71 protein-coding genes and 1 pseudogene (2 of these 72 only partly in view) are annotated in these 54,727 nt (G+C 42.2%); 12 read left to right on the top strand and 60 right to left on the bottom strand.

The window, feature by feature from the left end:
• A protein-coding gene (locus tag AC4E8A_RS13430) for a polysaccharide deacetylase family protein (RefSeq protein WP_490193652.1) crosses the window boundary here: on the top strand, nt 1-182 show its 3' portion. It extends 439 nt beyond the left edge of the window; 182 of the gene's 621 nt are visible here — the last part of the coding sequence; its start codon lies off the left edge, out of view; it ends in the stop codon at nt 180-182.
• 305 nt (nt 183-487) lie between these two features.
• Nucleotides 488-1,138, top strand: a complete 651-nt coding sequence (locus tag AC4E8A_RS13435) for an MtnX-like HAD-IB family phosphatase (protein ID WP_490193653.1) — start codon at nt 488-490, stop codon at nt 1,136-1,138.
• A gap of 358 nt (nt 1,139-1,496) precedes the next feature.
• On the opposite strand, the pseudogene AC4E8A_RS13440 reads toward AC4E8A_RS13435, so the two are convergent.
• From AC4E8A_RS13440 to AC4E8A_RS13455, 4 genes and pseudogenes are all read right to left on the bottom strand, one after another.
• Nucleotides 1,497-1,733, bottom strand: a pseudogene (locus AC4E8A_RS13440) (hypothetical protein); the annotation flags it as partial.
• 454 nt (nt 1,734-2,187) lie between these two features.
• Nucleotides 2,188-2,640 (bottom strand): SRPBCC family protein, encoded by a 453-nt coding sequence (locus AC4E8A_RS13445; protein ID WP_490193654.1) that lies wholly within the window; start codon nt 2,638-2,640, stop codon nt 2,188-2,190.
• A 351-nt stretch (nt 2,641-2,991) separates the two neighbouring features.
• A complete protein-coding gene (locus AC4E8A_RS13450; protein ID WP_490193655.1) occupies nt 2,992-3,426 on the bottom strand; it encodes a peptidylprolyl isomerase in 435 nt (144 codons plus the stop codon).
• A gap of 113 nt (nt 3,427-3,539) precedes the next feature.
• Nucleotides 3,540-4,550: an ion channel gene (locus AC4E8A_RS13455; RefSeq protein WP_490198869.1), complete on the bottom strand. Its 1,011-nt coding sequence runs from the start codon at nt 4,548-4,550 to the stop codon at nt 3,540-3,542.
• A gap of 498 nt (nt 4,551-5,048) precedes the next feature.
• Here AC4E8A_RS13455 and AC4E8A_RS13460 point away from each other — a divergent pair, with 498 nt between their 5' ends.
• A complete protein-coding gene (locus AC4E8A_RS13460) occupies nt 5,049-5,972 on the top strand; it encodes a 3'-5' exonuclease (RefSeq protein WP_490193656.1) in 924 nt (307 codons plus the stop codon).
• Between the two features lie 24 nt (nt 5,973-5,996).
• Here the strand turns inward: AC4E8A_RS13460 and AC4E8A_RS13465 are convergent, their stop codons facing one another.
• The 8 genes from AC4E8A_RS13465 to AC4E8A_RS13500 form a co-directional block, all read right to left on the bottom strand.
• Nucleotides 5,997-6,239 (bottom strand): hypothetical protein, encoded by a 243-nt coding sequence (locus tag AC4E8A_RS13465; RefSeq protein WP_490193657.1) that lies wholly within the window; start codon nt 6,237-6,239, stop codon nt 5,997-5,999.
• Nucleotides 6,240-6,287: 48 nt separating this feature from the next.
• Complete coding sequence (locus tag AC4E8A_RS13470) at nt 6,288-6,638, bottom strand: SpoIIAA family protein (protein WP_490193658.1); 351 nt, start codon at nt 6,636-6,638, stop codon at nt 6,288-6,290.
• A 74-nt stretch (nt 6,639-6,712) separates the two neighbouring features.
• On the bottom strand, nt 6,713-7,117 hold the full coding sequence (locus AC4E8A_RS13475) for a nuclear transport factor 2 family protein (RefSeq protein ID WP_490193659.1): 405 nt from the start codon (nt 7,115-7,117) through the stop codon (nt 6,713-6,715).
• A 17-nt stretch (nt 7,118-7,134) separates the two neighbouring features.
• The gene (locus tag AC4E8A_RS13480; RefSeq protein ID WP_490193660.1) at nt 7,135-7,710 is read right to left on the bottom strand and encodes a hypothetical protein; all 576 of its coding nucleotides are present in this window, start codon (nt 7,708-7,710) and stop codon (nt 7,135-7,137) included.
• Between the two features lie 972 nt (nt 7,711-8,682).
• A complete protein-coding gene (locus AC4E8A_RS13485; RefSeq protein ID WP_490193661.1) occupies nt 8,683-9,594 on the bottom strand; it encodes a nuclease-related domain-containing protein in 912 nt (303 codons plus the stop codon).
• Nucleotides 9,595-9,927: 333 nt separating this feature from the next.
• The gene (locus tag AC4E8A_RS13490; RefSeq protein WP_490193662.1) at nt 9,928-10,482 is read right to left on the bottom strand and encodes a histidine phosphatase family protein; all 555 of its coding nucleotides are present in this window, start codon (nt 10,480-10,482) and stop codon (nt 9,928-9,930) included.
• A gap of 14 nt (nt 10,483-10,496) precedes the next feature.
• Nucleotides 10,497-10,913 carry a metallothiol transferase FosB gene (fosB, locus tag AC4E8A_RS13495; protein WP_490193663.1) on the bottom strand — a complete coding sequence of 139 codons (417 nt, stop codon included), beginning with the start codon at nt 10,911-10,913 and terminating at the stop codon, nt 10,497-10,499.
• Between the two features lie 111 nt (nt 10,914-11,024).
• Nucleotides 11,025-11,213 carry a hypothetical protein gene (locus tag AC4E8A_RS13500; protein ID WP_490193664.1) on the bottom strand — a complete coding sequence of 63 codons (189 nt, stop codon included), beginning with the start codon at nt 11,211-11,213 and terminating at the stop codon, nt 11,025-11,027.
• Nucleotides 11,214-11,402: 189 nt separating this feature from the next.
• Here AC4E8A_RS13500 and AC4E8A_RS13505 point away from each other — a divergent pair, with 189 nt between their 5' ends.
• Nucleotides 11,403-12,242, top strand: coding sequence for a hypothetical protein (locus AC4E8A_RS13505; RefSeq protein WP_490193665.1), 840 nt, complete (start codon nt 11,403-11,405; stop codon nt 12,240-12,242).
• Here the strand turns inward: AC4E8A_RS13505 and AC4E8A_RS13510 are convergent.
• From AC4E8A_RS13510 to AC4E8A_RS13520, 3 genes are read right to left on the bottom strand one after another with little or no spacing between them, the layout of a single operon-like run.
• Nucleotides 12,184-12,612: an NUDIX hydrolase gene (locus tag AC4E8A_RS13510; protein WP_490193666.1), complete on the bottom strand. Its 429-nt coding sequence runs from the start codon at nt 12,610-12,612 to the stop codon at nt 12,184-12,186. The genes AC4E8A_RS13505 and AC4E8A_RS13510 overlap by 59 nt on opposite strands.
• A complete protein-coding gene (locus tag AC4E8A_RS13515) occupies nt 12,609-12,800 on the bottom strand; it encodes a hypothetical protein (protein WP_490193667.1) in 192 nt (63 codons plus the stop codon). Before AC4E8A_RS13515 ends, AC4E8A_RS13510 begins: the two co-directional genes overlap by 4 nt.
• Nucleotides 12,775-13,269 (bottom strand): GNAT family N-acetyltransferase, encoded by a 495-nt coding sequence (locus AC4E8A_RS13520; RefSeq protein ID WP_490198870.1) that lies wholly within the window; start codon nt 13,267-13,269, stop codon nt 12,775-12,777. The genes AC4E8A_RS13515 and AC4E8A_RS13520 overlap by 26 nt, the downstream gene beginning before the upstream one ends.
• A 236-nt stretch (nt 13,270-13,505) precedes the next feature.
• Here AC4E8A_RS13520 and AC4E8A_RS13525 point away from each other — a divergent pair, with 236 nt between their 5' ends.
• Nucleotides 13,506-14,045, top strand: coding sequence for a CBO0543 family protein (locus tag AC4E8A_RS13525; protein WP_490193668.1), 540 nt, complete (start codon nt 13,506-13,508; stop codon nt 14,043-14,045).
• A gap of 26 nt (nt 14,046-14,071) precedes the next feature.
• Here the strand turns inward: AC4E8A_RS13525 and AC4E8A_RS13530 are convergent, their stop codons facing one another.
• From AC4E8A_RS13530 to AC4E8A_RS13545, 4 genes are all read right to left on the bottom strand, one after another.
• Complete coding sequence (locus AC4E8A_RS13530) at nt 14,072-14,380, bottom strand: YrhK family protein (RefSeq protein ID WP_490193669.1); 309 nt, start codon at nt 14,378-14,380, stop codon at nt 14,072-14,074.
• A 664-nt stretch (nt 14,381-15,044) separates the two neighbouring features.
• Entirely contained in the window at nt 15,045-16,034 is a 990-nt protein-coding gene (locus AC4E8A_RS13535) for a DMT family transporter (protein WP_490193670.1), read from the bottom strand.
• A 300-nt stretch (nt 16,035-16,334) separates the two neighbouring features.
• Nucleotides 16,335-16,508, bottom strand: coding sequence for a hypothetical protein (locus AC4E8A_RS13540; RefSeq protein WP_490193671.1), 174 nt, complete (start codon nt 16,506-16,508; stop codon nt 16,335-16,337).
• A gap of 419 nt (nt 16,509-16,927) precedes the next feature.
• Nucleotides 16,928-17,497 carry a hypothetical protein gene (locus AC4E8A_RS13545; protein ID WP_490193672.1) on the bottom strand — a complete coding sequence of 190 codons (570 nt, stop codon included), beginning with the start codon at nt 17,495-17,497 and terminating at the stop codon, nt 16,928-16,930.
• Nucleotides 17,498-17,777: 280 nt separating this feature from the next.
• On the opposite strand from AC4E8A_RS13545, the gene AC4E8A_RS13550 reads away from it, so the two are divergent.
• Nucleotides 17,778-17,906 (top strand): hypothetical protein, encoded by a 129-nt coding sequence (locus AC4E8A_RS13550; RefSeq protein WP_490193673.1) that lies wholly within the window; start codon nt 17,778-17,780, stop codon nt 17,904-17,906.
• A 301-nt stretch (nt 17,907-18,207) separates the two neighbouring features.
• Here AC4E8A_RS13550 and AC4E8A_RS13555 read toward each other — a convergent pair whose 3' ends face one another.
• The 3 genes from AC4E8A_RS13555 to AC4E8A_RS13565 all read right to left on the bottom strand — a co-directional run bounded on the left by AC4E8A_RS13555 (nt 18,208) and on the right by AC4E8A_RS13565 (nt 19,988).
• Nucleotides 18,208-18,777 carry a GNAT family N-acetyltransferase gene (locus AC4E8A_RS13555; protein ID WP_490193674.1) on the bottom strand — a complete coding sequence of 190 codons (570 nt, stop codon included), beginning with the start codon at nt 18,775-18,777 and terminating at the stop codon, nt 18,208-18,210.
• Nucleotides 18,774-19,253, bottom strand: a complete 480-nt coding sequence (locus AC4E8A_RS13560; RefSeq protein WP_490193675.1) for a DUF4306 domain-containing protein — start codon at nt 19,251-19,253, stop codon at nt 18,774-18,776. The genes AC4E8A_RS13555 and AC4E8A_RS13560 overlap by 4 nt, the downstream gene beginning before the upstream one ends.
• Nucleotides 19,254-19,370: 117 nt before the next feature.
• Entirely contained in the window at nt 19,371-19,988 is a 618-nt protein-coding gene (locus AC4E8A_RS13565; protein ID WP_490193676.1) for a class I SAM-dependent methyltransferase, read from the bottom strand.
• A gap of 596 nt (nt 19,989-20,584) precedes the next feature.
• Here AC4E8A_RS13565 and AC4E8A_RS13570 point away from each other — a divergent pair.
• Entirely contained in the window at nt 20,585-22,384 is a 1,800-nt protein-coding gene (locus AC4E8A_RS13570) for a M3 family oligoendopeptidase (RefSeq protein WP_490193677.1), read from the top strand.
• A 222-nt stretch (nt 22,385-22,606) separates the two neighbouring features.
• On the opposite strand, the gene AC4E8A_RS13575 is transcribed toward AC4E8A_RS13570, so the two are convergent.
• The 32 genes from AC4E8A_RS13575 to AC4E8A_RS13730 form a co-directional block, all read right to left on the bottom strand.
• Nucleotides 22,607-22,864, bottom strand: coding sequence for a GNAT family N-acetyltransferase (locus AC4E8A_RS13575; protein WP_490193678.1), 258 nt, complete (start codon nt 22,862-22,864; stop codon nt 22,607-22,609).
• Nucleotides 22,810-23,136, bottom strand: coding sequence for a hypothetical protein (locus AC4E8A_RS13580; RefSeq protein WP_490193679.1), 327 nt, complete (start codon nt 23,134-23,136; stop codon nt 22,810-22,812). The genes AC4E8A_RS13575 and AC4E8A_RS13580 overlap by 55 nt, the downstream gene beginning before the upstream one ends.
• Before the next feature lie 79 nt (nt 23,137-23,215).
• Nucleotides 23,216-26,299: a GNAT family N-acetyltransferase gene (locus AC4E8A_RS13585; RefSeq protein WP_490193680.1), complete on the bottom strand. Its 3,084-nt coding sequence runs from the start codon at nt 26,297-26,299 to the stop codon at nt 23,216-23,218.
• 447 nt (nt 26,300-26,746) lie between these two features.
• On the bottom strand, nt 26,747-27,577 hold the full coding sequence (locus tag AC4E8A_RS13590; protein WP_490198871.1) for a VanW family protein: 831 nt from the start codon (nt 27,575-27,577) through the stop codon (nt 26,747-26,749).
• A gap of 90 nt (nt 27,578-27,667) precedes the next feature.
• A complete protein-coding gene (locus AC4E8A_RS13595) occupies nt 27,668-28,237 on the bottom strand; it encodes a GNAT family N-acetyltransferase (RefSeq protein WP_490198872.1) in 570 nt (189 codons plus the stop codon).
• 14 nt (nt 28,238-28,251) lie between these two features.
• Nucleotides 28,252-28,389: a hypothetical protein gene (locus tag AC4E8A_RS13600; protein WP_490193681.1), complete on the bottom strand. Its 138-nt coding sequence runs from the start codon at nt 28,387-28,389 to the stop codon at nt 28,252-28,254.
• 18 nt (nt 28,390-28,407) lie between these two features.
• Nucleotides 28,408-28,779 (bottom strand): DUF4181 domain-containing protein, encoded by a 372-nt coding sequence (locus tag AC4E8A_RS13605; RefSeq protein ID WP_490193682.1) that lies wholly within the window; start codon nt 28,777-28,779, stop codon nt 28,408-28,410.
• Between the two features lie 102 nt (nt 28,780-28,881).
• Nucleotides 28,882-29,892, bottom strand: coding sequence for an ABC transporter permease (locus AC4E8A_RS13610; protein WP_490193683.1), 1,011 nt, complete (start codon nt 29,890-29,892; stop codon nt 28,882-28,884).
• Nucleotides 29,892-30,764, bottom strand: a complete 873-nt coding sequence (locus AC4E8A_RS13615) for an ABC transporter permease subunit (protein ID WP_490193684.1) — start codon at nt 30,762-30,764, stop codon at nt 29,892-29,894. The genes AC4E8A_RS13610 and AC4E8A_RS13615 overlap by 1 nt, the downstream gene beginning before the upstream one ends.
• A gap of 12 nt (nt 30,765-30,776) precedes the next feature.
• Nucleotides 30,777-31,451: a hypothetical protein gene (locus tag AC4E8A_RS13620; RefSeq protein WP_490193685.1), complete on the bottom strand. Its 675-nt coding sequence runs from the start codon at nt 31,449-31,451 to the stop codon at nt 30,777-30,779.
• Nucleotides 31,441-31,983 carry an RNA polymerase sigma factor gene (locus AC4E8A_RS13625; RefSeq protein WP_490193686.1) on the bottom strand — a complete coding sequence of 181 codons (543 nt, stop codon included), beginning with the start codon at nt 31,981-31,983 and terminating at the stop codon, nt 31,441-31,443. Before AC4E8A_RS13625 ends, AC4E8A_RS13620 begins: the two co-directional genes overlap by 11 nt.
• A gap of 314 nt (nt 31,984-32,297) precedes the next feature.
• The gene (locus AC4E8A_RS13630) at nt 32,298-33,305 is read right to left on the bottom strand and encodes an LCP family protein (protein ID WP_490193687.1); all 1,008 of its coding nucleotides are present in this window, start codon (nt 33,303-33,305) and stop codon (nt 32,298-32,300) included.
• On the bottom strand, nt 33,298-33,822 hold the full coding sequence (locus tag AC4E8A_RS13635) for a sigma-70 family RNA polymerase sigma factor (RefSeq protein ID WP_490193688.1): 525 nt from the start codon (nt 33,820-33,822) through the stop codon (nt 33,298-33,300). The genes AC4E8A_RS13630 and AC4E8A_RS13635 overlap by 8 nt, the downstream gene beginning before the upstream one ends.
• Before the next feature lie 209 nt (nt 33,823-34,031).
• Nucleotides 34,032-34,871: an STAS domain-containing protein gene (locus AC4E8A_RS13640; RefSeq protein ID WP_490193689.1), complete on the bottom strand. Its 840-nt coding sequence runs from the start codon at nt 34,869-34,871 to the stop codon at nt 34,032-34,034.
• Between the two features lie 206 nt (nt 34,872-35,077).
• Nucleotides 35,078-35,464, bottom strand: a complete 387-nt coding sequence (locus AC4E8A_RS13645; protein ID WP_490193690.1) for a VOC family protein — start codon at nt 35,462-35,464, stop codon at nt 35,078-35,080.
• Nucleotides 35,465-35,947: 483 nt separating this feature from the next.
• Nucleotides 35,948-36,481, bottom strand: a complete 534-nt coding sequence (locus AC4E8A_RS13650) for a 2'-5' RNA ligase family protein (RefSeq protein ID WP_490193691.1) — start codon at nt 36,479-36,481, stop codon at nt 35,948-35,950.
• Between the two features lie 202 nt (nt 36,482-36,683).
• Nucleotides 36,684-37,223 (bottom strand): GNAT family N-acetyltransferase, encoded by a 540-nt coding sequence (locus AC4E8A_RS13655; protein WP_490193692.1) that lies wholly within the window; start codon nt 37,221-37,223, stop codon nt 36,684-36,686.
• Between the two features lie 236 nt (nt 37,224-37,459).
• A complete protein-coding gene (locus AC4E8A_RS13660) occupies nt 37,460-38,038 on the bottom strand; it encodes a GNAT family N-acetyltransferase (RefSeq protein ID WP_490193693.1) in 579 nt (192 codons plus the stop codon).
• Nucleotides 38,025-38,594 (bottom strand): 2'-5' RNA ligase family protein, encoded by a 570-nt coding sequence (locus tag AC4E8A_RS13665; RefSeq protein ID WP_490193694.1) that lies wholly within the window; start codon nt 38,592-38,594, stop codon nt 38,025-38,027. The genes AC4E8A_RS13660 and AC4E8A_RS13665 overlap by 14 nt, the downstream gene beginning before the upstream one ends.
• Nucleotides 38,595-38,669: 75 nt before the next feature.
• A complete protein-coding gene (locus AC4E8A_RS13670) occupies nt 38,670-39,131 on the bottom strand; it encodes a GNAT family N-acetyltransferase (RefSeq protein ID WP_490193695.1) in 462 nt (153 codons plus the stop codon).
• Nucleotides 39,128-39,544, bottom strand: coding sequence for an NUDIX hydrolase (locus AC4E8A_RS13675; protein WP_490193696.1), 417 nt, complete (start codon nt 39,542-39,544; stop codon nt 39,128-39,130). The genes AC4E8A_RS13670 and AC4E8A_RS13675 overlap by 4 nt, the downstream gene beginning before the upstream one ends.
• Nucleotides 39,545-39,565: 21 nt before the next feature.
• Nucleotides 39,566-39,931, bottom strand: a complete 366-nt coding sequence (locus AC4E8A_RS13680; RefSeq protein WP_490193697.1) for a cupin domain-containing protein — start codon at nt 39,929-39,931, stop codon at nt 39,566-39,568.
• Between the two features lie 16 nt (nt 39,932-39,947).
• The gene (locus tag AC4E8A_RS13685) at nt 39,948-40,127 is read right to left on the bottom strand and encodes a hypothetical protein (RefSeq protein WP_490193698.1); all 180 of its coding nucleotides are present in this window, start codon (nt 40,125-40,127) and stop codon (nt 39,948-39,950) included.
• A gap of 24 nt (nt 40,128-40,151) precedes the next feature.
• Complete coding sequence (locus tag AC4E8A_RS13690; protein ID WP_490193699.1) at nt 40,152-41,171, bottom strand: serine hydrolase domain-containing protein; 1,020 nt, start codon at nt 41,169-41,171, stop codon at nt 40,152-40,154.
• Between the two features lie 32 nt (nt 41,172-41,203).
• Entirely contained in the window at nt 41,204-41,638 is a 435-nt protein-coding gene (locus tag AC4E8A_RS13695) for a hypothetical protein (protein ID WP_490193700.1), read from the bottom strand.
• 160 nt (nt 41,639-41,798) lie between these two features.
• A complete protein-coding gene (locus tag AC4E8A_RS13700; protein WP_490193701.1) occupies nt 41,799-42,020 on the bottom strand; it encodes a hypothetical protein in 222 nt (73 codons plus the stop codon).
• A gap of 203 nt (nt 42,021-42,223) precedes the next feature.
• Entirely contained in the window at nt 42,224-42,649 is a 426-nt protein-coding gene (locus AC4E8A_RS13705; protein WP_490193702.1) for a DUF1801 domain-containing protein, read from the bottom strand.
• 21 nt (nt 42,650-42,670) lie between these two features.
• The gene (locus tag AC4E8A_RS13710; RefSeq protein WP_490193703.1) at nt 42,671-43,618 is read right to left on the bottom strand and encodes an alpha/beta fold hydrolase; all 948 of its coding nucleotides are present in this window, start codon (nt 43,616-43,618) and stop codon (nt 42,671-42,673) included.
• 16 nt (nt 43,619-43,634) lie between these two features.
• A complete protein-coding gene (locus AC4E8A_RS13715; protein ID WP_490193704.1) occupies nt 43,635-44,165 on the bottom strand; it encodes a histidine phosphatase family protein in 531 nt (176 codons plus the stop codon).
• Nucleotides 44,162-44,674 (bottom strand): GNAT family N-acetyltransferase, encoded by a 513-nt coding sequence (locus tag AC4E8A_RS13720; protein WP_490193705.1) that lies wholly within the window; start codon nt 44,672-44,674, stop codon nt 44,162-44,164. Before AC4E8A_RS13720 ends, AC4E8A_RS13715 begins: the two co-directional genes overlap by 4 nt.
• Before the next feature lie 14 nt (nt 44,675-44,688).
• Complete coding sequence (locus tag AC4E8A_RS13725; protein ID WP_490193706.1) at nt 44,689-45,258, bottom strand: HAD-IIIA family hydrolase; 570 nt, start codon at nt 45,256-45,258, stop codon at nt 44,689-44,691.
• Nucleotides 45,259-45,849: 591 nt separating this feature from the next.
• On the bottom strand, nt 45,850-46,014 hold the full coding sequence (locus tag AC4E8A_RS13730) for a hypothetical protein (RefSeq protein WP_490193707.1): 165 nt from the start codon (nt 46,012-46,014) through the stop codon (nt 45,850-45,852).
• A gap of 109 nt (nt 46,015-46,123) precedes the next feature.
• On the opposite strand from AC4E8A_RS13730, the gene AC4E8A_RS13735 reads away from it, so the two are divergent.
• From AC4E8A_RS13735 to AC4E8A_RS13745, 3 genes are all read left to right on the top strand, one after another.
• Nucleotides 46,124-46,573 (top strand): OsmC family protein, encoded by a 450-nt coding sequence (locus AC4E8A_RS13735; RefSeq protein ID WP_490193708.1) that lies wholly within the window; start codon nt 46,124-46,126, stop codon nt 46,571-46,573.
• Between the two features lie 130 nt (nt 46,574-46,703).
• Entirely contained in the window at nt 46,704-47,081 is a 378-nt protein-coding gene (locus tag AC4E8A_RS13740) for an SET domain-containing protein (protein WP_490193709.1), read from the top strand.
• Nucleotides 47,082-47,151: 70 nt separating this feature from the next.
• Nucleotides 47,152-47,727 (top strand): VanZ family protein, encoded by a 576-nt coding sequence (locus AC4E8A_RS13745; RefSeq protein WP_490193710.1) that lies wholly within the window; start codon nt 47,152-47,154, stop codon nt 47,725-47,727.
• Nucleotides 47,728-47,767: 40 nt separating this feature from the next.
• On the opposite strand, the gene AC4E8A_RS13750 is transcribed toward AC4E8A_RS13745, so the two are convergent.
• From AC4E8A_RS13750 to AC4E8A_RS13770, 5 genes are all read right to left on the bottom strand, one after another.
• Nucleotides 47,768-48,319 carry a hypothetical protein gene (locus tag AC4E8A_RS13750; protein WP_490193711.1) on the bottom strand — a complete coding sequence of 184 codons (552 nt, stop codon included), beginning with the start codon at nt 48,317-48,319 and terminating at the stop codon, nt 47,768-47,770.
• Between the two features lie 15 nt (nt 48,320-48,334).
• Nucleotides 48,335-49,105, bottom strand: coding sequence for a nucleotidyltransferase domain-containing protein (locus tag AC4E8A_RS13755; RefSeq protein ID WP_490193712.1), 771 nt, complete (start codon nt 49,103-49,105; stop codon nt 48,335-48,337).
• A gap of 12 nt (nt 49,106-49,117) precedes the next feature.
• Nucleotides 49,118-50,251, bottom strand: a complete 1,134-nt coding sequence (locus AC4E8A_RS13760; protein WP_490193713.1) for a M20 family metallopeptidase — start codon at nt 50,249-50,251, stop codon at nt 49,118-49,120.
• A gap of 132 nt (nt 50,252-50,383) precedes the next feature.
• Nucleotides 50,384-51,628, bottom strand: a complete 1,245-nt coding sequence (locus AC4E8A_RS13765) for a M24 family metallopeptidase (protein ID WP_490193714.1) — start codon at nt 51,626-51,628, stop codon at nt 50,384-50,386.
• A gap of 298 nt (nt 51,629-51,926) precedes the next feature.
• Nucleotides 51,927-53,117, bottom strand: a complete 1,191-nt coding sequence (locus AC4E8A_RS13770) for a cation:proton antiporter (RefSeq protein ID WP_490193715.1) — start codon at nt 53,115-53,117, stop codon at nt 51,927-51,929.
• Between the two features lie 153 nt (nt 53,118-53,270).
• On the opposite strand from AC4E8A_RS13770, the gene AC4E8A_RS13775 reads away from it, so the two are divergent.
• Together AC4E8A_RS13775 and AC4E8A_RS13780 are read left to right on the top strand one after the other, a co-directional pair.
• Nucleotides 53,271-53,519 (top strand): hypothetical protein, encoded by a 249-nt coding sequence (locus tag AC4E8A_RS13775; RefSeq protein WP_490193716.1) that lies wholly within the window; start codon nt 53,271-53,273, stop codon nt 53,517-53,519.
• 86 nt (nt 53,520-53,605) lie between these two features.
• Nucleotides 53,606-53,746, top strand: a complete 141-nt coding sequence (locus AC4E8A_RS13780; RefSeq protein ID WP_490198971.1) for a hypothetical protein — start codon at nt 53,606-53,608, stop codon at nt 53,744-53,746.
• A 75-nt stretch (nt 53,747-53,821) separates the two neighbouring features.
• Here the strand turns inward: AC4E8A_RS13780 and AC4E8A_RS13785 are convergent, their stop codons facing one another.
• Nucleotides 53,822-54,727, bottom strand: partial view of a zinc-binding dehydrogenase gene (locus AC4E8A_RS13785; protein WP_490193717.1) — the 3' portion only. 90 nt of this gene lie beyond the right edge of the window; 906 of the gene's 996 nt are visible here — the last part of the coding sequence; its start codon lies off the right edge, out of view — the gene reads right to left on this strand; its stop codon occupies nt 53,822-53,824.

A 54,727-nucleotide genomic window follows, 5' to 3' on the forward strand; every position in this document is an offset into this window, starting at 1 on the left:
CTTCCATGGATTGGGAATTAAAAGAGAATCCTGGTCAAATCACTCGGTATGTCATCGACAATCTAGAGGACAGGGCAATCATCCTTTTACATGAACTGCCCCAAACCGTCATCATACTGCCTGAACTGATCCGGCAAATTAAACAGCACGGGTTCCAATTTCAATTATTGGACAGTTTTTAAGCTTAGAAGAGGATTTCTTCTAAGCTTTTTTATTGCCTCTTTCCTTTTCCATTGTCACGGCATGGGAAAGAATGCAGAACGATCATGTATCATTGATGTACAGGGTCCATAGATTAGATATTTTTGCTGATGACAGGAAAACCATATGATTGATCATTTTCTTCCCAGAACATAACCCCAATTTCACCTTCCTATACTTATAAATTTAGCCAGCTTCGAGTTCTCAATCATTCGCCAGTCTAAGTTATAATTGAATTAATATGGGAAAAGTAATAGAGACTACTTTTTGAAAAGGAGTGCAGCCGATGAAAAAATGGGCCTTTGTTTCAGACTTCGATGGCACCATCTCTAATCAGGATTTTTATGATTTTGTAATAGAAAACCATTATAATGAAGGAAAAGAACTTTACAACCAGTGGAAAAATGGGGAAATGAAAGACATTGAATTTCTTGGTGAAGTTTTCAAGAATATTAATGATAATGAAGAAAATATTATCAAGGAGATACAATCCCTGGCGATTGACGAGTATGCAATGCAATTTATCAAAAGCGTACAGCAGAACGGCGGGGACTTTTTTATTCTCAGTGCGGGAACTGACTACTATATCAACCACCTCCTCGACTACTATAGTGTCGGGAATGTGAAAGTCTACTCGAACAAAGGCTATTATGAGAACCAGGGAGTTCATCTAAATCTTGATGAAGCCCACCCTCATTATCATGAGCGCTATGGTATTGATAAATCTAAGGTCATTGTTGATTTACAAAAGGAATACGAGAGGGTTTTCTTTATTGGTGACAGTGAACCTGATACCCATCCTGCTGAGTATGCCGACCTGGTGTTTGCCAAAAAAGCCCTGCAGGACATGCTCCGTAAAAATGAAATAGACTTCGTACCTGTTAAAACATTCAAAGAAGTTGAAGAATACCTGAGAACAAAAGGCTATATTAAATGAATTCCTTGCCCATCAAAAAGATCCCCTCTTAATTATGGATGCCACTGAAAATCTACAGGTTTTTAGACCACAGTTATAATTAATGGCTCTTTTCGTAAACTTTGTTGCTATTCAATATAAATTTCAACTAATATCCTGGTAAATCGTCGTCAAAACCGCGGTGAGCAGGAAAGAAAAGAGCTGCCCGTTCTTTTTCGAGAGTAAAACCCTATGAATACAGGGGAAGAATCCGGCACTTGGGATTTTTCAGAAAGCAACAATATAAGCGAAAACAGCTTAATTAATAAAGAAAAAGCCGACTCTTCTCTCTAAAAAGGAGGGAGAGTCGGCTTTTATCGTGAATGATTTTCAGAAACTAATATTAGAACATACGGATAGGGATATTCCCATTCCGTCCCTTATCATGCCAATACTTATCTTTTTACTGTCCGAAAATCAAGGAAACGTCAATCAAATCATTCATTCTGGGTAACATATTATCTTGGGGAACGACGATATCATATAGCCCTGTATACTTACTGAACATCATTGTTTGTTGTTGTTGAATCCCTGGCCTCCCCACTTTTATTGATAGTTCTAATATAAGGTAAGGCATTATTAGCGGATAGTTTTCTTTTTTCTTAATGTTGATTGGAGTGGAAGGTACATGATCTCCTCCGGGACTAGCGGGACTCGTCTAGGTCCAGCGGCCAACGACTAGTGATTTCAGGCTCCTTCCTTGCGAATCCAGTTCCAAATCCCAGCTGCTAGCGTACTTCCCGGCTCCTCCTTGCGATAAGTCATCATCGAATCGCTCCACTCTTCGTGATTCCTTTATCTCATGCAGGAGCCCTCCAACCCGTACGTCGTTGAACGGCCGCTTCCACATTTAGTAGGTGAGACCCCGCGGAGTCGTGCACCTGGAACGGAAATCAACACTTTTTCGTGGAACCTGAAGTGAAAAAGGCAGATCGCTCCTTGACGTAAGCGATTCTGCCTTTAAAATTATTGTTGGTCTTTTTCAGTACCCTCTTAGTTATGAAGGGATCTTTTTATCGAGAGTTACATTGTTATCGGGACGCATAGATCCCTTCAACTTTGTAAGCAACAGCCTCGGTCAGCTCGGTTGTCATTTCAGGCAGTACCGAGTTTAAAAGTGGATTGATCATTTTCGCCAGCGGACCGTCCGCATTGATTTCAAGGTATCCTGTCATGCTGCATGTATTGGTCCCTGCATATTCGGCTGCAAAATAGCCATGTCCGTTAAACTTTTCATTGATTCCGTTCAAATTGAATTTCACCTTGGAAGGCTCCTGCCACTCAATGATTTCCACTTTTAAATGAACCTTCTTCTTCATGAATCCCAAATCCGTCTTGAACTTCCACGTTGATTCTCTTTCGCTTATGATGTCATGGTCGATATAACCGGGCACTAACGGCGCCCAAATGTCCATGTCACTTACAAACTTCCAAAGCTCCTCCCTCGAAGCTTCCACCTGCATTTTATGAAGTGCTGCCGGCATCCTATCTCCTCCCAGATGTCTTCTCTTCTTCTATATAAGATATTAAAAAAAGGTGAAGTTATGACAGGAAGGATTGCTTCCGTTCATTTGGCGGGGGCTGAATGACATTCGGAATAAGGGATATGGTAGTTCAGGTATTTTGAGGTTCAATCATTAGTGACACACCTCATTCCTTTGTGATTTACAGCCCAACCTCTGCCAATCACAAACCTTTTTGCAGGTGCATTCCCCCATGATTGTCAGCAGTGGAAAAGCTGTTTTCTACTCTTTCTACAAAAACCTCTGATCTAAAAACAATAAAAGCCAACAAAAAAGAGAACTGGAAATAAATCCAGTTCCCCAGATCAGAAATTAGTCTTCAATGACCACTTTCTGCATAACATCACCATTACGCAAGCTTCTTGCTGTTTCAAGACCAGATGTCACTTTACCGAATACAGTGTGGACCCCGTTCAAATGAGGCTGAGGCTCATGAACGATGAAGAATTGGCTTCCGCCTGTATCTTTACCCGCATGTGCCATAGAAAGAGATCCCGCTTCATGCTTATGAGGATTGCCTTCCGTTTCACAAGGGATTGTGTAACCTGGACCGCCAGTACCATTTCCCGTCGGGCACCCGCCTTGGCTGACGAATCCTGGAATGACACGGTGGAATGTAAGACCATCGTAGAATCCTTCTTTTGCTAATTTAGCAAAGTTTTCAACTGTACCTGGTGCTTCATTCGGGAACAGGTCAAATTCAACTTTTTCGCCGTTCTCAAATTGTATGTATCCTTTTTTAGCCATTTTGTTAACACTCCTATTCATTAGAAATCATTTAATATCATACCATGTTTTTCTTCATAAGAAAAAGATTGTGAAAGAATTAGTGGAAAAACAGCTCCAAAACACCGAAGCGTTCATCCACCATGAGAGTCATGCTTTTCATTGCTCGGCCAATACCATGCATCCGCTTCTACCAATCCAAGCAGTTTCTCTCTTCTTTTAACAAGATCGGATAAGACAATGTTAAACTCCTGAGAAGATTTCACAGGCAGTCCCATTACCCGTAACGGATCTAAATCCATAGGCGGAGGGGTACTCGGTGCGGATTGAAAGAAAACCTTATGAAGCGTATCAAGGTAGTCCTCCACACTGGACCGGGCCTCTTGTATCCATACCTGGTTAGGCTTGTATTCTTCTTCCACCCCATATTCATAAACTGTGAGTGCTTCATCAAATATAGCAACAGCGACTGCCGAAGACTGCTCCTTGTCCTGAGTATGATAGTAATGAAGGATCGGATACGCTTTATGCTGCTGTGTTAATCCAGTCAACTGGGAAGAAAGATCTTTTAAAAACAAATCAATATTATTGAAACTGCTGCCATCCCAGCTTCGCTTAACAATCAAAACCCAGTCCATTCCCTGGCCGGTAATGCTTTTGGCAAACGTGCGTTTTTGCACGACACCGCTGACAACAGATACAACATAGGATACCGACAGTGTGATAAACAGCATTCCGCTTCCTGTTGCAATTGTAGTAAAGAGCTGCCATATTCCCTTTTTGGGGATATAGTCGCCAATCCCCAATGTAAACAAGGTAAACCCGACAAAATAGATCCTTTCTGTCCATGAGGCAATTGGTGTCTTATTTTGCGAAAGGAGAATCGAGCCCGCATCTGCCGTAAATACGAGTGTCCATCCTATCCACAAAAATAGTATCCACATGACCAGTGTCAATGATAGAATAAGCGGGCCCGCAAGCCTGAGTACTTTAGAATTATCCCTGCTTATTTTTCTTAATAGATACCAGCATGCCTTTCCCAGCCGTCTGGAAAGAAGGCCGCCCCCGCCGTCCACCCAGATGCTCGTCCACAAAATATCAATAGCGACAAGGATTAAAACCAGTATCCCAGAAATTAGATACATCTCATTCACGTGAAAACTTCCTTTCAATAAACCTTCGACCTTTTTATCACATTCTTTTAGTAAGAATTGCGGCTGTTTTAATTGAATGGATTTCCGCTTCAGCCGCACGTCTCCGCATGGCGGGCGTTGAGCCTCAGCCTCCTACGTATAAGGGAAGAAGGATTAAATGCATTCAAAAGCGACTTACCTTTAGAAAAGAGCCTTCTTTAAAAGTACCCTCCAGCTTATGGAGACAAACATTTTCTGGAAAGGAGCAAATCTCCCTTCATGGGTTTAAATTTCTGTGTCAGGGTATACTAAAGTAAGGCTCCTCCCGAATTCTATTCGCTTGTTGCGGGACACTTAACCACTGTACGGATCGGGAGGGGCCTTCACTTTTACATACGACATAAGTAAAGCATGCAGTCCAAATGGATGCATGCCTTTTTGGTATGAATTACCGGTTCCCAAAGCCCTGGTCTCCCTTTATACTGTCAAGTTGGAGAAAGGAGAATGACCATGGCCGATTTGAAGCAGTTTATTTTCTTTGATTTTGAAATGAAATGTGACGATAGAGGCATGGCTTACGAAGATATGGAAGCCATTCGTTTAGGCGCTGTAAAATACGACCTGGACACACAGCAAATCTCTTATTTCGACCGGTACATCCAGCCGGAGACGCCTTGGCCGTTAAGTAATTTCTGCAAAGAACTTACAGGCATAACGGATGAAGACCTGAAAATAGCAGACTTGTTTCCGAACATTTTTAAAGAATTTCTATACTGGATAGGCGGCGTGAAAAAGTCGCGCTTCTTCTCTTGGTCCAAAAGTGACATGTCAAGGCTGAAGATGGACAGTGAACGTCATGGCCTTCCTGCTGTCACAATGGAGAAAATTGAAAGCCGTTATGTTGACTTTCAGGAAACATTCACCAGACATGTGTCCAAAGACCACCTCTCAGTTGAAAATGCACTAGGTATCTATGGTGTGGAATTTAAAGGTGATGCCCATAATCCTATGTATGACGCCTATAATACACTTCAAATTTTTCTGAATTATTACAGCCAGCCGCTGATTTCTGATAGGGAAATGGCAAAAGCATTTATCTTTTCCGGGGAAGAAGTTGATGCTGATGACGTCAATGAAAAAATCAGCCTGGCCATAATCAATGACTTTATGCTGCTGACAGAAAACCTTCATTTTGCCTTCCGTTTACAGGACGCGAAGAAACTTCTGAAAAGAACAGGAAAAACGGTCAGGAAATATGACAATGTTTTACTGAACCGGTCTGGGATTTTCACGGAAGACATCCAGCAGCTTGTGAAAGACTTAATTTCATTTCATGAAAATCTGCAAGATTCCTATCAGGAACATTTTGCCTGTTCTTCCCGCGTGATGATCATTGACGATCATTCCTTACGTTTGATGAACCTTATGAAGTGAAGCATGCAGCTTCCTTCTACATAATCATGCCCTTTGTCTGACGAGGAGCACCATCATCATCCCGAAAAGGCCGATGACCCCTACTAATGCACCCGTTAAGGCAAACGGCAAGCTGTCCCATCCGCCAAAGAAGACAGCGGAAAAGAGGGCAAACACTCCCCCTGCTAATGCTATCACATAAAATACAGCAAATCTCTTTGAACTTTTAACATTCTTGCTCAATGCCAATGTGACAATCAAAAGCAATATACTTCCAATGACCAGCATTTTAACCCTCCTTCATAAGAAAAGGAATGGAGAAAAATCTCCACCCCGTTATTGAACCCATGTCACCGCATCTGTCCGGTGATCCTTATCAAAATGTTTCACTTCAACATTCGGCATCATATCTTCCATTTTTGCACCCATTTCAACCAGCTTCTTGTCACTGACCACCGCTACTTTCTTGAATTCATGCATGTGGTCTTTACCGAACATGAAATCTTCTTTTAATGCCTTCAAAGAAAAATCCATATCGTTCACAACAAGCAGCAGATTCATCTCTTCATTTGGTGTTTTCTTTTCATGAAAAGCTTCTTCAAATTGCTGCATGTCCTCTTTCGAATAGTCTCCATTCACTTCTACTTCCATAAGGTCTGTGCGTCCACTCGGAATAATGTTAATCATATTCATTCCTCCTTATTTAATGTCTCATTTTGTTTATACCCGGTTTGGCCAGTGGGTTAAACTATAAAAACATATCAAGGAGCTGCGGTTACATTGTCCACACTTACCCCTGCTTCAACATAACTTCTGGATAACCTCCAGCCTTCCTCCGTCTGCTTGAATGTATCAAAGAATAGATTTGCCGTACTTATAGGATTTCCCTCAATAATCAGGGAAGCAGAAATAACCGCCATTGCCTCGTCCTTTCTTAACGGCATCGTCGAAATCGTCTTCAACACCCACTCGGATCCGCTTTCCTTCACAAAGTGAAACCCTTGCTTCCAGCCTTCGACAGACTCCCCATAGCCGAAGTCGATAATCTTCCCTTCTGACGTAATTTCCCGTGCCTGATAGTCCTTGGAAATCATACTTGAAAGTTTTTCGAGATTCGAGTTAGACCACGAATCAAGGAATTGATGTAAGAATGTTTGAAAGTTCATATTTTCTCCTCTCGTTTTTAAATCTTAGAAACTACACTGAAGAATGATAAAAGAATAATGGCAACTGCCAGTCCGATTCCGGCTAATACTGCCATAATCGTAGTTTTCACTGCATAGCCCTTTAATTCTGCCGGAGCAGAGGAACGGTCAACTCTTCGTATATGCATGATCGAACTAAAGTTAATGATTAGGATGGTAAAAACAAAAATCATACTAAAATCTAAAGCTGAAACACTCAACGGCTGTGGTCGTGACGGCGGCTGATTAAACGCAATAAAAAACATTGCCGCAGCTACCAGCAGATTAATAATCGCGGCAACCCGCTGCTGCTTTTTCCACTCGTTGCCCATTTTCTGCTTCTCATATTGGATAATCTCGTCCATGATCGGAATCAGGGTTCTGGTGCTATTCCATCTAAAAAGCCCCACTCCTGTTTGCAACAAGAGGAAAATAGGAATGATTGTAAAGAGCGACTTAAAAGATATCCCGCTGGTGTTTATAATGATAAAGAAAACCGTGAAACCCGAAAGGCTTAGCCCGTTTAAAAGCAAGAGCTGCTTGATTCTCAGTTTCTTAAGGGTAGAATAATCCATCCCCCGTCCTCCTTTTGAATGATTAGGTAAATTATAACAAAAATGGCAGAAGTGTTGGAGGGTGAATCGAAATCGGCTAGTCTTATTGAGCCTCCATGTGTCGCCCTAACGGTTACATTCGCTCTCTTTTAGGGACATGAAGCTTCTATGAGACACGCTAACTGCTACAATGGCTCTCTTTTTGGTCTTATAAAGCCTCCATGTGTCACCCTAACGGTCACATTCGCTCTCTTTTGGGTCACATGGAGCTTCTATGTGTCATCCTAACTGCTACAATGGCTCTCTTTTCGTCTTATGAAGCCTCCATGTGTCACCCTAACTGCTACAACGGCTCTCTTTTTGGTCTCATGGAGCTTCTATGTGTCGCCCTAACTGCTACAGTCGCTCTCTTTTTGGTCACATGGAGCTTCTATGTGTCACCCTAACTGCTACAATGGCTCTCTTTTCGTCTTATGAAGCCTCCATGAGACATCCTAACGGTTACATTCGCTCTCTTTTTGGTCACATGGAGCTTCTATGTGTCACCCTAACTGCTACAATGGCTCTCTTTTCGTCTTATGAAGCCTCCATGAGACACCCTAACTGCTAAAACGGCTCTCTTTTTGGTCTCATGGAGCTTCTATGTGTCACCCTAACTGCTACAATGGCTCTCTTTTTGGTCTCATGGAGCTTCTATGTGTCACCCTAACTGCTAAAATGGCTCTCTTTTTGGTCTCATGAAGCCTCCATGTGACACCCTAACCGCTACAATGACTCTCTTTTTGATCTCATCGAGCCTCCATGTGACACCCTAACGGTTACATTCGCTCTCTTTTTGGTCACATGGAGCTTCTATGTGTCACCCTAACTGCTACAATGGCTCTCTTTTTGATCTCATCGAGCCTCCATGTGACACCCTAACCGCTACATTCATTCTCTTTTTGGTCTAATAATAACTCGTTATGAATTTCCATCAGCCGTTAAACATGTTTTTTAAATATAATAGGAATATTTTCCATGGCCAACCCTTTTAAAATTTTTACAAAGGACCCTTGTAATGGTTCTCTTACTTCCAATGATTTCACAAAATTCAAAAATGGTATTAGCCTTTACCTTTAACTCGGGAAACAATAATTTAAATTCTTCAATTGTACGTAATATCGCATTTTGACACTTTTCTCTATTACCACACGCCGTACAAGTCAAAGTAGAATGATTCAGGAATTGATTAAAATCCCCACACTCATTACAGATAATCCCTTTCCGAAGTTCCTCAAAACTGTACTCCGGAATTCGTGAATGTTCAGACTCTTCTTTATGAAGGGATAAAAGTTTCTCTGCAAGCCTTATTTCAGGTTTGCTTATATTTAAGGAACGGTTTTGAATTCTTCTGATGAAACGGTTAAGTTGTGCAGGATAAACGATTGAGTTAGTTTTGCCTGGAGGGTTATCGAGGTGGAATTCAGGATTGATAAAGAGGAGGTAAGACTCGACGGGATAGCGGAACCCGATGTGCTCGGTGACCTGTCTGAGTAACGATTCGGCCCTGGCCATCTGGAGGCGTGGATTTTTTATTTCTTTTCCGCTGGGGGCACGCCATTTCTCCTGGTCGATTAAGAAATCACCCTCGAAGTATTTTACCTCGAACAAGTAAATTTTCCTGCCTGAGATTCCTAAGGAGTCGATTTGAAACTCACTTCCCTGGTGCTCCAGCAGCAAGTCATTCAGAAACACCATGTCTCCATCAACAGCGGGAATCACAAGTTTGTCAAACAGCACCTCTCCTTCATATCCTTTTTCAGCAGAAAGGTATGTGTATTTACCCTGCTCGCTCAAATTAGCCCTGGCATTCAGTGACCGCAGAACTCCTAATTCTTGTGATTCACTTCTACTTTTTATTATCACGTACATCACTCCTTTCCTGTACCATTTTATCCCAATATAGCATTTAAGCCAATAAAAAAAATCCAGCTTCGGCTTACCGTAAAAAAAGAGAAGCACGAACTTAACCAATAAAGAAGGACGAATCTGTAAACTTAAATAGTCAGTCCAACAGGAATCAAACAAAGGAGTCAACTCACTCCCGGTCTTATACAACCGGTTTTAACATTCTTCGTTACTCTAGGCTGAATAATTTCCGAACTAAAGCCGCATGCTGTTATGTCTTCTCCCCACCTGTCATTATCCGATACATTACACATAAAAAAGCTGCACCCCAGTACGAATGCAGCTTCTCGCTCAATCCACTATTCTTTCAGCACCTGCGAACTGTTTTCCCTGAAAACTCAGACAATAAATATCCGGCATCTCCAACTGTTCCCAAAAAGAAAAATCAAACCTCTCATCGAAATAATTCATGATCAGCACCATGATATTCCCATGGGTCCCGATGACGACATTCTGTCCTTCGTACTCTTCAAGGACCTTCATCAGTTCCGAGACCCCTCTTTCCTGGGCAGCGAGATTGGATTCTCCGCCTTCCCAAGAAAACTGCCAATCTTCCCATACTTTCCTGATGGCCAGGTCAAAATCTTTGGCGGGTTCACTTGTTAATTTACGTTCCCTGAATCCCTCCGCCAATCCGATCTCTCGTCCAAAATGATCGGCAGCTCCCTGAATCGTTTGGACGGCACGTAAATAGGGACTTGAAAGAAATACATCGATGTTTTCCTTTGATAGAGCTTCTGTTAACTTAGCTGCGTCCAAAAACCCTTTTTCTGAAAGGGGCCTCCCCCATTCATCGGCCGTATAGGTTGAATGCGCATGCCTTACAAAATATACTTTGGTTTTCAACAAGCATCCTCCTTTCAATCAAAAAAATCCATATGCTTTTTTTCATCGTGATAATAATTCATTCTGTCCTGTAATGTCCCGGTATGGAATTCAAACTTATATCCATCGGGATCGGTAAAATAAATTGACTTCCTATCTTCTACATTGCGATCCCTTCCAGGCAAAATGCGGACGCCAAAACGAACCAGCTTTTCATAAACAATCTCATAGTCTCCTTCATCAATGGAAAAAGCAATATGAGTATAAGATTCATCTCTTCTCTCTACATCCCTCTCTTCATTCAAAGCCAGCCACATACCATTCAAATCAAAGTAAGCTGTCTTCTTCCCCTTCACAAGAAGCTTTGCATCAAACACCTCCTGATAGAATGGGATGGATCTATCCAAGTTACTTACTGAAAATAGAAAATGGTTGAGTCCTTTTATGGCCATTTTATCACCTTCTCCATTAATCCATACTCTCATCGTTTCTTGCATTCACCAGATGGGAAGATTTCCAAACCGGTTACCCGTAAAGCTGAATTTAGTTTAAGTAAAGTTGGTTTAAAGCTCTCGCCCAAAAGATTGATTACTTTGAATCATTTTGTTTTTCTTTAAGGCTGTTTTCGCATAGATTGTTGCTCTCGGGAAAATCCCTAAAGCCGGATTTTTCCCCTGCATATTAAGTTTTTCGCCCTGAACGAATAGAAAAGCTCTTTTCTCTCTTGCTAAACAGGTTTTTTTTTCATTCAATCCTCCACTATCTTTCGGAATGATTATCAGATAGCAATAAAGGTTACGAAAAGAGCCTTCTTTAAAGATCCCTTCGTTTAGAAAATGAAAAACTCATGACTATTTCACTAGGGTAGTTCATAAAGGATTCATATTCTCCTTCAAAGTACACATACTACTAAAAACTCTTATCTAGTCAGGTGGCATAAGATGGGAAAAGGACGATTAAACAGAAATTCCATATATTTTTTACTATTGGCCATTGTTCATCTGACACTGCTGGCAGCTGCTCTGCTCAAGAAAAAGGAGCGGATTACCTGGGTGTTGCTGTTAACGAATATAGGGCTTGCTTATCTTTTCGAGTATGTAATCCTGAATTGTCTTCAGGCTTATTCATATAAACCTTCTGTATTCAAAACCAGGTATTTGGATAATATTTTTGGAGCCATTTTGTCCCAGGCGGTCTATGTGCCCATAACCGCAGTGTTCATTACCATATATAAAGGAGATTGGAAGTGGAAAGCCTGCTTCGGCCTTTATTTTTTTATGATTGAAAAGTGGTTCTCCAAGTTGGGGCTTTATAAAGTAAACTGGTGGAAATCTTACTATACTCCGCTATTTTTAATGGTCAACTTCTTCTTAAGTGATGGGGTCTATCACCTTTTAAAAGAGAAAAAGAAATGGGCTCTTGCGTTTTCGTACTATTTGTCACTGGTGGTCTCAGGTATTTCCCTGCTGTACTGCACCGCCGCAAGCAGGAAGTTACGCTTTGGTTTCAGCAGGTATCATAGCTGGAAAGAACATTTCATCATAGCCCCATTATACAGCATATGTTTATCACTCGTTGGGGTCCTGCTGTCGTTTAAAGACCATGTCATCTATCGTTTGCTGTTTCTCCTTGGATGCATGCTCATTGACTTCACTCTTATAAAAATCGGTTTGCTGAAAATGAAGACAAGGCAGATGCTTGGGAACATACCGTTTCATATCTTTATGATTTCCCTTTCAAGGGTGCTGCATAAAGCGATTTACAGGTGGGGAGCAAGCTGATCTTTTGTGCTGCTTCTGCTGGGCGGATATCAAGTTCAGAAAATTTCTCCACGGGAACCCATATCGGCTCATAGGTTCCTCGAGAGGAATCGTTGAACTCTTCAGCCATTCCGCTTCCAACCTCCCCCTCTAGAATGTCGGCAGCGAAGAAGTACTGATATCCTTTGAAATGGACTTCTGCTAAGCATTCATTTATCCGGACCCTTATTCCAAGCTCCTCTAGCGCTTCCCTGTAGGCAGCCTGTTCCGGTGTCTCACCAGGTTCGATCCCTCCCCCTGGGAAAACATAGTACTCCTCACCATTTCTGATCCTTTTGATCATGACTGCCTCTCCATTTTTGATAATCACGACCGCCCCTCTGTTTCTCATTTCTTTTCTTCCAATTCTTCCAGCAGGCGGTCTATCTTTGCTTCCATCCTGTCCAATCTGTTTCTCCTTTTCTTTATGACGGTGAACAATATGAGAATGCAAACGGCCGGGATACCCAGCAATAGAATAAACATAAACAATTGAAATAGGATATCTCCGCCGTTAAATCCTGCGTGCAATACATACATTTTCATTCCCCTTTGAATCAAATTCCATTTTAATGAATTCATATGTACTTCCATTGGTATCCTGCATGAAGGTTTCAATAGTTGTAAACCCTGCTCTTTCGTATACTTTGATGGCACGTTCATTGAAAGCCGCTACAGATAGTGTAAAATGAACTGCTTGGTACTCAGCAGCTGCGAACTCCATTCCTTGCAGCAAAAATGCCAATCCCTGCCCATTTCCTGTTAACTGAGGTTTCATTCCAAGGCCGATATCAACTGTCCCGGTGTCAGTACATTGAAAGCAGAAATATCCGATAACTTCATCCTGTCGTTCTACCATATAATACCCTTTCCTGTCTGGCTGAAGGAATTCCTCAAGGTCCTCCTCATCGGCCGTCATATCATAAAAAGAGTACTTCCCCTCATATTTCCAGTCGAATGCTATTTCCTCTGCGATTTCATTCGTCATTGGCGAAAATTTATACATGATATATCCCCTCTTTCCTAAGTACTTTTCATACTGACCTTCATTGGCAGTTACCTCCGGAGGGAATGAGGTAACTCCAGAATCCCCTTCTTTTTCTAAGCCTCTGTTCATAATCACTTTCTGTATAATGTTACCATCTTGAGAGCCTGATGTCCTTCTTTACATTTGAAAAGCAAAAAGTTATTACATAATCGCCCCTGACATAAGTCAAACTATCATAAAAAGGAGGGATGATGCGAATGCGGAGGAAAAGCTCTGTTGTTTCAATCACTTTTTTGTCGGCGACCACATTGATAGGAATCATATTACTCCCCTTTGCCATCTTCAAACGTTCATTTAAGGACTGGCTGATCGTTTTTCTGGTGAGCGTCCTCGGTAATTCCATGGCAGACCGCTACTTGGTGTCAAAGGGGTATCTTCGCTATAACATCCGGCCGATTAAAAACAGATTTAAAATTCATTTGCCATTTGACTACGTTCATTACCCGCTCCTTCTTCTTTACTACAACCAATGGACATTGAATAGCAAACCAGCAGGCATATTCTTTAAACTGTTTCCTTTTGTGATTCCCCAAGTGATGATTGAGACATTGGCTGAAAGAAGATCTAATTTGATAACTTGGAGAAAAGGCTGGAAATGGTATCACTCTTTCCTGACTCTTGTGATTAAGCTTTTGCTGTGCAGAGGTATCATCGCCTTAATAAGAATTATCAACAAAGATACAATCTCAGTAAAGAAGACTCCATATCATGAAAGCCGTGAATCGAATGATCATTAAAAAAACGTTCCTCTCATCGAGAAACGTCAATTATTTTGATCCTGAAAATCCTCTTCGGAAAATCGTTTCATATGGATATCCCGCAAAACGTTGATCAAAGCGCGGGAAATCATAAGGAAGCTTCCCGCAAGAAAGAAACTGACAGCTATTAACCTATCAGCATCAGTGAGGAATAAAATACTCCCGATCATATACAAAATTCCAAGCAGGATATCATTAAAATAGCTGATAAACTGATAACGATTGCGGATCACCATTCTTCTTTTTCTGCTTAAGTAGATCTGCAATGAATCGTCATCCAATTCTTCCATGCGTCTTTTCAACTTTCTTAACATCAAACTCACCTCTTGCTTTTGAGATCATCCTGGTTTTCTTTTTACCCTGAATCTTTTTAAATAAAATCTGCACCTATAAAAAAATCCGATTTCGCAAAAATTACCAACTTCAAAAGCGTAAGCGCCTTGGTCAGCCCCGACAGGCATAAGACGAGCCGGCGCTGTTTTTCGCTTCGCGGTGTCAAACTGAAGGGGATTCATATGAGAAATACGAATTATGAGGAGTAACCGGAATTCGATCATGAGTCATCGCAAGGAGGGAGACTGAAATTCGATAGCCGCTTTCTTGCCCGCTGGATTTGCACAATAGAAGAATGAATTCGCTAGGTGCTAAATCCGTTCCAGTAGGTACGCCACCTGGCCGCTGGAGGTAGATCCCGATCTAATCGTTATTATCCACTCTCAAAAATGTCAGAGTACGCTATAAAATAAAAGGCTGTTTCCACATCTATTGTTGCTTCCGCAAAAAATCCTAAAAGCCGGATTTTTCCCCTGCATACTTAGTTTTTCGCTTTGAACAAGGAGAGAAGCTCTTTTCTCTCTTGCTAAACAGGGGTTTTTTCAGTTCATTCCTCCACTATCTTTCGGAATTATTTTCAACTAGCAACAAAGTTACACAAAAGAGCCAAAAAAAGAGCAATCCCGATGAAGGATTGCTTTGTCTTTACATTTTTATTCCTTTGCCTCGTTCTGGTACGATGACTCTTCCTTTCACCTCGATTTTCCTGCTGTATAAACTGTGCAGGAGCATGCCGAGTATTATAATGAAAAGCCCCAGCATCGCCATACCGTTTGGGAACGGGGAGGACAACAACAGAACTTCACCGATGATCACGAACAGGACCTGTGTGGATTGAGTCGCTTCGACAGCAGCCAATTTTGCCTGGCTGTCTCTGACTTGATCCGTCGCAATGAAAAACAACGTTGTGGCAATGACTCCAGAGCAGATGGCGACTATGAATGATTGAAGCACCTGACCCATGTGCGGAAGCCCAGCATGCGTCAATCCAAAGGCGCCGACTATAAGCCAGAACGGAATGGTTGCCAAAGTCATTCCCAGTACCCTCTGAAAAGTATCCAGCCTTCCTCCGCAGATTTCCATCATTTTACGGTTTCCCAGGGGATACGAGATGGCTGCAAGAACAACAGGAAGAATCCCGACCATCATCAACCTTATGGTAAGTCCATCTGATTGCTGCCATTGAATGAGGATGACTCCAGACAATATCAGAAAAGAAAAGATAAGTGCCTTTACTGGGATCTTCTGCCTTACCTTCTTAAGGCCAATTTCAGTATGCCGCATTTCAAAGAAAAGCGGTCCAAGAAGCACACCAGCAATAATAGTCAGCTGCCATGTACCCGCAACTAGCCATCCCGGTCCATAGGCTGCGGCATAGGTCAAAGGTGCATAAAACAAGACGAAACCGACGAAGCTCCATCCCACCCAGTGGATCGGATGTTTAGCCATCTCAATAAGCAACTGCTTAAGGTTCTTCCTGGCCACCACAATCAGCAGCAAAAAAGGGACCATAAAGAAAAACCGCAGCGAAGAACTCCACAGCCAGCTGCCTCCTGACAGCTCCATGGAGCGGTTTAAGATAAATGTTACTGCGAAAAACATTGATGCAAGAATGCCAAGCAGGATTTCCTTCATATCATCACCACTCAGTTCGTAATTAGTACTATATGATTTTGTCGACTAACATTCCTTTTTCCATGCCATTTTAAAAAGCAGTTCGAATAATGACTCTTTTCATCTGCTTTCAGCCTTTATTCTTCTCTTTTTAAATAAGGCTCTTTTCGTAAACTTTGTTGCTATTCAATATAAATTTCAACTAATATCCTGGTAAATCGTCGTCAAAACCGCGGTGAGCAGGAAAGAAAAGAGCTGCCCGTTCTTTTTCGAGAGTAAAACCCTATGAATACAGGGGAAAAATCCGGCACTTGGGATTTTTCAGAAAGCAACAATATATGCGAAAACAGCCTTTAATAAACAATGCTGGTTTGGTTGTGCCCCGGGATAAAGAAAGATCTTCAGTTCATCTTCTTCAAACCTGGATTGACATTGATCCAATCCAATCAACAGCTGCAAAACAAGTTTCTGCGCTTTTTCTAATCCTCTAACCATACTGTTGAATTATCTTTGCTGAACCTTCTACTCGATAAGAATGTTACATAAACTGCTTACCTCATCCACTGCTAAAATCATGAAAAAACGAAATGCGCAGATGCGTGATTCAGTTTAACGATGCTGGCTTAGAAATGTTTTTGCTCTGTTGATGGTTTATCATTATTTATCCTCATTTAGAAAGCACAAACAGCAGAAAACATTACATTGACTCAAATAACAAGGGGGACATTTAATACCTTATTGCATATTCACAGCTACTCAATAAGGAAGGAAGGAGTGAGTGTATCCACCATAACGTTTTCTGCTTTTTTGGATTATTACAGCATAAAAGGACCCTCTCACTGATTTCTCTCCTGCAATTCAATTATATTGCAATCTTCTGACAAATCAAACCTTTTATTGTGAATTAATCCAATCTAATCATCCATAACTTTTTGATACTCAGCAGAATGACTTTGCATTTCAATCAATGTCTTAACCCAATCTGTCCTTTTAATATTTTTCTCCACAGCAATGAAGGTATCACTTTCTTGCTTCCACTCATCGCTGGTGTCGTGGATATGATGAAGAATGCTGAGTTCATCCCCATGAAGAGATAATTTTTCTTTATCTCCAATTTCATCCATCAGTATCTGAATACGATTCTCCATAAACCTGGCCGTGTTATGAGTCACACCATGCAGCTGGCTTTCTTTATCGAGGCTCAACCCTCTGGCAAGATTCTCAACCTGCAGGCTTTTCATTCGGAACATTTCAAGAGCTTCCTGTATTTCATTCAAAGACACCCTGGAAATCTCTTTTTCTTCTAGTGCATTCCCAGTCACAAAGTTGATGGTATCCACTTGAAGGTCCAGCATTCCAAGCCGTTCATTAAGTTGTTTATTCAAATATTGTTCCATCTTTTGATTGTCTTTGAATTGAATTCCAGCAAACACCAGAACCGCAGCCATTAAGCCAACCAAAATTACTATTCCTTTATTCTTCAAATCGTACCTCCGAATATCTTGTAAAAAAATTCAATCACAAATTCTATTATACTCGGAACTTAGAAGAACAGCACTTTTTCGAATAAAAAGAATTCAAGAAAATCGGGACAGGAAGCGGCTTGGATTGAGGAAAGGAGTCCCGATTTTGGCGGAATCGGGACAGGAAAGGGCTTGGATTTGGGAAAGGAGTCCCGATTAGGACGGAATCGGGACAGGAAGCGGCTTGGATTGAGGGAAGGAGTCCCGATTAGGACGGAATCGGGACAGGAAGCGGCTTGGATTGGGGGAAGGAGTCCCGATTTTGGCGGAATCGGGACAGGAAAGGGCTTGGATTGGGGAAAGGAGTCCCGATTTTAGCGGAATCGGGACAGGAAGAATCCACTCTCTGCTGGAGGAGAAATCAAGCTAAAAATCCTACACCATTTCATTGATTTCATCATGTGTTTCCTATGCAGTGTATGCCCGCATCTGATAACATCCTTGGCACCATACGACTCACCTTGCTGGGTTCCTTCTGAACGGCAAACTCCTCTTTGATCAATCACAGCCCCCAGGAAGTTTTCTTCTATTTTTCTGCTTGAGCAAAAGTGAAACCATAACAATTTCCACCAGGAGCTTCATATAAATATAGAATGGCTACCGGAAGTCCCAAATTCTTTACATACACCTTCTTGCTTCGAATAGTCATCGATTTACCTGATTTCCTATTCTCACTCTTCCTGTAATCGAATCCAGTCTCTTTTTAGTAAAGAATAGCTGGAATGATCATAATATTCGCCTCTGTATAAGTGCTTTTCTCTGTAAATTCCTTCTTTCAGGAAACCGAGTGATTCCAATAATTTTGCAGACTTTTCATTCTCTAAAGCTGTATACGCATTGATTCGGTTCAGGCCCATATTTTGAAAGCCGCTTTCAATGGCAGCCATCAATGTCTCCTTCATATAGCCGTTCCCCCAATGATCCGGCAAGAGATCATATCCGATTTCGGCGATATGATTTTCTGTATCCCAGGAGTCATATCCACATGTGCCCAGGCGTTCTCCATCCATTTTTCTGATGATGAGCCAGCGGTTGTTCCCTGTTTCTTCAGGCTTCTGGTTCCATTTGATGAATTCCCTCGCATCATCGAGGCTTGTATAGATCTCTTCATCAAATAAATACCGGCATACTTCCTCATCACTGTACAGTTGAAAGATGAACGTATCATCTTTCGGCTCTACACTTCTTAAAAACAACCGTTCCGTCTCTATTGCCGGAAACCTGCAGCTGCCCTCATTCATGTATTTCCCCCCCCCTCGCTTGCAAAAATTCCTTGGGTCCTGATCGATAAAACGCACATCAGTAAAATCAGCATGATGGAGCTGATCTTCACACTATTGAGGAATATGGCGGTACCTTCCTCTGTTGGTGTGATAGAGAAAGTCAGAAAGAAAACAATCCCGTATACGGCTATGATAGTCCATCCCACCCTCTTACGTTTAAAGGGATACCCTATGAAGAATAACAGGAGAAGAAAAAACACTGCCATGCTGGATGGAAAAACTGGATGAAATTTGATGGCATAAAGATAAAAGTCCGCTTGTACGATCTCATTTCTCCCCAGCCCTTCACCGTCATCCATCATGCTTGAGATGACTGCTGTATACTTCCATTGGTCCTGATCTTCCAGTAAGCCGCTTCCTTCATACCCTGAAAAGAAAGCAGCCACAGAGAAAAATAGAAGCAATAAAGATATAATGGAATACTTATATTTCATATAAAGCTTCTCCTTTTTGATTGGTGCGGCTTTTTCTCTATTTTAACACGAGGAATTACCGTTAAATGGATAAAGTGGGAAAAATTAAAATACCTCCATATGATTAAACGGAGGAATCTATATCGATTCTTGTTTCTGGAATAACGCCGTCATCAATCCTGTCACACCAAAAAGCCCTTTCTCTGCTGGAATATCCTTCATTAACCGAATTTCAACTGGGGCGTACCAGCCAAAGATCGCCTTCAATTTTTCTTCAGAATACCCTAGGCCGGGCTTTAGGGCTCGTTCAATCAAAGTGAGATAATTACTCCTCCTGTGTGGCGGTATATGATGAAAGCAGCCTGAGTCATAAACAAAGTCATAGTGGCTTTCTTCATGCTCTAAAAGAAAAATATCCTCTTTGATAAAATTAATATTCATCCCTTTTTCCTCAGCACGTTCCTTTGCCCAGTTAATGGCTTCCTCCGAAGAGTCAACCGCATCCACCTTGAATCCTTCTCCGGCAAGGTAAAATGCATTTCTCCCGGGACCGCACCCTAATTCCAGTACCTTTCCATTCAGTAAAATTCCCTTCGTCATGTATTCTACTAGATTCTCATCCGGCATGTCGGCAAAGAACGGCACCTTTCTGTTTCTGTCCGTGTAAAAGGTGTCCCAGTCAAACCTCTTCTGTTCCTGTAAAAGACTGTCCAGCATGGCCAGCACATCATCATTGCTCGTCATCCATTTCTTCATTTCCTCATCCCCGTTTTCAATTATTCTTTTCTTTCATATTACTAGCCTCTTTTCGTAAACGTTGTTGCTATCTGATAATAATTCCGAAAGATAGTGGAGTAATGAACCGATAAAAAACCCTGTTTAGCAAGAGAGAAAAGTGCTTCACTCTTCGGTCACAGCGAAAACGTAGTATGCAGGGGAAAAATTCGGCTTTTGGGATTTTTCCGAAAGCAACAATATATGCGATAACAGCCTTTTACTAAATTGCACTGAAGTGCATGTTACAACAGCATTAATGCTTCATTATTTTAAAAAAATGCAAGGTTCGTGACCTGACCCCAAATAGCCACTTCAAGCACTCAGACACTATTCATTTTTCGCGTAAGACTTAAACGAATACGATCCTATTCAACCAACCGGCAGTGCTGAATCCAGGAAAATATGACCATTTAAAGATGTATTCATTACTGAGAAGCACTTCATTTATTACGAATATGACAAACAAATGACACACCAAGAAATCTCAGTCCGAAGTTGGAGGAATATTCTCAATCTTTGCGTTATACTAAGAAATGTGGAAGAGATTAACAGATTACTAGGGGGCTGATGAAACATTGGAACAAACGATCAGTAAAAATTGGGACTTGAATTCAATTTACGCAGGAGGCAGTGATTCCAACAAATTAAAAGACTACATGAATCAGCTGGCTCTTTCCATTGAGGAGCTTCACTCCGAAATCGGAGCCACCCTTAATCAGAAGGAATTCTCCGTAAATACCTTAGTGGACCTATTCAGAAGAGTACAGTCCATCATGGAAGGTACACTTCAAGTAGATGAATTCTTGATTTGTTTCTCTTCGGATAATGTAGAGGACCATTCTTCATCTGGATTGGTTAACAAAAGTGCCAGACTGCGAAGCAACTTTGAGATTCTACTTGGTGATCTCGACAGGCTCCTCACCGAACTGCCCAAGGATATCTGGAACACCTTGCTCCAACAAGAAGAAGTCAAACGCTATCGTTTTTTTCTTGAGGAAAGAAAGCAGCGGGCCAATGATAAACTACCGGGAAATATGGAAAAACTGATACAGAACCTTTCCGTCAATGGATTTACCGGCTGGGAGAGCCATTATGACCAGCAGATAGCAAAGCTGCGAGTAAAGGTGAAGAAAGATGGAGAAATCAAAAGCATGACGGTGGGAGACGCCTTTTTTGAAGTACTCACTTCCTCCGACCGCACATATAAGCAGGAGATCATGAATGCATATAAAGAGGCATGTGAAGCAACGGCAGATACATATGCTTCCATTATTAATCATATATCCGGATTCCGCCTGGACGTCTATGCTCAGCGGGGTTGGAACAATGTTTTAAAAGAGGCACTCGAACAAAATCGAATCGAAGAAAGCAGCTTAAATGCAATGATTTCTGCCATCCATTCCAGACAGGAAGCCATTCACCGATTCTTAAAAAGGAAAGCTGAACTGTTAAACCTGGAAAAGCTGCAGTGGTTTGACATTCCTGGCAATACCTTTACATCCGAGAAAAAGGTCTCGTATGAAGAAGCAGTAATCATCATTGTGGAACAGTTCAATGATTTCAGTGAAAACCTGGGAAACCTTGCTGAAAAGGCTTTCCATGAGAAATGGATTGAAGCAGAAAATCGTTCCAACAAAGCAAATGGCGCCTTTTGTGCTTCTCTTCCTTTGGAAAAGGAAAGCCGTATCCTGATGACCTTCAGGGGAAGTTACCTCGATGTCATCACACTGGCACATGAGCTTGGGCACGCATATCACAATTACATCCTTGACGAAGAACCTGCATTCGCCCGTGAAAAAGGGACCAGCGTCGCGGAAACGGCTTCTACTTTCTGTGAAAATCTTGTGCTGGATGCCGCCCTTTCAAAAGCAGAAGATAAAACAGAAAAATTATCACTGCTGGAGTCCAAAATTTCAGCGGGTTTATCGTACCTCTCGTTGATCCCATCCAGATTCCAATTTGAACAAAAGTTCTATGAGAAGAGGAAAGATGGATTGGTAAGCTCCCATGAAATCACAAAGTTAACAGCTGAAGCTGAAAGAGAAGTATATGGAGAGTATGTCGACAAAGTCCATGAACACAGCTGGATCACCACTTCCCATTTTTACAGTACTGAAAAAGCATTCTATAACATTCCTTATACCATCGGGTACCTGTTCAGCAATGGAGTCTATTCTCTCGCTAAAAAACAAGGAAAAGCATTCAGCCGTCAGTACGATGAGCTCTTGCGTAATTCCGGAAGAATGACTGTTGAACAGCTGGCGGAAACCTATCTCAATGAGGATCTTCAACAAGAGGCATTCTGGCAGTCTGCGATACAGCCTGTTGTAGATGCAATTGAGGAATACATTGAATTGACAGAGGAATTTATTTAAAGAGAAACCCGGAAACATTCGTTTCCGGGTTTCTCTGCTCGTTATAAATCACAGGCGGCTGCTGGAAAACAGCTTATCGACATACAATAAAAGAACCTTGTGGGTATATGGTGTAAACGAATGCCTTGCATTCATCTGAAGAAGAAACGTCATTTGTAAGTGAATTCGTTTTTAATCCGCTAAACACATACCAGTCCTTCCTTTATTTTGTTTTTCCTGCCTTCAAAGGATTATTTCGTATTTGCTATGCTTTCCATATATTTCGGAGATTCCTTTTAATGCATAATGGCGTTGATAATAATGGTTCAACCCTTTATTGCTGTTAAGGCAATCAAAACGAATGGAGGATTTGCCGTGCTGCCTTGCGTTCTTTTTCGTCCATTCCATCAGCGCATCCCCAATTTCAAGCCCCGCATAGTTACGGTTCACCAAAATCCGGTGAAGATAAATGACATTTTCTTGTGCTGCTTCTCCCCCCATATATCCATGTCCCATTCACCAGGCTTGTCTTCAAGAGTTATGGATGCGACTGATTCCCCTTCTTTTTCGAACAAATATGTATTCCGCCTCTTGATGGATTCGTTGATCTCGTCACTATTCCCTTCCAAGTCGGTCAGATAATAGTCCCACTGGGTTGTTCCCTTTGTCTTGAGCCACTCAGCCGCATTCACCAGCAAATCCAAAACCTTTTTTAGATCATTTTCTTCAGCGACCCTTATTGAAACCCCTTGTTCTTCCAACAAAAAAGCCATTGAGTCCCCTCCTCTTCCTACAGCAAAAGGGACAGGTCCTGTGCACTTAACAGTAGTCTGCCCCCATGTTTTCGTTCGCCTATCTAAAGGTTAGCTCTTTAAGCTGGTTAATATTCCGGGATAATCCCTCTTCCCCGAAAAGGAGGACCGTTGGTTTACTTGTTATGATTTCGCCGCATGAAGCAGACCACTCTTGCGTTGAACCGACCACGAATACCTCCTGATTCATATAGAGTTCAGAAAGCTTTCTCGAATCAGGATGAATGAGTGTAATTCTTTCATTCCAATCCTCAGATCCTACTGTAACGTAATCGCTATCTCCAAGAACGAACTCCTCAACTCCGGCAAAGTACTTTTCAAACACACCATCCGTCGGCATTTTCGCGAAACAGGAAGAAAGGGCTTCTCCTGGTTTAAAGAAAGCCTCCATATCGAGTAACTCTCCAGTAAAAGTCCGGCCGGAATTTTGGTGGACTTCTCCATAACAAGCCATGACCGGAACCTCCGGCAGAGTAAGTGCATATTGCTTCAGCACGGTACCCTTCATCGTTTCATGTTCTGTAAACACGGTTGTCAGGCAGAGTCCTGTCCATTGGTTACCGCTTGAATCCACCCGGTTGACCTTTTCTACAGTTGTTTTTTCTTTCATCATCGAGTAAGGGCTGACATTCTGGAAGAAATAGCGAATGCCTCCTCCCCATGGATTCCACCATGCTTTAGGTCCAGCTTCGGGATATTGATTATGCAAGGTCTCCTTGCCGTTCATTGTCAGTGAGTAGATTCCTGGGTAGTACCCCGGCGAAGCTCTGAATGACAAAATCCCATTATCGACAGACCAACTGCCATTTTTTGCTTCTACTTCAACCTCTTTCCTGCCTGTTACCAGCTGGATTGTTTCGAATGCTGCTGTTTGACCAGGATTGATGAAACTTCCCTCAATCCGCTTGATCCCAGGGGAATGATGTTCGACCTGAATGTCCATCCCCGAGAGTCCATCCTCTTTTTCAGCATAGCATTCGAAGATTCCTCCATCACTTTTCAGCTTTAAATTTCCATGAACATATGGAGTCAGCATTGACCGGAACGAGTATTCCACGGTTTCACCAGCTGAAGAAATGAAGTCCCCTCCTTTAGGTTCTAGCGAGTACAGCGGCAGCTCTTTCATTTCAGGAGCATCTTCCCCTTCTACAAATTCACGCCACTGCTTCCAGTTCCTTGATGTATTGATTCCGACTGCAATGGGCCCGAGGCAGATTTTCCCCTGGGGTGGCAGCTGACCGAAGTTATATTCAATGCCAAACCGCCAATCATCTTTCCTGCCAGTCGCTGCCCGTGGCCAGGCCAACCCCGTAGTATCGCCTTGATACCCCTGAATGAAAAGCCAATTTCCAACTATCTCTTTGTCTTTTATATAATCAATGAACGGGATGACAGCCTCAGTTCCAATCATAACACCTTCCCTTTGAGGAAGAGCAGCCCCTTTTAATTCTGGATAGACAGGCTGCAACAGAAGACCTTCAGGTTGAGCCGCGCTCCCTATATTGATGACCTCATGGCTTATCTCTACATAGCCGTCGCCAAATAGTTTAATATACGTATTCAATATTAGGGATGGAAAAGCTTCTGAATCCAAAGTAGTCTTCATCACCATTGCTTCTACCAGGTCGATGAACTCTATATTGGATGCTTCTTTCTTCGAAAACTCCTCACTGAATGGTTTGCCCAGTTTTGGCGGGAAGAACGTCATGGCTTCACCAGTGGAATAGATCGACCCCACTTTTACAATATGATTCCGCTTTTCTATTTCTACAAAAAAGGAACCGTTATAGCCATACCATTTCTCTTCCGTTTCTCCTCCAAACTTACTTCCAAACCCCGGAAAAGCCAGGGCTAATTTTGCCTTGAAGGTAATCGGTTTCTGATTAGTGTTCTGTGTGACGGTTACTTCTATCTCTTCTGATAGGAATCCATTTTTCAAAAGTGTGACAGGAACTGGGAATGAAGCCCTTTCTTTCCCCTTCAATACGGAAGCCACTTCGGTCCTTCCCCATTTTAAAACCTGATTTTCCGGCAATTGAACACTAAATGTACATTCTTCATCCAATTGACTCTCTATATCCAAATGGATCATTCCTTTTTGCTGCGCTCTCCAATGCCTTTTAGTAGAGCGGACAAATACTTTTCCCGTCTGCATCGGGAAGACCCCGGTTTTCAGGGGGAAGGCGCTGCCGTTGATCACTACGTTCGAACTTGCGACGGGATGGGTCTTCCATGGACTTGGTTCGCGATCAGGGACAGTGACGCTTACTGGAAATTCTCCTGTCCACTCTCCCTCTGCTTTGACAGAATGATAAAACGAATGGTCAACATTGCCCTCATCATTGCCTGATAAAGAGACCTGCAGGGGATTTTCAGTCCTGTTCAAAACTTTATAGGTTACAGGATGCTCCTCATTTTCCAGAAGTTTAAATCCCGGCAGACTCATCTCTACCAAAAGGTCCTGCGTTTCGATCAAGCGGATACCGCGCCCGGTCCGTTCAATTTGCACACGAACAAACTCATCACCAGCCTGCCACTTGTACTCATAATACGTATGTTCATTTTCTTTGATTCCATCCGGCTTCACTTCAATTTCCCTCTGGCTGGTGGTGTACCAGTCGTGCTTGTCAAAGAAAGGACGGAGCCATTCGATTTGCATCACAAGAGGAATGAAATTCATTAAATGAGTGCTATCATCCCGGTCTTCCCAAAAGAAGCCGCACTTCTTGTAAAGCGGAACAGCTTTTGTGTTCCCAGCCCAGGTGAACAGGTCCAAACGGGGCCATTTCAATTCAATTGTCTTTTCCAGCGCTTTCAAAACAAGCTGTTTCCCGATCTTCAGCCCTTGGTACTTTGGATGTACATTCAACAACGGGATGTAGAGTGCACCTGTGTCTTCGCGATATTGTGAAAGCCCGCAGTATCCGACAACCTCTTCCCCCGCCAATGCCAAAAATAAATGAAGATTAGTAGAATTTTCCTCTTTCTCTATGACCTCCTGCGCTGTCGTGACAACTGAATCTCCTCCCCAGTCTTCACGGCTTTCATTCCACATCTTCGCGATTCCTTTTGCAAGGCCTTCATGGTATTCAACGATTTTGATTTGTTCTGCTGTTGTTTCCATATAATCCCCCCAGCTACGTTTCTAGTAATCTACTCTCTCTTATTTTTTTGCTTTTCTTACTAGTATGAACGTGCTTAACCATCGTCATCTCCCCCTTTAGCCGTTTTGATGGAAAAGGACTTTTCTTCCATCCACAGTTTATGATTTATGAATGACAGGTTAAGAATATTCCGAGTTTAACAGTTGGAACATCATAGCTTTCCTCCCTTGATCCATGACCCGATTTGGCAGCTGCCGAAAACGGATGCAAAAAGCAATCCCAGTAGCATTATGACCCAGCGGAAAGCCGGTTTATCTCAGCCAATCCTTCAGCGTTCAGCACGACAAATAAGGTGGCTGCCATCAGCATGGCATAGCAAAAAATATTTAAGCCTATCCAGGAAAAACCGAAGATTTTTGCCTCTCACCTAATCCCCCCTTTTTTGCATTGGCACCCCTAGAAAAAACTCAATTCACTACATCCTGTTTCTGTTCAAGCAAGGGTTCATACATCATCAAGGCATGATTTTCCGTGATATATTGATCATCCATCATTTCTCCTTGACTATTATAGACTTTTCGATGCAGCCGGTTGTGCCGGATATACCCGCCCCAATGTTCATATGTAATCAGATGATCCTTTTCGTACACCTCATAGGACTTTAACGGTTTATGTTTCGTTCTCCATTCTCCGGAAAGATGGGTATCATTCAGAAAAACATGAAGTTGATACGCCTCGTCAGTCGTATTCTTGATTTGAAGATCGAGATAATTGTAGGCACAGGTTGCTCCGCTCCCAAACGGCTGGGTCCGGTTGGAATCCGGAAAAACATCATAGGAATGGCGATGCCGTTCAGTAACTGTAAGAGGGGTATGAAGCGTCATCCAATAAATCAAGTTGGATAACTGGCAGAGGCCTCCTCCAATCCCTGGTCTGAATGATCCATAATGCAGTATCATGGCGTCAAGATACCCTTTTCTCCTGGTTGTATTCCCTAGCAGCTTCCAATAAGAAAATGTCTCTCCCGGCTGAATGACAATCCCGTCCAACTCTTTGACAGCAACTTTCAAATTGGTTATCTTGTTATATTGATACCACATATCTACATCTTTGAGTTTCCTTAGCAGGAGGGATTGATGTTTAAACACAGCAGCGGGAAGCAACTCCTCAGAGCGGTTTACAGCAAATGTTTCTGTTGTGTTGATCCACTCCACATACCGTTTTGCGCGATAAAAAGCTGTCCCAAGCTGAATCCTGAGATTTGACCGTTTCTTCGGCTTCAACGCCATAGATTTAATGAAATCCATTTCCAGTCACCTGCTATCCCCTCAATCTTTTATATTAGTGTACTATAACCAAACGATCAGTTGACTGATTTTTCGGAAAAATCACCTTCTTATATCAGCATTCTTATAATAAATCAGGTTGTCCGTCCACTCCCCGAATTCATGGATAAACCCTTTTCTTGTGCACTCATACTCCATCCCGATACTTTCAGCCAACTTAACAGATGCCGCATTGTCCAGGTTGATATGCGCTTCAATCCGATGATAGTCCAGTTCTGAAAAAGCAATGGTCAACGCAGCTGCCACAGCCTCTCTTCCATACCCCAATCCCCAGTATTGGTTATGGATCGTGTAACCGACCCTCCCCCATTGAAAGTCATTTCTCGCCAGGGTGGAGAAGTCTATCATCCCGAGATGCTCACCCGTTTCTTTAAGAAAAACGGCAAAAATATACGCATCGTCTTGAGAACGCAGCTCCTGATGACTCTTTACCAGCGAAGCATACCACTCCTCTGTACAGTCACTCATATCCAGTTTTCCCGGATCATGTCTGTGCTGTGAAGGCAATCTTTCATTGAAGCCTTTATACCAGGCTTGGTAATCTTCTCGGGTTAATGGCCTCACTAAGAGCCTCTTTGTTATTGTTTTATATGTATATGGATCTTCCACTATATTCTGCACCCTTCTCACTCCTTCTCATGTCTGTTCTGCAGGCCTCTTAACAGCTTTATCATTTCATCATTCTGCTTCACGGTTTTCCTCAGTGTCACCTCTATTGAAAATAAAGTAATCATAATAAACAGCACTGGAATAAATACAAGCATGGTGTCAGCCCCCTTCTCCTAAACCAGCCAAAAACGAAAGGCATACAGCAAGCCGAGCACAGCCACAGAAAAACATAAAATAATCAGCGTCTTTAAGTATTCTTTTGATCCTTTTAAGTACTTCCATTCCATAAAAGATTGAAAACCGAATGTAAGAATAATAAAAATCAGCCAGTAGATACTCATAGCCCGATCAAATTCAGGGATAGCACGAATCTTTATCAGTACGACAAGGAAAATCAACAGCAGGACGCCTCTTCCCCAGCGGTCAAGCAATCTCCCCTCTGTATCTGAAAGCTTCCGCTCATCCTTTCCCAGCCATTTAGTCAACCCTTGATTAACCAGCCAAAATACAGCCAAAGCAATGACCATAAATAATAGGAATTTCATAAACATCCCCCCCTTTAAGACGAATCAGGCAATGAAAATGTTTCAAATAATTCAAATTTCAATAAAAAAAGACGTCTTTAGGTAGAACGTCCTTTCAATAAGCTATAATTCAACTCTCGTAAAATCGGATTCCTGGACTTCCCTGACCTCCGGTTGAGTCTCCAAAGAAAGCTTCTTTCTGACCTTTCTACCGTAATAGGAGTAACCTGAAGTTGACTGAATGTATCCCTCCATCATCAATGCAACCGCAAACATCACGGCGGCAAAGAAAAGGATTGGCGTCAGTGGAACCCATGGTGCACCCTGCAGGTAGCGAAAGGTATCGCCAATCAATCCGGACCATTCCATTGTCATCGATTTTGGAGGATCATTTACCAGTTGATAGTCGACATCTGTCCCTCCTAAGAACAATTTTAACAACCCCAAATGAATAAAAATGATCAGCGTCTGCATAACCTGCTGGCCAAATAAAATCACCAGCTTTTCCTTAATGACAGGAAAAATGTGTTTGGTCATAATCCGTAGCTTTCCTGCTCCCAATACTTCCGCACCCGTGATGAATTCACTCTTATAAACCCGGGCAATTTCATTTCCTAAAAGCGAGGATAGAATAGGGACGATCAACAACGTTAAAACAGTGATTTCTATTAAAAATCGTTCCATCATAGAAGTTGAAAATCCCTCAAAAGGCTCCCACAAAACTGGATACAGCAAAAAGTAAGCAAGGATCGATAATGGAATATAATGAAAGGAATCCACTGTCCCGTTAACAAATTTTCTGTACCTTTGGAGGTATATCCCCAGCACGAACCCCAATGGAAGAGAAATAAAAACACGCAAAAGCCCTATAACCAATGCAGTTAGAATCGTATATTTTGCCCCGATGACCACTTTGCCCAGCATATCCAGCCCCAGAGGATCTGTCCCAAATGGATAAGCCCATTGCGGAGAGATCGGTGCTGACTCAACCGGCACACTATCCACCGAAATATAGTAGAGCTTCCGTACTTCATTCCCCCAAAGGAAACTATACACAAAGCTAGTGATCAGCAGCAGGGAAATAAAAAGGAAGCCTGTCAGGAAAAAGGGATGTTTCCATACACTTCTCTTCATTACAGCTCCTCCCCCCTGTTTGCTTTTTTAGAAAGAATGATTTCTCCAACATTATAAAAAAGAAATAACGGAATAAAGACCGATATAATGGCAAGAACGAATAGTACAGGCTGCATAGTAGACATCAAGAATCTTGTAATCCCAGGAATATTGAAAAGAAGCTCGATGACAAATAAATTGGACAGCATGAACCATACCGTCTTCTTGGATTGAAAGAATACACTGATGATGGCATTTCGCAGAACGTGAAAAACAAGGATCATCAATTTCCCGATACCAATTGATCTCGCCAGTAATACGTAGTCTTTCTGGATTTCAGACTCAAACGATATAATTGTCACCCGAAAAAGCTGGATCGCAGGCAGAATGGCAAGAAGGAAAATCGGAAGAAGATAGGCTTTGTCGTCATACGTAGATGCGGTGTTAAAAAGGAGAATTCCCGATTGTTTGTAAACGTATAGTATTGTGAGCTGCGTCAGCATAATGATAAGCAGATCAGGCAGGGACTCCAATAAATAAAAGGCAAGTTTAATCCGCATCCGTATCCTCACCGAGAAAAGCATCGATACCATAGTCAATGCCAGCGCAATAAACAGCGCTAGAAGGAACGATGCAAAAAGGACAGTCAGTGAATAGAAAATCGGGTCGAATAAGTAGGGAAATAAATCCCTTTCCTTCTGCCCCCCGATGACTGTATATTTCAGCGTATGTGGGTGTGTAAAAGCCTTTGCAATATCTTTGATATCAACCCAATATCGATCCAAATAAAGCTGCTCGTCATTCATCCCAGCCAGCAAGGATGGAAGACCGCCGGCAAGGATGATTCCCACAATGGAAATCAGGAAAAAGCCCATCCTCTGCATGATTTTCATATTTCCCCTCCTTTATGGCATGGTGCTCTTCAAACTGCCGAACATCATTTTATTTGCATTTAAATATTCTTTAGCAGCATCTCCATATAAACGGATCCCAGTATAAAGTTCCTTGCCGATAAAATAGTGGTAAACTCCATTCACCTGGCTGCTGCTGTATAAATTTTCGCCTTTTGAACCAATCACCTCTTGTATTCGTTTGCTTTGAAGATGAGGATATAACTCAAGCACCACTACATAGTCTCCTCGTTCATCGGGGACCTTGAAGGCATGCAGGAATGTGCCTTCTCTATCAACTTGGACTTCCTTTTCCTCAATGAGGGTTTCATGATCCTTCTTTATGAACTTCAATTGGATAATTGATCCTTCGGGGAGGGAACTTGCTCCACTAATCACAGCCTTTCCCTTCAGCCTCCTGGTCTGCCCTTGGATAACATCCTGTTTGTAAAAAAAATCAGAATCAGCTGAATCCTTGTGCAGCTGAGGGCTGCTGACAACAAAACTTCCAATTACAGGTGCCAGAATCAATAAGGTACACAGAACGGCAAGATTGTGTTTCAACGAGTGAGAATATTTGTCAATCCATCCCCGCCTGTTGGATTTCCTCCAGACTGTTTGAAATTCAATCGAAGTGTTCTCTCTTTTATCAACTTCCTCGAAAAGGTTTGGAAGATTTTCATCCTTCAACCGTATCTCCCCCATCCTTGTGAAACTTTTGGATGCCCTGGCGGCGAAGTTGGTTCAGGGCTGTATTCAACCTGGATTTAGCGGTTCCCTCAGGAACCCTTAACACCCCTGCTGATTCTTTCATTGTCAATCCGAGATAAAAATGCAAAATAATAATCTCCCTGCTTTTAATCGAGAGCCGTTTCACCGTATCCCAAAGTTCTTTCACTTCTTCATTTCTCATGAAGATCTCTTCAATCGAGTTGATTTGATCATCCCCAATGAAATCGGTAAAAAAGGAAAAGGTATTGATCCATTTCTGCTTCCTCATGACTGATCGGGTGACGTTAATAGTAATCGTATAGATCCAGGGCTTTATCGGACGCTTTCGATCATATGTATGATAGTTAGTCAGGACCCTGATGAATGTCTCCTGTGTAATATCATCTGCCAAGCTTCGCGACCTGGTCAGCATCAGTGCTGTCCTGTATACATAGTCTTTATATTCATTAAACAATCCTTCAGCTTCTGATTCACTGAGTGGCAGGCTCATGCCATCCCCCTTTCCACTTCTTTTCTCTTTATTACTTACCTGACGGGAAAATAGTTCGGTGTTTTTGAAAATTTATTTATTTTATTTTCAGACTGTGATTTTCATAACCTCGATTCCCTATCACATCATGGGATTTCCACCCCTATTCATTCGTATTCTACAAAAAAAGAGAACTTCCTTAAGAAGGGTTTCCCGGTTTCACTCCTTTATTGAATTTGGCACAGACCCAACCGCAAAAGTCACTTCGTTCATCCTTACACTGAAATACCCCGGGCATAAAGCTCCCCGGGGTATTTCTCATCAGAAACCAAACCTTATTCGAAAGATAGTAACTCCTCCTTGATCCGCTCTTCCGCACCCTCTTTGAACTGAAGGAAATATTCTTTATTAATTGTTACTGGTTCCAATTCTTCTCTAATGGAAACGGTCTCCATACTATTTAATTTGGTACCGGCCAATTCAGCAAAGATCTTAGTCAGATCACCATTTGTCTCTGCACCTTCGAGAAGTGCATTCGCCCTTGTAGGAGGCAGGTGTGTCAGCAGATTTCTCAGGACTTCTTCAGCCAAATCCAGACGGTCTTGTTCATTCCAATCATTTGGAGGTTCATTTGATGTGCTGTGGGCTGATAGAAGTGCAACAGCTTTATTTCCGTCAAGGTAGTTTGGACCTTTTTCCATTGTTATTTGTTTTCCATCCAAAGAAAGTAAAATTTTACTTTCATCCAGGTTGAATACGGTTTCCCCCATAGTGTTCAACAGCGTTTTAAATTCATCCGATTTTACAGCCACATAGTAATCGACCGGCAGATTCAACGCTTTGGAAAGGGATTTCCTGACTGCTTCCCCGCCATTCCCATAAGCAAAAACGCTGGTCAGATTTTTGTTGCCTTCCTCTATCCCGTCCGTACCTTTAAAAGGGACTGCCATTTCCCTCGGAAGGGACGTCATATTAATGCTGCCTTTTCGATTATCATAGGTAATGAGCAAATTTACATCTGTTCTATCGTCCTCATTTGCCAGTAACATCAACAATGAGCTGTATCGACTTTGTTCCATCGCTGCCTGATCATCAGAACGGTCAGCATTACGAATGCTTTCTCCGCCAATCAAGGAGTAGGCCAGGACGACTGAAAGGGTCAAAAGCACTGCCATGGCCATTAATGGAGCTGCACGGTGACGGAATGCCTGGAAGCTGGTTGGTTGTTTCCTTCTCTGCTCTTCTTCAATCTTGTGGAAAACCTTTTCTCTATCCTCTTGAGTGAAACTGAGGTCGGTATTATGAAATTCATTTAACGACTTTTCTAAATCTTTTTCATTCATATACTTCGGCCTCCTCCAATTTGATCTTCAACTTTTGCTTTGCTCTTCGCAGTCTGGTCTTGACGGTATTGACCCCAAGCTCAGTCACCTCGGCAACCTCTTCGATATTCAGGGAGTCGAAATAATATAGGTAGATGACTTCCCTGTATTTTTTTGGAAGTGACAGGACGATATTCTTGATTTCCTTATGTTTGGCTTCCTTCAGTACGGATGTTTCGGCAGACGGCAGCAGGGACTTTGTATTTTCCTGTATGTAATCCACCACCTGCACCTTTTTATGATTCCAGCTTTTTAAATAATCTTTGCATTCATTGATGGTAATGCGGTACAGCCACGTCTTCATCTTAGATTCTCCCCTGAATGACTCAAGTTTCTTGTAACACTTTACAAACGTATTCTGGGAAATATCTTTTGCGATATCAACATCTTTTACATAGGAATAAGCAAGTCTGACCAGCTCATCGCCATACTCAGTCATGATTTCTTCCAGTAACAAGTTTCGTTTGCTTTTCTCCATGCTGCAGCTCCCTTTTCCCCTCACCTTGTCTATGAATTTCTTATTTGACGATTGATGAGGCATAAAAAGTTTCATTTTCATTGAAAATTTCTATTTTTTTCTAATACACTCCTATAAATCATTCGCACTTACCCAATTATTTCAAAATAGTACAGCTTATACAATAAAAAAAGAGCCGATCAGCTCATCGGCTCTTTACCATTGATTGATTAACCCTTGTCAACTACAAGGTGTTCTGTTAACGTCTGCTGCAGGGTCCCTTTGGTTTTCACTTGCCTGTCAAAAGCTACTCCGGCGTTGATCATTTTTCTGACAAGCTCCGCACGAAGACCTGTAAGGACGGCTTTACAGCCCATCATTTGAATGCCATTCAGGATCTTTTCAAATTGAACGATGACATCCAATTCCATTTCAGCTATTCCTGAGAGATCGATAATAAGAGTTTGGATTCTCATATTTCCGATGCCCGTTAATACTTTCTCTTCCAATGTATTTATCCGATAGGTATCCACCATGCCGATCAGCGGAAGCACTGCAGTTGCACTATTTATAGGAATAATAGGCACGGATAGATTCTCGACAAGCTGCCTTTGGGACATCAACTGCTGATCTTTGTAATCAGAGTAACTGATGAAAAAGGTATTCAGGAACTGATCGACCCGGTCATTGATCCTTTTCTCCAATTCAAAGAATTTTTCACGTGGAAACTCTTGATTTCCATTTTTTCTGTCATATTTATACAGGAAGTACCACAGAGTCCTTCTGATGGCGTGCACCCATTCAAGCTTGAAGGCAAGTGTCAGGGAATGCTGGGCCCAGGCGATTCCCTCTATTTTTGCGAACTCCACTAATTCATCTTCTCTGTTCTTGGCGATGAAGAGAGCCAGCTTCTCTGCATTTTTCAGAAGATCGATGTTTCCTTTTTCTAATATATCATTGATTTTATTTCTAACGTTTACAGCTTCATACAGAAGCTTTTCCTTGAAGCTTTCTCTATTTTCTGATATGAATCCTGCAATCTCTTCTTTATCTGTAAAATCTGCACCCATAAAAAACACGCTCCTTTAATTAACCAAGATATAAACCTTATTCTTTGTGAATCTCTTGAGAGAATACTCAAGGTATATGTATAAGGAATTCGACGGACATCTCTGGAAAATACCGCTGCCCTCCTTGTATCACCGTCCTTTACCCATAATCCCCAAAGCCTAAACCTGTTTTTATACTTTTTTCTCCCTGAAAAAATCTCATTGATTCAAACAGGGGACACCAGTTCAACTTTTATTCTGTCTGGATCTTCAAAGAAAACAGCGTAATAGTCTTTTCCACCAGCAAAAGGGTGTTTATCTGGATATAGAATCTTCACTCCCCTGCTTCTCAATTTGTTCATCACTTCATCGACGTGCCCCCTGGATATGGCATGAAATGCAAGATGGTTAAGTCCCACCCTGCAGCGATGATACGGGATGTCCTGGAATCGCTCCTCGGCCTGAACAAACACAATATATGTCCCGTCCAGTTTCCAGCTTTGCCCTTTCTCCCATTCCTGATAGGGATGGTAACCGATTTCCTCCAAGAACCACCCCCAGAATTCACTAGACTTCTTAATATCAGATACATATAGTTCTACATGATGCAGCACAATTTCCCCTCCTCCCTTTTCCTTTGGCTGTTTTCGCATATATAAATTGATTGCTTCCGGAAAAATCCTAAAAGCCGGATTTTCCCCTGCATACTACGTTTTTCACTCTGAACGAAGAGAGAAGCTCTTTTCTCTTTTGCTAAGGCTGTTTTCGCATATATTGTTGCTTTTGGAAAAATCCCAAAAGCCGGATTTTTCCCTTGCATACTACGTTTTTCTCGCTCTGAACGAAGAGAGAAGCTCTTTTCTATCTTGTTAAACAGGGTTTTTTCTGGTTCATTACTCCATTATCTTTTGGAATGAATATCAGATAGCAACAAAGTTTACGAAAAACTCCCATGACGGTGCTTCCCGCCGCCACCATCTATCATTAAAATAACCGTTGCCCTAACAGGATTGCTAAACAGGGTTTTTTCCGGTTCATTGCTCCACTATCTTTCGGCATTATTATCAACTAGCAACAAAGTTCACGAAAAGAGCCTTTCATTTTAAGGTGACACTGTGAATGACTGGTGCCATTTTGCCTTGTACCTTTATTAAAGCTATCTTTGTTATTCTGCCTGCAGATGTATCTATTCTACTCTGACAGTAAGTGAACGCCTCGGCTAATTTTCCCAAACTCAGTCTGTTGGCAAGCGTACAGTGTGGTATCCACCGTCCCGGTAAATAGAAAGAGGATGAAGCATCATTATATCCCGAAAACGCCTGATGGTGCTTCCTATGCAGGGTATACAAATCTTCCGTCATAACGGGCGATAGGTAGAGTGCTCCTGATTTTAAAAAAGATCCAAGCGAGTTGAAAAGGATGTCAATGCCTTCCTTGCCTCTGTATAATTCATCCAGCTCTTGTACAAACGGACTCTCATCTAAATACTCGTAGCTTGCCAATGTCAAATGGGGTATCCTATCCTCGATTTCCTTCGCATAAAAAGAAATGGCCACCTCACTCAATTCCTGCCAGAGGTTTCTGATAAAATCGTCTGTTTTTTCATCAAATAGTGCTATAACCGCATACAACTTCTTTTTCCTCCCTTCAACAAGAACTGTACATAACGGCTATCTACAGGTAAGGAGATATCCTTCATCAGCCAATGAAGTTTATGATCTTGTCCCTCCAAAGTATATAGTTCTCATCGGCATCCTCATTCAGCTGGCAGCCAGAAGCAAGGATGATGATGAGCTTGGGGAAGAAAGATTAATCTCTACAACTTGAATTCTCTTATCGATCCCATTCATGTTCCAGTATGGAATAAAGGTGCGAGTCCCTCCATCCGTCGTTCATTTTCAGATGATCCCTTAAGGTGCCTTCTTTTGTCATACCCGCTTTTTCTAAGACTTTGGTGGATGCAGCATTTTCAGGATGGCAGGTAGCATAGATCCTATGAAATGATAATTGTTTGAATCCATATCCAATTAACAATCTGGCTGCTTCGGTCGCAAAACCTTTCCCCCAGAATTTTGGATTGATTAGGTAACCGATTTCTCCGGATTGATTGCAGGCATCCCTCACGTTTATCTCAGCTGCACCTATTAATGTATGGTCTTTCAGTGTTTCAATCACAAACAAGAACCGTGATTGTGGAGTCCTTTTTGCATCGTCCATCGCTTTGTGCACGAAGTCTATTGTTTCGGCCTCAGAGTTGGGACCCCAAGCCTGAAACTTGCTTACTTCTGCTCTCGAGGCATAATCATGAATTTCCGGCCAATCCGTTTCTTTAAGTTCACGTAGCAGGATCCTTTGTCCTCTAATGCTCTTCATATCTGTATCATCCTATTGAAAAAGCTCTTTTTGCACACTTTGTCTCTGATTAAAACGATTTTTATGAAATATGGGCAACATTCATCTAAAAAACCTTGGGGAACAAAAAAGATAGGGGGCATCTCTCTGGTAAGAGAAACAAATTCTAGTACCCAGGGGAAATTCCGCAACACCCGTTCCTGGGAAACCCCTTTGCCAAAAGGGATCCTTTTGGCTGCAGACTCTTTCTCTTCTTGTTAGTTTGTATAATCTCCATAACGGCTGCCCCGTTCAATCCATTCTTTCCTCAACATTCCATAAATATAGCGGTTATGATACTGTTCATTCAGAAACTCATAATCCCTGATAACGCCTTCCCTCTTTAATCCAAGACGTTCAGCAACGGCTTTACTCTTTTCATTTTTCTCGGCCATGTTGATTTCTACCTTGTTTAATTTACATACTTCAAAAGCATGCGTTATAAAGCACTCGCAGGATTTCGTTACAAGACCCTTTCCTGCAAACCTGCTTCCGAGCCAATACCCGATTTCTGTTTTTCTTGCAGAAGAATCAATATATAAATACCCAATCGCTCCTGCCAATTCATTCCGGTACCATATCCCAGCCCAAAAGCCATTATCCTTTTCATATCTCGTTAAAGATTTCTCTATAAAAACCTTCGAATCTTCGACCGAATGTGTTTTGCCAGGAAAAGAAAGCCATTTCCCAAGCCACTCCCGATTCGCATCAACCAGTGCAAACAATAAAGAGGCCTGATCAGGATATAATAGGGAAATATGTATCTCGTCATCAATCCTGTATTCAACCATGTCCATCTGCCGCTTCCTTCAAAGGAATTGTAAGCACAATAGGCGCTTCGATTTGGCTGCCATTGTCTTCAGCCAATTCTATCAGGGCGATTTCAGTGATTCTCCCTTTAATCAAATCATTCCTTCTCAAGCAGTACTGGAACGCCTTAGCCAGCTCTTCTTCGGCCAACTTATTTGCAAGGGTGCAGTGAGGGATCCATTTCCCCGGCCCATAAAGCTCATTTGCAGAAGGGTTGTCAGCCTTGAAAAAGGTATAATGGGACGCATGAAAATCAAGAAGTTCTGTTGTAACAGTAGGAGAAAAGAATAGCGTGCCGTAATTTAAAAAAGAGCCGAGCATATTGAAACTGATCTCGATTTGATTTTTACCGCTATAAAGTTTTTTCATTCCTTTGATAAATTCTTGTTTATCGATCTCAGAATAGCTTGCCAGCGTTATATGCGGCCGGCCATCCTTAATCTCATCCGCATAAAAAGAAATGGATTCTTTACGTAATTCGTTCCATATTGTTTTAATTAATTGTTCTGTTTGATCATCAAATAATGCTGCAACCCAGTACATCAAACCTCTCCTGTCATTCCATTTTTGGCATTCCTTTGCCGGTCCTGATATTCTTTCGTGGTTGGCATTCTTTCCCTATGTCAATTCCATTTCAAACATCACCATATCCAGCGCCCTTATTCCATTTTCGAAGATCGGCTCAGGATAGTCTGAAAAGAAATCTTTTCTAATCTCTTTCATTCTGAAACCCACTTTCTGGTAAAAGGCAATAGTATCAAGGCTCGAATTCGCAGTCCCAACAATCACTTTTTTTACACCCTTTTTCTTATAGAGGGATAAGGCTTCCATAATGATTTTTTTACCTAGTCCCCAGCCTCTGTACTCGGACATCAAAGCAATATTTTTCAATTCAATTGTCGACACATCGACAGTGGTGAATACCATCACACCGGCAAGCCCATCATAACTATTAAGGGCATACAAATCACTCTCGTTGAGATACTGATTGACTGCCTTCTCGCTTTCATCAGCCATCAGCAACAATGGAAGGTACTCTTTCCTGTTTTCTGAAGGAACAAAAGATAATGTAAGTTTCAACCTTTACCTGCTTTCCCGAAGATACGCAAGGAACTTACCATATCTGTAAAGGCGTCATGTATTCGTTGTCTGTTCCAAGGGTGCATTTCCTTTGGAAGTGAATCAAGGGCAAAATATCCAATTTGGCCAATTTCTCTATTTGGGACAAATGGTCCTTCTTCCAGTATTTCTGCCCTGAACAAAAGGACAAGGTCATCTTTTTCAGGCGCGGAGTATATACCAACAAAGTCCACAACTTCTGCCTTGCAGCCTGTTTCTTCGAATATCTCCCTTTCAACCCCTTTAACAGGCGATTCATTTTCATCCAAGTGGCCGCCGGGCAGCGTCCAGTTGCGTGAACCATAATTCAACTTGACACAAAGGATTTCATTTTCTGGATTTTTCACAACTGCAAATACTCCTACTGAAGGCATACCCATCACCCCAACCTTTTCTTATATCCACACATCATTTTCGGCAGTAAGATCTCCATCTGCATCACCCGTATTCACAGTGCCTTTGGGTTCTATCAGCAAGATGTGGCACTCTTTTTCGGCATAGGGTTTATGTTCAACCCCTTTTGGGACAACGAACAATTCTCCTTTCCGGAGCCTCACACCACCATCACGGAATTGGATGGCCATTTCCCCTTCAATCACAATGAAAACTTCATCTGTGCCTTTATGATCATGCCCGATGAATTCTCCTTCGATTTTGACCATTTTAAACTGATAGTCATTCATTTCGGCTATCACTTTCGGAGACCAGTGTTCTGTAAACAGGCTTAGCTTCTCATTGAAATTAATAGATTTATTGCTCATTAGATTTCGCCTCCTCTTATCCATCTCCTATTTCAAACCAATATAAGTAGCTCAACAGGAGAAAGCCAGACACAAAAATAATCAAAGCATGCCACTTCGTTAATCCCTTGGAAGGCTTTTTTGTCCCTTTAAAATAAAACAGAAATCCTCCAATCAGAAAAAATAGATATCCTGTTAACTTCATGACTATTTCCATGAGAAACCTCCTATTTAAACTCCTTTACTTACTGACCTGTTCTTCTATTGCCTTCATAATCGGAAAAGCACCGCTGCTTAGATTGGACAATACCGTGGCGATCGCTTTCGAATTGGGATAGCAAGCTGAATGAAAGCAGACTCCAGGATCATAGCCCATTATATGGTACTTGGAAATGATTCCATCCTTGCTGTCGATCCAGACACCGAAACCATACTGGGCACCCTCTTTCATCTTTACATGAGGGGTCAGCAGGAACTGGGTCGTTTCCTGGTTTAACAGTCTGTTGTTCATAAGCGCCTCCCAGAACTTCACCATATCCCTCGCCGTTGTATAGGCTCCTCCATCGGGACCTCCTTTAATAGGAATAGAGTAAATATTGGTTTTGAGCTGTCCTTTCCCGGCCTCTACATACCCATAGGCCGTGTTGTTTGGCAGGTTATCCATTGAAAAATACCCGGAGGAAGACATTCCTGCTTTATGAAATATGTGCTGAGTTATATAGTCTGTGAAAGAAGCCCTTGCCTTTTGTTCAACAACCAGCCCTAAAAGGATGTACCCTGCATTGTTGTAATGAAACCTTTCACCCGGTTTGCCTTTCATCGGCTGATCCCTGAACATGGGCAAAAAATCCCCCGGTCCCTGCAGAAGATACATTGGCCGATCCTTCCACAGTTCTGCAAAGTCGTCCATCACATCTTCATCAAAGTAATCAGGTATACCCGAAGTATGAGTTAGCAGCTGGCGGATCGTAATATCCTCATCCCAGTTTGCGAATTCGATATCCAGACAATCTCTCAACCTGGAATCAAAACTTATGATTCCCTTTTCTACCAATTGAGAGACAGCTACTGCCGTAAAAATCTTACAGCCGGACGCAATTCCAAATCTGGTGTCCATATTATTGGCTCTTTCCTCTGTTCTATTTGCGTATCCGGCTGCTTTCTCAATAACCACCTCTTGTTCCCGCTTCACAAGAACCGCACCGGAAAATTGCTCTTTGTCGATTACTTCCTGCACGTCAATTAATTGTTCACTTTTCAAGATAGCCTACTCCTTTAATTTGAAAATATAGATTAGTAGTATTTTTCAAGAAGTTTATAATCCCTTGTCTTTTTGGTGGCGATGCCATGGTCAGCGGTAAATTTATGGAGAGCGATGAAAACCTGTGTTGGTTCATAATCCATCACTCGGATATTCATCCCTTTCTTTACCTTGATTACGGCTTTCTTTTTCGTCCAATCTGCCCTTTTAAAGATAATGGAATTGATTGAATCAGGCGTCATTGTTTTTTTGTATAACCGGAACGATAAGAAAGAAAGCCTGTAGCACATCTGGTGATCCTCTACCTCCAATTGATAGTTGATACCAAGCGCCATCACCAAACATACAAGGAACAGCCACAAAAAGGCATTCAGGACTGGATTGCCAGAAAACCAATCCGAACTGATAAGCAAAAACAAGATTATCAACAGTGAAGGATGCGGTCTTTCAATTCTTGTATAGGTCATTGTAATGTGTATCCTTTCAAATAAAATCACTCAATGAGGAGTATCTTGGTCTTACGGTAAAGAACCCGGTTCATACCCGAGAATGATCAGAAATAGAGTCATCAATGCCGCGGCAGAGGACATGGCTGTCAGGGCGGAAGCACCCCCATGGTTGTCACCATTAATTTCTCTCTTCGGCTTGCTGCTCCAATTCTTTCTCTATCTCTTCATCCGTGATGGAGGAAGAAGGTGAAACACCCTGAACTTCCATGTACTTTCGAATGATCTTCCCTGTTTCAGAATTGTCGATTCCTTTTCTGACAGCTGCTTCGATAACAAGGTAAAGAATATATACGATTAAAAGAAAGCAGGGAATTCCAAGTAGGAATAAGAAAATCTCCATTACAGCACCTCAACCCTTTATTTAATTCAGAATTTTACCATAATAATCCTCTTCTTTGGAGTTTTTTAGGGAAACTTTAAAAAACGTCAGTCCCCCTATTGTTTGGACGACTGCTGCACTATTAAGTTTCAATGCTGAATTTCTTCCATTCTTCAGATCCTATGAAAATTAAAAATGCACCCTTAACGAGTGCATTTCGTTATTCAAGCTTGCTCTGGATACGTCTCCTGAAGGAATTTCACTGATTGGCGAATCAAGTTTTTCAATACCTCTTCATCTACGTCGGCCAGCTTATTTATATACACACATGCCTTCCCGGATGTATGTTTTCCAAATTGTTCAAGGAGCTTTTCCTTGTCAGGATCACCTGTTGCTAAGTACAAACTGATTTTTGCTTTTCTCGGGGAAAAACCCACGAGCGGCGCATCCCCCTCATGACCTGTTTCATACTTGTAGTGGTAGGAACCAAAGCCGATTATGCTTGTCCCCCACATTTTTGCTTCATAGCCGGTCGTCTCCGCGAAGATGTCAAGTAATTTGTAGGCATCTTCCCTTTTTCTTTCATTCTCTACTGCTTCGATAAATTCAATGACACTGCTGTCATTCTCTTTTGTTTTAAGTTTATACAAACTATCCAACTCCTTTTTTATTCATTCCTTATAGTCTGTTTTCCGCCGCCTGACTCCTGTACGATGGATCATCTCTCTGATTGCCTGTATGATAATTTCCGGTTTTTCCACATGAACGGAATGCCCAGTATCCGTCTTGATCATGGTTGTATTTTGAGTCAGTTTCGCCAGGAGCAGTTGATTTTGATTCCATTGATGCGAGGGATTCCTGGCACTGATCACGGTTACAGGAAGGGTGCTTGGAAGAGACTTTGATGCAACCAGCTGGCGAGCAGACCGGGCTGTGTCCCTGAATTCAAAATAAAGGGATTGAAAGGCTCCTGGGGTGTATCCTATGTAGTTTAATGCCTTTTTATTGTCAGGCCCCAATTCTCTTCGTCCCACTTTATGCGCCAGCATTCTTGGAATCCCCATCAGAGATGTTATATAACCTAATCGGGCAAGGCTATTAAACTTCCGGATCCTCTTTTTGTTTTGTTCATTTTGAGTGTACTGGTTTTCATGGGCTGCATCTTCCAATATCAATCCTGCCGTTTCGTCAGGAAAAATACTGGCGAACAGCCTCATGATCATCCCGCCATAAGAATGTCCAACCAATATATATGGGGGCTTTGCCTCAAGGATCGTCAATACTTCCCGTAATTCTTCGACACTTTCCTGGGCAGTCAAAGTCTTCCGTTCCGACCGGCTCCAGCCGTAATTTCCCCTATCATAGGAAATGACCCTGGCAGACTTGGATATTTCCGGTTGCACGAAGCACCAGTCTAGTGAAACAGAGCTTAACCCGGCCTCCACGATCACGGTTGCCGGTCCCGCTCCTGAATCGATCACATGCACATTGGAGTACTTTGTTTTCACCATCTTTCCAGGTGGCGGAACAGAATATACTTTATTCATTGTTAAGTTCCAAACAGTCAAAGGAAAGGCAGCTGCCGCCAATCCAATTCGACAAACATTAGAGAGATTCATATCTTTTCCCTCATTTCTATTTTCCAAAAGAGTATGTATGGAATGCACCATTATCTGATGACCACTTCAGAATATTCCGATCTGCAGGAATCCCTCTAAAGTAGGCGCCAATTCCGCCGGTCGTACACCTGTGGCCAGAGATAAAAATATTGGCCTTTTGTCCATTTAATCCGGCTTCCAGCTCGGTAATAAAATCAAAAATGCGTGCTATAAAATCTTCCTTCCTCTCTAGACCATTATAAATGGAATCATCCGGAAGCAACCCTTTCAATTTCACTTCCTCTTTTTTCAGGCCATCTGCCTCCCCCAAATCGAAAACATCAATCCTGGCATCAATTACAGGATCCCTTCCAGTGGCAATCTTCGCCGTTTCTATTGCTCTCAACTGCGGGGAGGAAACAACCAGATCAAATGTGCTATTCCCTATCAGGGACCTCAAGTTTTCCGCCTGTTCGACTCCTTTGGAATTCAATGGCATCCCCTTCCTGCCCTGAAGCCTTCCTTCTTCGTTCCATTTTGTCTGGCCGTGCCTGACGACATAAATCATGACATTCCACCTGGCTGATGATCATCTAACTTCAGCAACATCCTCAGCATCATTGTTTTATGACCAAACAAGTCATCCTCAAATTTTGATAGAGGATCGAATCCCTTATTTTGATAAAAGACCCTCCCTTTCAAATTTTCTTCTTCCACATTTATAAAAATCATTTTGATGCCCTCTATGGACTCCACTGCCTTTTTCAAAAGCTTTGTTCCTAGTCCCATTCCCTGCATTTCCGGCAGCAGGTATATGGCACCCAATTCTATGTTCCCGTCGACTTTCACCTGTGAAAAATTAGCAAAACCTGCAATTTCTGCTTTTGATTCAACCACATATAAGTAAGATGTTTCCAGCCGCTTCTCCATCATCTCTTTACTATATGCCGATTCCAGGAATCGCTTCTGGATATCACGTGGAATAATTCCTTCATACGTATCATTCCAGCTTTGTTCTGCCACTTTCTGTACAGCTTCAATATCTTTGTATTTCATTTCTCTGATAATAGAATCCATTCCTTTACATCCCCCTAAACGTCAGGTTTCTTTTGCATAAGGTCTTTGGCTATCCAATCAACTGCATCTACCAGGTCATTGGCTATGCAATCCGGATTTACATCAGCCCAGCTGGACCGGTGGGTAGTAAGAGAGGTTCTCCCCCATCCCGTTAAGACCAGTACCTTTCTAGCGCCAACCGTGTCTGCCGCCAGCATATCCGAACTGCCTGTGTCTCCGATTACATAGCATTGTTCAAGGTCCAGGCCATATTTCTTATGTGCCTCCAGCAGGAGACCTGCCCTTGGTTTTTGACACTCGCACCCGTCATCCAGTTTGTGAGGACAATAATAGATATCATCCAAAAATGCCGATCCCTCATACAAGTCAGCTTCCATCCGCATGAATCCTTCCACTAGTTCTTCTTCTGTAAAAAAGCCTCTCCCAACCCTTGTCTGGTTTGTGAACAGAAACACTTTTACTTCGAGATCATTCAGGGTCTTAATGGCATCTGCTGCAAATTCATAGAGTGAAAATTCAAAGGGATGCATTCCGCCACCTGTACCTCCGATTGTTCCATCACGATCCAAAAACACTGCAATCATGGTTTCCACCTCACTTGAACGTACGTCAACTGCTTGATTCTTCTGTTTCGATCATCCAATCTTTTAGCAAACCACTTACCTTTTCTCTTTTCTCCATTGCGAGCATATGTCCTGCCCCGTTTATGAGATAAATTGATGTATTTGTAAATTTTTTGAATATTTCAAACGATCTTCATACCCGCAAATCGAATCGTATTTCCCTACTAGGAAGAGTGCAGGTAACGAAACAGAGTTCTGATTAATGAACGGCTCTCTTTCAAAAAGGCTGTTTTAGGCTTAATTGTGGCATGCGGAAAAATCCCAAGAATCGGATTTCTCCCTTTATTCCATGGATTTTCCCTCGAAAAAAGGAGAGTAGTTCTTTTCTTTCCTGCTCACAAGGGGTTATCCGGTGAATGACCAAGATGTTTAAAAAATAATGCTTACTTCTCCAATCCGACATGAAAAAATCTCTGTTTGCCAGTTCCCTTCCCGTCTGAACCTCTGCCAGGAAACCTTATGCCAACTTTTTGGTTTGGATGATGTACATTGCTTCAAAGAATCTTTTCAGGTCTTCGTTCAAAGTATTAAGGCGAGTGTCATCACGTGTTATCACACTTTTTCAGGCAGGGCAACCCCTTTCACCCTTTCTGTCATTTCATCCATGATGCCTTGGGCAATATAGGCTTCATATGACATCCCAATCAGGTGAAATCTTGTGATCCACTCAATTAGGGTGACGCCAGGACCTCTCTGGAAGCGACACCTTTCTGCCACCGAATGTACTTACTCGCTGCCTTAAATGAATCCTACTTTCATTTTATTTTTCCTCCTGCTTTTGATTCTGCTAAAATAGGGTTACATAACTGGTTGAGGAGGAACTTCAATGGCAGATCATCACTTTCACTTAAAGGCGAACTGGCCTGGTTTGCGTAATGATATAGGAGAGATTGAAACGAAAAATATGAAAACAGCCATCTCAATTCCAAAAGAAATGGATGGTCCCGGTATTGGAACCAACCCTGATGAAATGCTGCTGGGTGCAGCAGCAACCTGCTTCATCATCACTCTTGCAGCGATGATGGAAAGGAGCAGGCTTGAGAAAATCGACCTGACATTGGAGTCAGAAGGTATTGTCGATGTCACCAATGGTGTTATCACCTATAAGAAAATAATCCACCGCCCCCTTATCACTCTCAAGCAAGATGCCTCAGAAAAGGACATGGCTCTCGCTAATAGACTTGCAGAAAAGGCCGAAGCTTCCTGTATGATTACACGAGCCATTAAAGGGAATGTAGAAGTGGAATTACAGGCTGAAGTGGTGAAAGCCGTTTAATAAAGCAAAAAGACACTGATACTATAAATGTGCAGTGTCTTTTCTTTTCCGATAAAATGGTTGATTTCTTATCTGGGAACTGACAAACTTAAGAAACAAGATTTAAACATAATGAATAGTAGGTGATGACATGATTGAAGTCCGAACGTCCAAAATCAGTGACGGAGAATTAAACAGAGGCGTATTTGCCACAAGGGATATTAAAAAGGGAGAATTGATCCATGAAGCTCCTGTGCTTCCCTACCCTAACAAAGAACATGTTTTCATTGAGAAGACCCTTCTTGCTGATTATGCTTTTGAATACGGCATTAATCACAGTGCCATGCTTCTTGGGTACGGAATGCTTTTTAACCATTCTTACGAACCTAATACTACATATGAAATCAATTTCCCCAATTTCACCTTTGATTTCTATGCCTATAAGGACATAAAGGCTGGCGAAGAACTGATGATTAACTATAATGGGGAGGAAGATGACCAGGAGCCCCTTTGGTTTGATAAGAAATAAGCAAATCACATGATATTTGAGGAGTTCTGAAACACTAGCTTTCAGGACTTTTCAAATTAACGGAGGATCCATGAGAAAGAGCCTTATTATTTCACAACTTATTTTTGTGCTTTTATTCCCCGTATGGCTGGAACTGACAAACTATCTTCATTGGATTGTGATAGCAGTGGTATGGTTGTGTTATACCCTATCCGCCATATTTTTCATCTGCCTGTTCAAACAGATTACGTTCTTCTTCAGCAGAAAGCTTTTGCGTATCGCTGGGGTCCTGTATAGTTTCAGTTTAGTAGTGCTCTTATTTATGAGGCCCAGCCAACAGCATTATGAAAGCTATAATCTGGTGCCATTTGAAACAATGACCTTTTACTTTTCAGGGGAGGTTGGTTTCCTGGTAGCTTTTTATAATCTTGCTGCTAATATCGGCCTGTTTATCCCCTTTGGGCTTTATTACCGGTATATGACAAGTAATCCCTCTGCAGGAAGGCTCCTTGTTTATACAATTCTAAGCATCTCCTTAATAGAAAGCTCACAGTTCATCACTCACAGGGGGAGTCTGGACATTGATGATTTACTATTGAATGCAGCCGGCGTCCTTCTGGGATTTATGTTGTTCCCTGTTTCTCAAAAAGTCTTCATACTAAAATAAACAGGCGATTCCATCCTCTGGAACCGCCTTGCAAGTTCATTTATGTATTTTTCCAGACACTCTTATATTTCTTTTGATACTTTTTATCCTGTTCCAATTCAATTAGTTCAAGAGCTTGTTCCTTAAGACTTTCTTCTTTTGTCTGATTATACAGGTCCCTTATCCCCACGAGGATATCATAGCGAATCAATGTATAATTCTTTTCATCCTGGCAATGGTTATAGCGATCAATGAGATGGTTCAAAACCAGCTCTTTTTGCTTGCCGCCAGCCAATCCTACTCTCCAAATCGTTTGCAGGGCATGCCGTGCTGTCACGAACTTCTCATCTTTGGTTACTTCCCATACAGCAGAAAAATCCTCCAGCATCCGGTTTTCCGGGTCGCTGATGGCCAATTGAGAAAGGAATTGCGCTGCCCGGGAACGTTTATGAGGATCGTGATGGGTAAGATCTGCCTTAAGGTGATCCCATACCTCATAAGCCCAGCTTACAGGAGACTTTGTCACTGTCATGATTTCTTGATAAGCCTCATATTGTTCTGTCTTATCGTCTGAATTTAATTTTTCAAATCTGGCTTTGATTGAAATCTCCATCCAAATCCACCTCCTTTACAGTGTTTCCTTCCTTTTTACAATACTTCTGAAAACCTCTTCCACTGTTTCAGTCGGGATACTGAGGTTCTTATGAAACCCAGGGGCTTCTTCCAACAGCCTTTCCATTTCATTGTTTATAAAAATTCCAAGCCATTTCAAACTGCCAGCCAGGGTCTTCTCTCCTGCTTTTTTTAATGCGGCCAGCCTGGCTGCTTCTTCACATATCTTGTGATCCTTTATTGTCTGTTCATACAAAGTTTGAAACTTGATTGGAGGGAAACGTTGATGATCTCTAATCCATATACAGCAAAGCATTCCCCGCAGCAAGTGGATGGTGAGTTTTGTTTTCTTTTCTTCATCTTTCTTCCATCTTATCCAATTCGATTTGGACATCTTCAGGTAATGATAGTAACAGGAGGCGGCCGAAAACAGTTGGTCCTGAATTGGCAGGACCTGTTGGCAGAATAGCTTATCAGCTATTATTTTGTCCTCGGTATGAAGCCATTCCAGCAATGAAGGATTTGACTTTTTTAGCAGTGACATGGCTTTCTTGATGTCCCATCCGCTTAGTTCCAACTCTTCACCAATCTGTTTCTCAATCACGTCCCTCTTCTTGTCAAGCGACAAATACCAATCCAGTGAATGCTTATAAATAAACCTGATATCATAATCACTCTCCGGTGAAGGAAACCCCCATGCCCTGCTTCCCGCTTCGACAGCATAGAGAATTTCGATACCCTGTTTCCGCTCTATATCTTTTAGTTCTTGCAGGATTCGGTTATCCATCAGACAACCACCTCATTGTGATAGACTTTCGATCACTTTAGCTAAAAGAAGAGTCCGTTCCGACAGAGAAGACACTTCAAGGTATTCCTTTTCACTATGGGCGTTACCGCCGACCGGCCCCATTCCGTCAATGGTTGCCACCCCGGCTGCCGAGGTGAAGGAGGCATCTGATCCCCCTCCTGTTGAAGTATCTGTAATTTCGATTCCCAACTCGTCACCTACGGAGATGATCCGTTTCAATAACTCTTTGTTCCGTTTGTTTTTCTCCATCGGAGGCCGATTGATTTCGCCTTCAAGTGTGGTTTCAGTTCCTGGTACATCCGTTTTGGAACAGATTTCTTCCATTTTTTCCTCAACTGATGTTCCCTGGCATGTTTCTGAGATACGGATTTCCATCTGCGCGCTTGCATGGTCGGAAACCGTATTGACGGATGATCCCCCTTCAATCATGCCGACATTCACACTGATCCCGTTCTCATGGTCATTCAATTCGTGCAGCTGGATGACTTTATGGGCAAGCTCTTCTATCGCACTTCTTCCTTTCTCGGGCTCGATCCCCGAATGTGCCGCTCTGCCCGTTACATTCAGCGTATAGTTGCCTTTCCCTCTGCGAGCTGAAACAAGGGAGCCGTCTTTTCTTGCCGGCTCCATGATCAAGGCATATTTTTTCCCTTTGGATGCGCTTTTTATCAGTCCTTTTGAAGAAGGCGATCCAATTTCCTCATCACTGTTCAACATGATTTGGACATTTTTCCACTGGGCAGCTCCTTCTTCTTTCAAGGCTTTCATGGCATACAAAAGGGTGACCAGGCTTGCTTTCATATCAATGACCCCTGGTCCATACGCCCTGTCCCCCTCCAGTCTGAAAGGCCGCTCTAAAGCTGTTCCCTCAGGAAATACCGTATCCATATGGGCTAGGATGAGAATTTCAGTTTCTGATGCATCCTTATGTTTTATCATTAAATGATTGCCAAATTTAATCTGTGGTACCACATCAATGGTATACCCTATCTCTTCATACTTTCTTTTCAAAAGTAATCCTATACGGTCAATTCCAGTTTTGTTCCGCGATCCACTGTCGATATTCACGATTGTTTCAATAAGTTTAAGCATTTCCGACTGCCTGTTCTTTATATATTCTTCCACTTTTACTCTCTCCCAGCTTTCTCCTTAAAACTCTAAAAAACATTTAGTATTCATTATACCATTATGCCCTTGGAGAACGGATTGATTTCCAGTAATAAGAATAGATAAAAAGGAAGGTCCTGCATTTACTCCTTACCTGATCAGGAAAAATTCTTTCTGCCGACTGGCCATATATTGAACTTTTCCTTTGCTGAAGGATATCGGCTCTTCTAAGTAAATCGGAACATGCTTTTTCCACTCAGGAATAAAAGCTCGGATATTGAATTCAAGTGCATAGCAGGTATTATTGTGTATCGGAAGGTCACCGCGTCCGGGGATTTCCGCTTGCCTATCATATAAGCCGATCATTGGTCCTGCACCATGGCAATGGACACCAAGCGGATGAGAGTACAGCATGGCTTCAATATTTTCTTCCTTTGCAGCCTTTATGCTCCCAGTGAAGATTTGATTGCCGCTTTTCCCTTCCACAAATAATCCTGTCACAATATCTTCGAATCTTAAGGCATTTTCAAATGCTGCAGAAAGGCTTTTCGGGACAGAATTTTCCCCATCTTTCAAAACATAGGCCAGCAGCTGGGTATCCGTAGCAAGGCCCAAATAATGAATGCCAAAATCAAGATGTACGACATCGCCAGGAAGGATAACTGTATTTTCAAGCCTGTCATCATCAGCTCCCTGCCGCTGGATATCTACTGTAGGATAGAAAGATGTTTCCAGCCCCAGGTTCAGAACTGTTTGCCTTATCCACTCAACAACCTCGCCGGATGATGTCACTCCCGGATGAATCACCTTATTAGAGAGAGCCTGCTCCCCAATTTCCCTAGCCAGTGCACAAATATGCGGATAGGCGGCCAGCTCAAGTGAAGTTCTGATCTGAAGCCAATCGGTGACCAATGGCTCCGAGCTGACGAATCTGCATTCTCCTCCAGTTACCTCCTGCAGTTTATTGAACAAACTTACAGTCAACCCGTCACTAACGGCATGCAGCCCCCCCATGTTGACAGCGACTTCGGCAGGATTTCTTTCTTTGATGATCCTTGCCGCACACTCCCACTGCGTCTCCTCCCGATGGTTCCAGACATTTTGATAGAAAGGCTGAAATGCCGGATTGGGATGCAGAACCAACCTCATTATGGCTCCTTCCGCATTCCTCTGAAAAATAAAGATCGTCAGCCGCCTCGAACTATCAATAGCTGAAGGAAAGAATGTGCTAATGACCGGGTCTTCGTTATATTCACGTCCGATTATCATCCACATATCGATATTGTTTTCTTCCATCACTTTCGGCAGGATTGTATGTAATCGTTCATGAAGAACCCTGTCCATATACCGGTCTCTATCTTTCAGCGGCAAAATTTTCGAGAAATATGTATCCATGCCCCTACCCCCTTTTATTTTATGTTCTCTATTCGTTGGCTTTATCCTTTATTATAAATAGCGGTATTTTGCATAAATAGCTGCTTTCGGAAAAAACCCTAAGAGCCGGATTTCCTCCCTGGCTGCAGGAAGCTTTCTCTAACAACCAGGAGAGCAGCCCTTTATTTCAGGTTTATCAGGGTGTTTTAGATTCATTATGGCGATAGGCGGTGACGTTCATATTCAATAGCAAAAACGATTTAGAAAAAGCCTTATAAATCGCCTTTTCAGGTGAATACAAACGGTCCATTGACCAACTTCAATGATTCTGCTTTGAAAACCATCTCGATAAAGGGTATACAAGAGGGCTTTGTATGATAAGGGACAGCACGATTGCTCCGTATGTCAGGGATAGTATGGTATCAGCCTGCCCTGAATTTTCAGACGCCAGCCCCAATAATAGGGCAACTGACATGGTACCCTTTATGCCTGACCAGGTGATCAATGAGACATCATCCCAGAGAAATTCTTTTCTCCACTTTCCAAACATTTTTAGGATCCCTGACAATACTATAAACCGGACAATTAAAGACAGACCAAAGATGATAAAAATAAAGCCGATATTTTGGAAGTCGATATGCTTCATGAATTCAATCCCAATTAACAAGAACAAAATCGACAAGATGCTCGGTTCTATGACCTCCCAAAACGAATCCAAGTAACTGCGGTAATCCTTTTCTTTGTCGGTTGCTTCCAGTTTCCAGGAAAGCATGATTCCTGCAGAAACCGAGGCAAGCACACCTGAAACACCCAGGTGTTCCGCTAAATAAAAACTTCCATAGGCGAGGACGATGCTCAACATTACCTGATATTGGCGATGATGGGTGAAGTGATAAATCCGGCTGACCACCCAGCCAAACACGACACCGATTAACACCCCTCCGATGGACACTAATAAAAATTCGCCAAGAGCCGGTAACAGTTCAAATTTTTCATAGGATAAATAAAGGTTGGATATAACGGTGAAAAGCACGACGCTGCTGCCATCATTCAGCATCGATTCCCCTTCGACCACATCGGCAATTTTAGGATTGTTGGAAGATTGCTTTAAAATTGAGACAACCGATACTGGGTCGGTAGGCGTTAAAATGGCCGCAATTGTCAATGACCCAATGAACGATAAAGATACAAGACCTACATAATAAATGGATGCACCTAAAATCAACACTGTCAAAATCAATCCCAACGTGCTGAGCACCAAAATAACACCACTGTTTTTCTTCAGTCCGCCAATTTTAAACTGGTATGCGGAACTAAACAGCAGTGCTGGTAAAAACACATTAAAAATCATATCTTTGGTTATTTCAATGGGTGCAAAGTAAGGTATGAAAGACAAACCTATACCAATCAGCAGCAGAACCATTGGAACCGGGAAATTTTTTTGTTTCTTATCAATTGTAAAAACGATGTACCCTATAAAAAGTAATATAAATACATGTGTATATCCCATGGCAATCCCTCCAATTTGTGACTAATAGTTCTTTTTCCTTCCTGCCACCTGGTTAAACTGAACCATTTAAAGTAATGTTTACTTCTTTTGTAGAAGGGTAAAAAACGACTACCATTAGTAAATTACACAATTACAGCAAGGAGGAAAATGGGTATGAGTCTTAAGAGAACTCTGTTAATGGGTGCTGCGGCGGCTGGCGGAGCATATCTGAGCAAAAAAGAAAACCGTGAAAAGGTGCAGAATATGATTGGGAACTTGAAAAACCAATGGAACAACGGAAGCACGGAAAATGGGGCAGTCGAGAAAGCAGGTAACCCTCATCCCCATGATGTGGAAGATAACACAATGGTCAGCGAGGGCGCCCAAACTTCTGTTCATTATTATAATTCAACGGTTCAATAATCCTCACCCTTACAAAAAGGAACTTACCGCTCTGGTAAGTTCCTTCAGCTTGCAGACAAGGTTTTCTACGCATTTTGAAAGAGGCTGTGACCAAAGAGTTGGTTGACGATCAGTTGGTCGACCTTGAGAGGTTTAAAAAAGTTTCAATGCAGGCGATGCTTACGTTTGCTGCCATGCATCTTAAGAAATTGGCTAACGGGACACGGCAAAGGCCATGTCTCGTCTGATCTTCACTCGTTTTCTCTTCAATACTAACAAACCCGGCATCAACCAACTGGTTGATGCCGGGTTTGTTTACGGTTTCATTCTGATATCCGGAAGGCAATCTTTCCGAGGTTTTCACTATTCTTCAATCGTTCAAATGCTTTTTCATAATCATCCAGTGCAAACACGCTGTCTACTACCGGTTTGATGTTGTGTTTATTGACAATTTGGAGCATGTCCTTGAACTCTTCGGCACTTCCCATTGTGGAACCAAGAAGGTTCAATTGACCGTAAAAGAAATGGCGGATATCAATTTCCACTTCATCCTCCGTCGTGGAACCAAACACAGCAACAGTCCCGCCTTTTCTGACTACCTTAAGTGATTTCGTAAAAGTGGCTCTTCCAATACTTTCAATGACAATATCGACCGTTTCACCTTTGAGCTCTTTTTCCCAATCACTATTTGTTGAAACGGCGAGATCAGCTCCGAGCTCCATTGCCTTTTTCTGTTTGTCTTCGCTGCGGGAAGTGACAATGACTTTTGCCCCTGCAGCTTTTGCAAATTTAAGCAGGAAGGTGCCGACACCGCTGCCGATCCCGGGAATCAGCACAGTGTCCCCTTCTTTGACTTTTGCCCGTGTGAACAACACACGGTAGGCTGTCAAAGCAGCTAAAGACAAAACGCCGGCTTCCTCCCAGTTCAAATGCTCAGGCTTTCTTTCCACGTTCTCTGCAGGGAGCGAAATATAGCCGGCAAATGTTCCATGGCCCGGGAGCCCGACGATTTCAAACCCTTCTGGAGGAGCATCGCTGTTCTTGGCCCATCCAAGCCCCGGATTGATAATGACTTCATCTCCAACAGCCACATTTGTCACTCCATCACCCGTCCCTATAATGGTTCCAGCCCCATCCGAACCAACAATCAATGGAGGCTGATCATCTTTGTGCCTTGTCAGAACCATAAGGTCACGGCGGTTCAACCCTGCTGTATTCAACTTGATCTT

The sequence above is a fragment of the Bacillus sp. SRL337 genome (assembly GCF_984799155.1).

What these genes read in the sequence shown, in the direction of transcription:
- AC4E8A_RS13725 (WP_490193706.1), bottom strand. Translation starts at nt 45,258, where the DNA reads ATGATTGCAGTGTTTTTGGATCGTGATGGAACAATCGGAGGTACAGGT.
- AC4E8A_RS13470 (WP_490193658.1), bottom strand. Translation starts at nt 6,638, where the DNA reads ATGATTAACATTATTCCGAGTGGACGCACAGACCTTATGGAAGTAGAA.
- AC4E8A_RS13505 (WP_490193665.1), top strand. Translation starts at nt 11,403, where the DNA reads ATGGGAAAAGGACGATTAAACAGAAATTCCATATATTTTTTACTATTG.
- AC4E8A_RS13625 (WP_490193686.1), bottom strand. Translation starts at nt 31,983, where the DNA reads ATGAGCCTGCCACTCAGTGAATCAGAAGCTGAAGGATTGTTTAATGAA.
- AC4E8A_RS13560 (WP_490193675.1), bottom strand. Translation starts at nt 19,253, where the DNA reads ATGAAATATAAGTATTCCATTATATCTTTATTGCTTCTATTTTTCTCT.
- AC4E8A_RS13665 (WP_490193694.1), bottom strand. Translation starts at nt 38,594, where the DNA reads ATGTACTGGGTTGCAGCATTATTTGATGATCAAACAGAACAATTAATT.
- AC4E8A_RS13685 (WP_490193698.1), bottom strand. Translation starts at nt 40,127, where the DNA reads ATGGAAATAGTCATGAAGTTAACAGGATATCTATTTTTTCTGATTGGA.
- AC4E8A_RS13735 (WP_490193708.1), top strand. Translation starts at nt 46,124, where the DNA reads ATGGCAGATCATCACTTTCACTTAAAGGCGAACTGGCCTGGTTTGCGT.
- AC4E8A_RS13515 (WP_490193667.1), bottom strand. Translation starts at nt 12,800, where the DNA reads ATGTATGTATTGCACGCAGGATTTAACGGCGGAGATATCCTATTTCAA.
- AC4E8A_RS13435 (WP_490193653.1), top strand. Translation starts at nt 488, where the DNA reads ATGAAAAAATGGGCCTTTGTTTCAGACTTCGATGGCACCATCTCTAAT.
- fosB (WP_490193663.1), bottom strand. Translation starts at nt 10,913, where the DNA reads ATGGCCATAAAAGGACTCAACCATTTTCTATTTTCAGTAAGTAACTTG.
- AC4E8A_RS13525 (WP_490193668.1), top strand. Translation starts at nt 13,506, where the DNA reads ATGCGGAGGAAAAGCTCTGTTGTTTCAATCACTTTTTTGTCGGCGACC.
- AC4E8A_RS13635 (WP_490193688.1), bottom strand. Translation starts at nt 33,822, where the DNA reads ATGGAGAAAAGCAAACGAAACTTGTTACTGGAAGAAATCATGACTGAG.
- AC4E8A_RS13740 (WP_490193709.1), top strand. Translation starts at nt 46,704, where the DNA reads ATGATTGAAGTCCGAACGTCCAAAATCAGTGACGGAGAATTAAACAGA.
- AC4E8A_RS13715 (WP_490193704.1), bottom strand. Translation starts at nt 44,165, where the DNA reads ATGATTTATGTCGTCAGGCACGGCCAGACAAAATGGAACGAAGAAGGA.
- AC4E8A_RS13695 (WP_490193700.1), bottom strand. Translation starts at nt 41,638, where the DNA reads ATGACCTATACAAGAATTGAAAGACCGCATCCTTCACTGTTGATAATC.
- AC4E8A_RS13640 (WP_490193689.1), bottom strand. Translation starts at nt 34,871, where the DNA reads ATGGGTGCAGATTTTACAGATAAAGAAGAGATTGCAGGATTCATATCA.
- AC4E8A_RS13630 (WP_490193687.1), bottom strand. Translation starts at nt 33,305, where the DNA reads ATGAATGAAAAAGATTTAGAAAAGTCGTTAAATGAATTTCATAATACC.
- AC4E8A_RS13675 (WP_490193696.1), bottom strand. Translation starts at nt 39,544, where the DNA reads ATGCCTTCAGTAGGAGTATTTGCAGTTGTGAAAAATCCAGAAAATGAA.
- AC4E8A_RS13655 (WP_490193692.1), bottom strand. Translation starts at nt 37,223, where the DNA reads ATGAAGAGCATTAGAGGACAAAGGATCCTGCTACGTGAACTTAAAGAA.
- AC4E8A_RS13720 (WP_490193705.1), bottom strand. Translation starts at nt 44,674, where the DNA reads ATGGATTCTATTATCAGAGAAATGAAATACAAAGATATTGAAGCTGTA.
- AC4E8A_RS13680 (WP_490193697.1), bottom strand. Translation starts at nt 39,931, where the DNA reads ATGAGCAATAAATCTATTAATTTCAATGAGAAGCTAAGCCTGTTTACA.
- AC4E8A_RS13605 (WP_490193682.1), bottom strand. Translation starts at nt 28,779, where the DNA reads ATGAAATTCCTATTATTTATGGTCATTGCTTTGGCTGTATTTTGGCTG.
- AC4E8A_RS13555 (WP_490193674.1), bottom strand. Translation starts at nt 18,777, where the DNA reads ATGAATGAGGGCAGCTGCAGGTTTCCGGCAATAGAGACGGAACGGTTG.
- AC4E8A_RS13615 (WP_490193684.1), bottom strand. Translation starts at nt 30,764, where the DNA reads ATGAAAATCATGCAGAGGATGGGCTTTTTCCTGATTTCCATTGTGGGA.
- AC4E8A_RS13585 (WP_490193680.1), bottom strand. Translation starts at nt 26,299, where the DNA reads ATGGAAACAACAGCAGAACAAATCAAAATCGTTGAATACCATGAAGGC.
- AC4E8A_RS13535 (WP_490193670.1), bottom strand. Translation starts at nt 16,034, where the DNA reads ATGAAGGAAATCCTGCTTGGCATTCTTGCATCAATGTTTTTCGCAGTA.
- AC4E8A_RS13445 (WP_490193654.1), bottom strand. Translation starts at nt 2,640, where the DNA reads ATGCCGGCAGCACTTCATAAAATGCAGGTGGAAGCTTCGAGGGAGGAG.
- AC4E8A_RS13510 (WP_490193666.1), bottom strand. Translation starts at nt 12,612, where the DNA reads ATGAGAAACAGAGGGGCGGTCGTGATTATCAAAAATGGAGAGGCAGTC.
- AC4E8A_RS13750 (WP_490193711.1), bottom strand. Translation starts at nt 48,319, where the DNA reads ATGGAGATTTCAATCAAAGCCAGATTTGAAAAATTAAATTCAGACGAT.
- AC4E8A_RS13460 (WP_490193656.1), top strand. Translation starts at nt 5,049, where the DNA reads ATGGCCGATTTGAAGCAGTTTATTTTCTTTGATTTTGAAATGAAATGT.
- AC4E8A_RS13700 (WP_490193701.1), bottom strand. Translation starts at nt 42,020, where the DNA reads ATGGAGATTTTCTTATTCCTACTTGGAATTCCCTGCTTTCTTTTAATC.
- AC4E8A_RS13770 (WP_490193715.1), bottom strand. Translation starts at nt 53,117, where the DNA reads ATGGGATATACACATGTATTTATATTACTTTTTATAGGGTACATCGTT.
- AC4E8A_RS13475 (WP_490193659.1), bottom strand. Translation starts at nt 7,117, where the DNA reads ATGAACTTTCAAACATTCTTACATCAATTCCTTGATTCGTGGTCTAAC.
- AC4E8A_RS13480 (WP_490193660.1), bottom strand. Translation starts at nt 7,710, where the DNA reads ATGGATTATTCTACCCTTAAGAAACTGAGAATCAAGCAGCTCTTGCTT.
- AC4E8A_RS13455 (WP_490198869.1), bottom strand. Translation starts at nt 4,550, where the DNA reads ATGTATCTAATTTCTGGGATACTGGTTTTAATCCTTGTCGCTATTGAT.
- AC4E8A_RS13450 (WP_490193655.1), bottom strand. Translation starts at nt 3,426, where the DNA reads ATGGCTAAAAAAGGATACATACAATTTGAGAACGGCGAAAAAGTTGAA.
- AC4E8A_RS13465 (WP_490193657.1), bottom strand. Translation starts at nt 6,239, where the DNA reads ATGCTGGTCATTGGAAGTATATTGCTTTTGATTGTCACATTGGCATTG.
- AC4E8A_RS13660 (WP_490193693.1), bottom strand. Translation starts at nt 38,038, where the DNA reads ATGGACATGGTTGAATACAGGATTGATGACGAGATACATATTTCCCTA.
- AC4E8A_RS13565 (WP_490193676.1), bottom strand. Translation starts at nt 19,988, where the DNA reads ATGAAGAAATGGATGACGAGCAATGATGATGTGCTGGCCATGCTGGAC.
- AC4E8A_RS13755 (WP_490193712.1), bottom strand. Translation starts at nt 49,105, where the DNA reads ATGGATAACCGAATCCTGCAAGAACTAAAAGATATAGAGCGGAAACAG.
- AC4E8A_RS13710 (WP_490193703.1), bottom strand. Translation starts at nt 43,618, where the DNA reads ATGAATCTCTCTAATGTTTGTCGAATTGGATTGGCGGCAGCTGCCTTT.
- AC4E8A_RS13610 (WP_490193683.1), bottom strand. Translation starts at nt 29,892, where the DNA reads ATGAAGAGAAGTGTATGGAAACATCCCTTTTTCCTGACAGGCTTCCTT.
- AC4E8A_RS13580 (WP_490193679.1), bottom strand. Translation starts at nt 23,136, where the DNA reads ATGGCTTTTTTGTTGGAAGAACAAGGGGTTTCAATAAGGGTCGCTGAA.
- AC4E8A_RS13575 (WP_490193678.1), bottom strand. Translation starts at nt 22,864, where the DNA reads ATGGGGGGAGAAGCAGCACAAGAAAATGTCATTTATCTTCACCGGATT.
- AC4E8A_RS13775 (WP_490193716.1), top strand. Translation starts at nt 53,271, where the DNA reads ATGAGTCTTAAGAGAACTCTGTTAATGGGTGCTGCGGCGGCTGGCGGA.
- AC4E8A_RS13765 (WP_490193714.1), bottom strand. Translation starts at nt 51,628, where the DNA reads ATGGATACATATTTCTCGAAAATTTTGCCGCTGAAAGATAGAGACCGG.
- AC4E8A_RS13530 (WP_490193669.1), bottom strand. Translation starts at nt 14,380, where the DNA reads ATGTTAAGAAAGTTGAAAAGACGCATGGAAGAATTGGATGACGATTCA.
- AC4E8A_RS13745 (WP_490193710.1), top strand. Translation starts at nt 47,152, where the DNA reads ATGAGAAAGAGCCTTATTATTTCACAACTTATTTTTGTGCTTTTATTC.
- AC4E8A_RS13540 (WP_490193671.1), bottom strand. Translation starts at nt 16,508, where the DNA reads ATGGTTAGAGGATTAGAAAAAGCGCAGAAACTTGTTTTGCAGCTGTTG.
- AC4E8A_RS13600 (WP_490193681.1), bottom strand. Translation starts at nt 28,389, where the DNA reads ATGCTTGTATTTATTCCAGTGCTGTTTATTATGATTACTTTATTTTCA.